Source organism: Mesorhizobium sp. M0243 (assembly GCF_040321775.1).
Classification (GTDB): domain Bacteria; phylum Pseudomonadota; class Alphaproteobacteria; order Rhizobiales; family Rhizobiaceae; genus Mesorhizobium.
The window spans coordinates 1-56,618 of record NZ_JAMYSF010000032.1 but is presented as its reverse complement, the minus strand read 5'-3'; the positions used below and the strand labels follow the sequence as shown (position 1 = coordinate 56,618).

Genomic DNA, 56,618 nt, shown 5'->3' with positions numbered 1-56,618 from the left:
GTGCGCGAACAGCACAAGGTCGTCGGCCATGCGGTCAGAGCGATGTACCTCTATTCGGGCATGGCCGACATCGCCACTGAATATGGCGACGACACGCTGCGGTCGGCACTCGACCTTCTGTGGGACGATCTCACCACCAAGAGCCTCTATATCACCGGCGGACTGGGACCATCGGCGCACAATGAGGGGTTCACCAGCGACTACGACCTGCCCAACGAGAGCGCCTATGCCGAGACCTGTGCAGCGGTGGGCCTGGTGTTCTGGGCCAGCCGCATGCTCGGCATGGGGCCGAACGCGCGCTACGCCGACATGATGGAACGCGCCCTCTACAACGGTTCGATCTCGGGCCTGTCGCTCGACGGCTCGCTGTTTTTCTACGAGAATCCATTGGAAAGCCGGGGCAAGCACAACAGGTGGAAATGGCACCGCTGCCCGTGCTGCCCACCCAATATCGGGCGCATGGTCGCCTCGATCGGCAGCTATTTCTACAGCCTGGCCGACGATGCGTTGGCCATCCACCTCTATGGCGACTCGACAGCTCGCTTCGACATATCAGGCACACCGGTGAGCTTGACGCAGGCAAGCCGCTATCCCTGGGACGGCGCCGTCGAGATCACGCTCGAGCCGCAGGCGCCGGTCGAATTTACCTTGCACCTGCGCATTCCCGCCTGGAGCGCCAGTGCCCAGTTGAAGGTGAACGGCGAGGCCATCAAGCCGGCTGAGATCACCAGCGACGGCTACGCCGCGATCAAGCGAACATGGACGAAGGGCGATGATGTCCGGCTCGATCTCGAAATGCCGATCGAGCGGCTCTATGCCAACCCGCAGGTGCGCCAGGATGCCGGCCGCGTCGCGCTGTCACGCGGCCCGCTGATCTATTGCGTCGAGGCATCAGACAATGACAGCCAGCCGCATCGCCTGACGCTGCCGCGGACGGCCACCATCGAAGCGCAGCAGCGGCCGGAACTTCTCGGCGGCGTGGTGACGCTGTCGACCGCGGCACTTGCCGATGTCCCCGACGGCTGGCAGGACGGGCTCTACAGGCCCGAGCCGCCGACCACCGCCGAGACGCGCCTGACCGCCATTCCCTATTTCGCCTGGGACAACCGCGAGCCCGGCGAAATGCTGGTGTGGCTCAGGGACGGCTGAACGAGGTCGGTCTATGGGCGATGACCGATCCAAGCTCAGCCGCGGTCGATGCCGCAGTTTCGGGCTTTCGGTCCATATAGCGCAGACGCAGGCGCAGGAATGGCGCCTCGACGCAGGTGTAGCTGAGATAGCCGATCGGGATCGTCGCCACGAAGCACAATGCGGACCAGAGGCATGCGACGTAGAAATTGCTGATGCTCATGACATTCGTGTCTATGAACGCCGCCAATTGCATGACGAAGAACAGGTGCAGAAGATAGATCGAATAGCTGTAGGCCCCCGCCTTCTCCAGTATCCTGAACGGCGGGCTTGTTCGCTTTTTCGAAAAGCTCGTGTCGTAGTAGGCGATGCCGAATGAATAGGCTGCCGCCTCCAGGGTCGGCAGGATGATCCATATCCAATGAGGCGACGGATAGCGGCCCAGTTGGTAAAATCCGCCGGCTGCATCGAACCACCAGAAGAACCCCGAAAAAGCCATGAGAACGGCCAGCGCCAGCCAGTGTTGGTTCTTCGCGTGGGCACGCAGGTGGAAGGCAAGAATGCCGGCCAGGAACTGATCCGCATGGCCTATGATGGTTACGGACGCCGCCGACTGCACTTCGCCGATCTGCACATACAGGACGGACCTCAGCACAATGGCTGCCGCGATGAATAGCAAGGGCGCGAACACAAACCGCCTGGATGCCATCAGCAAGAACGGCAGCAACAGGTAGAAGTGCGCTTCGATCGTTACCGACCAGCCGCCATTCGGGAGGGTGGGAAAAAGAAACCCCAATCCGACGCCCGTGAAATACCCGTCGAGGGACTGTCCGGCCAGGTACCTGCGGCAAGCCTCGATACATATCACGACCAGCAGAAGCGGAAGCAGCCTGAGGGCCCTGTTGGCAAAGAAGGGCAGATAGTTGATCTGCTTTCCATCGAGCAGCTTGGCGAACAGGTACCCGGAAAGCGCCATGAACAGGGAAACGCCAGTATGCCCTTCATCCAGAACGCTGAAGAGGGGAAGAGCCGGCACGAAGTCATAAGGCACCGGGCCTTCAGGAGACGCATGAAGGAAATGCCAGGAAAAGACAAGAAAGGCCGCCAGGCCACGAACATGATCCAGCGCTGGGTAATGCTCTCCGGTCGAGGATTTCATGATTTGCCCACGCGCACCGTGTCCTGCGCCGGTGTTCAGGTCATCGTTGGGCCAGAACTGTTTTCAATTCATTAAACCCTCACTGCGGAGACTTTCGAAATCAGAGATTTGCTTCAAAAAGTGCTGTGGCCTGCAAACATCCGGGGCCAAACACGACTGAAGCGTGCCGCGTCTGAGCGGATCACTTCTGGGCGGATCACTTCTGGGCGATGGTCAGCCCGATCTCCACGGCCACCAATTCCTGCAACCGCCACAGATTGCGGTCGCGGATGCCGCAGGCTTCGAGGTGGCGGATCGTCTCGAAAAGATATTGCGCGCCCGAGCCCCAATGACCGGCGGCTGTCACCAGCGTCGCCGCGATCGCCTGCTTGTCGAGCTTGCCGGCATAACGCGGATTGGCGGGATCGACGACGAAGCCAAGCGCGCGACATGGGCCGCCTTCGGTCCTGACCTGCAGCCAGCGCGGCACGTTGACGGCGGGCAGGATGGTCATTTCGCGGCGCAGCAGCGCTTCGAGGTTAGCCGCCAGCGGCTCCGCGATCTCGAACACCATGCCCTGGCACTGGCCGCCGCGATCGAGCGCCATCATCAGGCCGGGCTGCTCGACCGTGCCGCGAAAACGCTGCACCGTGAAGCAGAACGAACGATGCCAGCCGCTGGCCACCGCGCGTTCTCCGCCCCTCACCTCGCCGGCGGGCTTCCACAACAGCGAGCCATAGGCAAATAGTTTCAGCGGCCCGGCCGGAGCGCCGGCCAGCACCTCGTCGCGGATGCGCGCATAGTCGGCATCGGTCATGTGAACCATGCCCGGCGTCGGCCCGGCATCCTCGACAGCACGCATGGTGCGCGCGATGAGATCCTCGGTCAGAGCCATCGGCGCCTTGCGCGGGACCCTCGATGATGCGGTGGAAATAGCCTTGCTCATCTTCGCGCTCCCAGCCCTACCGCCATGTTGCCGAAGGCTGAAGGATTCTCAAGGGCCGTGCAGCCGAGATAGATCACGAGTGGCCGATGCCGCTCTTGCGTGACGCGTCTTGGAACGATGTTGCCGGCAAACTGTTCTGTTCCTTGCCGGAGGATGCCATGAACGACGCGTCGGCAAAGCCCGCTGGCCCCGTCCTTTCATCGGCGGAGCGCGTCAACACGCTGTCCCATTTCCACCGCGCCGAGATCGCTCGCATGGCAGGATGGCGCGACCGGCTGGACAGGACAACCAACTGGGCAATCACGGTGGTGGCGGCGCTGCTTTCGGTATCGCTGTCGACGGCCAGTGCGCATCACGGCGTGCTGCTGTTCGCCATGCTGCTGATCCTGCTGCTGCTGTGGATCGAGGCGCGCCGCTATCGGTTCTTCGATTTCTATCGGGCGCGCGTACGCCAGTTCGAACGCCACTATTTCGCCCAGATCTTTTCCCCACAGCCCGACTTCGCCTCGGACTGGGTGCTCATCGTCGGCGAAGGCCTGCGCGCGCCGAAATTCCTGCTGTCGCAGCGCGTCGCGCTAGCCCGTCGGCTGCGGCGAAATTACATCTATCTGTTTCTGATCCTGTTGCTGGCCTGGGTGCTCAAGATATCCACACCCAGCCTTCAAACCGTGGGTGTCAGGGCCGGCTTTGCCGGCTCGCTTCGCGAGGCCCTAGACAGCGCCGCCCTTGGCCCCGTTCCTGGTGTGGCGATCGTGGTTGTTGTGGCCGCATTCTATGTCGGGTTGCTTGCCATCGTCTTTTTCACGGCCGATGACGACGGCGAACTGTCCTTTGGCGACGTCCATGTTTGACGTTGATGTCCGGCGACACGCCGCTGCAATGTCAACGGCGCCCCGCGGCGTTGACATCCGCCGGGACGTTTGGGGAACGGAAGACCCTGTCTTCGCGGCTAGATGCCGAAGAACTGCTTGCCAATCATGTAGCCCAGTGCCGCCACGACCAGCGGAAAAAGTGCCGGCGCGGCTTTGCCAAGAAGGGAGACCTGCTGGTCCTTCGCTGGCGTATGACGTGCATTGCCGAGATTCTTGGTCATTGCTTGCCTCAGGTTCGGAGGATTTATTAGCAAATGCTTATTAAAAGCATGGCCGCATTAACGGCCTGATAGGAAATCAACTCTGATCAGAGGCAAATTCTAATGATCGGCACTTGGACGGCAAAGACGCGCTGCCCTATTTAGCCCGTTCGAAGCATTGGCCGCGACGCGCGGCCGTTCGCGTCAATCGGTAAAACCGCGCCTGAACAACAAGATGGCTCAGGAACCCGATTTAGCAGGTGAACGCCAGCTCCAGAGCCGGTGCAGTTCGTCCGCCGCCTCGCCCGACAGGCGCGGGGTCGAACGGCATGCCTGTGGGTGACGCAGGCCGTGCGCCCTCAAAAAATTCGCAAACCCAAAAAATTCGCAAACCAATGTCGGACTGGCTAGCCTTCGTCCGTCCTTGGGGTATCGAACAGGCATTCATGAAAGGATCCAGCAATGCCCGGCACCGTACGTTTGCACCGCGTTCTGACGACCAGCCCGGAAAAGGTCTATCGCGCCTTCGTTGAAGCGGACGCGCTGGCCAAGTGGCTTCCGCCAAACGGCTTCACCTGCACGGTCCATAATTTCGAGGCAAAGGTCGGAGGCACGTTCAAGATGTCGTTCCGCAATTTCACCACCGGCGACAGCCACTCCTTCGGCGGCGAGTATCTCGAACTCGTTCCGGGCGAGCGCCTGCTTTACACCGACAGGTTCGACGATCCCAACCTGCCCGGCGAGATACGAGTGACCGTGGTCTTGAAAAAAGTGTCGGTCGGCACTGAAATCGACATCACCCAGGCGGGCATTCCGGACGTCATTCCGGTCGAGGCCTGCTATCTCGGCTGGCAGGAGTCGCTCAGAAATCTGGCAAAGCTCGTCGAGCCCGAGATCAATCAATAGGCTGAGAGTGGCTGGGAGAACGGTCGTTTCTGGCCTGCCGAAGCCCGAAACTTGGACTGTGGCGGGAACTGCCCTTTATCGCTAGCAATTCATCATTGCGTTTGACACCCCCTGTGACTGGACGTGTCAACGAAATGAAGAGTGCAGCGGAGGCTGAAAAAGCATGACTTTGACCAATCGAGACATTGTCGAACTAACCGAATGGCGGCGCAAGCTGCATCAGCAACCGGAAATCTCGAATGAAGAGGAGAAGACCGCAAAAGAGGTCGTCGCCTTCCTCGCCGATACGGGGCCGGACAAGGTGCTGACACAGCTCGGCGGGCACGGCGTCGCGGCCATATATGACAGCGGCAAAGCGGGGCCGACGGTGCTGTTCCGTTCGGAACTCGATGCCTTGCCTATCGAAGAACTTTCAGGCGTGCCGCATTCGTCGCGCGTACCGGGCAAGTCGCATATGTGCGGCCATGACGGACACACCGCGATCCTGGCATCCCTTGGCCGTCAGTTGGGGCGCGAGAGGCCTGCAAGCGGCCGCGTCGTGCTGATGTTCCAGCCGGCGGAGGAAACCGGCAATGGCGCGGCCGGCGTCGTCGCCGATCCGCGCTTCGGCGAGATCGTGCCGGATTTCGCTTTCTCATTGCACAACCTGCCCGGCGTGCCGTTCGGCGAGGTGCGGCTCAAAGCCGGCGTGGTCAACTGTGCATCACGCGGCATGCGCATCGTGCTGGAAGGCAAGACCGCCCATTCGTCCATGCCGGAGACCGGCATCTCGCCGATGCTGGCGATCAGTGAGCTGATGCCGGCGCTGCCGGCGCTCGGGCGCGGGACCTTCGCCGATAACGACTTCTCCATGCTGACGGTCACCCATGCCGCGATGGGCGAAGCCGTGTTCGGCATCGCGCCGGCTCACGCCGAGGTGTGGGCAACGCTGCGCACCCGGCGTGACGAGCGCATGGCAAACCTGTGCGCTGCTGCCGAAGCACTGGTCGCCAGGATCGCGGGCGAGCATCGCCTTTCCGTCCGCTGGGACTATCACGAGATCTTCGTCGCCAGCGTCAACGCGCCGGACGCGGTGGAGCATCTGCGGCGCGCGCTCGATGAAGAGGGCGTCGCGCACGGCGAAGAAGCCCTGCCGATGCGCGCCTCTGAAGATTTCGGCCTGTTCGGCCATAGTGCCAAGTCGGCGATGTTCTTCCTCGGTGCAGGCGAGCGGCACCCTGCCTTGCACAATCCCGACTATGACTTTCCCGACGACCTGATCCCGATCGGGTCAAGGATCTTCATGCGCACGGCACGTAATTTGCTGGGCTGACCTCCGCCAACTCTAACACCGAAAGGAACACGCAATGCCAACGATGCCAAAGAACACGATTTGCCTCTGGTTCGACAAGGACGCCGAGGCTGCGGCTCGCTTCTACGCGGAGACCTTTCCCGACACCAGGGTGGGCGCCGTTCACCGTGCGCCGAGCGACTTTCCGTCCGGCAAGAAAGGCGACGTGTTGACGGTCGAATTTACCGTTGCCGGCATTCCCTGCATCGGATTGAACGGCGGCTCCACATTCAAGCAGAGCGAGGCCTTCTCGTTCCAGATCGCCACCGACGATCAGCAGGAAACCGACCGCTACTGGAATGCCATCGTCGGCAATGGCGGCCAGGAGAGCGCGTGCGGCTGGTGCAAGGACAAATGGGCCGTGTCCTGGCAAATCACGCCGCGCACGTTGACCGAGGCCATGGCGGCCGGCGGCGAGGAAGCCAAACGCGCCTTTGATGCGATGATGGAGATGACGAAGATCGACGTCGCGGCGATCGATGCAGCCCGGCGCGGCTGACCTCGATCGCAGCTGAGTTGCTATCTGACCTTGATGACGACCTTGCCCTTGGCGCGTCCTGTTTCGACATAGGCCAGCGCCTCGTTGGCGGCTTCGAAGGGAAAGACCCGGTCGACAACCGGGCGGATCGCACCAGCTTCGATGAGCGATGCGATCTTGCTCAATTGCTCGCCCTGCGCCCACATGAAGAGAAACGAGAACGTCACGCCACGGCGCTTGGCTCTCGCTCGAATACCGCGGCTCAGCAGGCGAAGCACCAGCTTCAGCACCATGTTCAGTCCCTTTTCCCTGGCGAAGTCGGGATCCGGTGGGCCGGAGATGGAGATGAGCTTGCCTCCCGGTTTCAGCACATTCAGTGACTTTTCAAGTGTCTTTGTGTCCTGGCTGTTCAAGACGACGTCGTAGCCCGACAGCACTTTTTCGAAATCGTCTTTCTTGTAGTCGACGACGACATCGGCGCCGAGCCCCTTGACCAGACCGGCACTCGCCGCGCTGGCGGTGGTCGCAACGGTCGCGCCGAGATGCTTTGCCAGTTGGATGGCGAATGTCCCCACGCCGCCGGATCCGGCTTGAATGAAGACCTTCTGTCCCCTCTTCAGGTTGGCCCTTTCGATGAGCGCCTGCCAGGCGGTCAGGCCGACCAGCGGGATCGAGGCCGCCTCTTCCATGCTGAGGTTCCCGGGCTTCAGGGCTACATCGGCCTCATCCATGGCTATGAACTCGGCGAATGTCCCGATCCGGCCATCGCGCGGCCTCGCATAGACGTCGTCGCCGAGTTTGAACTTGCGGACTGTCGATCCCACGCGGACAACCCTCCCGGCCACGTCGTGACCCAGGATGAACGGCCGGCGATAGGGTAGGATCAGCTTGAACTCTCCGGTTTTGACCTTGGAATCGAGCAGGTTCACCGCCGCGGCGTGGACCTCGACCAGGACATCGCTGTCCCCGAGTTTCGGCTCCGGCATTTCGGCCAGCCGCAGCGTGCCTTTCTTGCTATACTTGTCGACGACGAATGCCTTCATGGCAGTGACTTTCTGAGAGTATTTTTGGCTAGCCGCATGTGCGTGAAATCCTCTGCTCGCTGTCGTTCAGACCGGCAGGCGGAACTGTTTGCGCAGGCTCTTGTCGAATATCCCCGCAGGGGCAAAGCGGCGCAGCAGGCTGACTTGGCGCGCTGCCTTGCCGGCGGTGTAGCGCCGTAGCGGACGGGCATCGGTCGCTGCTTTGACGACCACCTGCGCCACCACTTCGGGCCGATCGGCGACAGGCATCACATCGCGAAGCAGCGCTTCCAGCGTAGCTCGAGCCTGATCGTATTCCTGCAAAGGCGAATCCGGCTGGATCCCGTTCTGGTCGAAGACAGTACGAACGAATGCCGGCTCGATGACCGAGACGCGGATATTGAAGGCACGAACCTCATGGTCGAGCGATTCCGAATAGCCCTCGAGCGCGTGCTTGACTGCCGAATAATGCGCTGAATACGGCGCCGGCACCAGTCCCAGCACAGAGCCGATATTGACAATGCGCCCTTCGCCACGCCGCCGCATCGACGGCAGCACCGCATTGGTCACGCGGATGACGCCGAACAGATTGACGTCGAACAGGGCCTGTACCTGTGCAATCGAGAATTCCTCGGCGCCTCCAAGCTGGCCGACGCCGGCATTGTTGACCAAGAGGTCGATCCGGCCGGTCTGCGAGAGCACCGTCGAAACGAGTGCGGCAACGGCCTCACCGTCGGTCACGTCGCAAACCAGCATGGTCACCCCGTCCGGGCCGTCGTCGGCCTTGCGCCGGCTGGTTCCGAAAACCGTGAACCCCGCCCTTGCCAGAGCCTCGGCACTGGCGCGGCCAATGCCCGAAGAGGCTCCCGTCACAACAGCGGTTTTTCCGGAATTCGCATTCATTTCGTGCTCCAAAATCATGAGGGCTAGCTTTTTTGCGCCCGTTGAATTACAGTCGTAATATCAGATTACGCTCATAATGCAATAGCAGAAAGGAATAGCAGCCATGCGCTACGAAAAGGGCCGGAAGGACACCTCGCGCGGACGGATCATGGAGGTCGCAGCGGAACGCTTTCGCGGCGACGGCATAGCTGCGTCCGGACTGGCGACCATCATGAGCGACGCCGGGCTGACGAACGGCGCCTTCTATCCACACTTTCAATCCAAGGCGCAGCTTGTCCGCGAAAGCGTGGCGGCGGCGATGGAGCTTCAGGCGCAGCAACTGGCGGAAGCATTGGCTTCGGGCGTGGAGATGGCCATCGACACGTATCTGTCGGCCGAGCACCGGGACAATCCCGGAAAGGGCTGCGCGTCAGCTGCGCTGCTGCCGGAGCTCGCCCGTCAGCCGCCTGAAACGCGTGAAGCCTATACAGACCACCTGCTGGCCTTGGTGCGCCACTTGGCGCAAGCGCTACCGCAGGCCAAGGATCCGGAGGGCGTGGCGCTGGCTGTCTTCGCAACGCTCCTCGGCACGCTGCAAATGGCCCGCGCCGTGGGCGGAACGGAATTGTCCGATCGCATCCTCGCGGTGGGGAAAAATGCGGCAAAGACGCTGATCGAGCAGCGTTAGCGCTCCAGGAAAGATCGTAACGGCGTTGCCGGCCATATGGCTGACATCGGGTGATCGCGAAGGAAGCTGATCGTGAGGAATATGCCGGGCGTTGACGGATAGCCGATCCGTCAGATCTTCCGGCTGGCCAGCAGCCTTGTCAGCCAGTCCGGATTCATTTCCGGAACAGAGGACAATAGCCGTTCGGTATAGGCCGCGTGCGGTGGCGTGAGAACTTCGCTCTTCAATCCTTGCTCGACGACTTTGCCGCGGTGCATGACGACGATTTCGTCGGCTATCGCGCGCACGGTAGCAATGTCATGGGTAATGAAGATGTAGCTCATTCCGAGTTCACGTTGGAGACGTATGAGAAGCTTGAGAATTTCCTCTTGGACGATCTGGTCGAGCGCGGACGTGATCTCGTCGCAGATGATAAGCTCCGGATCGGCAGCCAACGCGCGGGCAATGCAGACGCGCTGTTTTTGGCCACCCGACAGCTCGCCAGGCAGGCGTTCCAGAAAATCTTCGCTCATCTCGACCATGTGCATAAGTTCGCCGATCCGGCGATCCCTCCGCGCGCCCTTAAGGCCTAGGTAGAATTCGAGCGGCCGAGCTATGACCTCTTCGACCGTTTGGCGCGGATTCAGGGCGTTGTCGGGCATTTGATAAATCATCTGTATGCGGCGCAGGACCTCCTTCGGCCGCGTCTTCAGGCTCGAGGAAAGAAGCTGGCCGGCAAAAGAAATCGAACCTGAAATTGGCGGCAAAAGGCCGGTGACGACTCGAGCGAGCGTCGATTTCCCCGAACCGGATTCGCCAACCACAGCCACGGTTCTTCCGCGCGGAACCTTGATGGAGACATCCTGGAGCACCTTGACCTTTCCTGCATAGGCCGCGGTAACGTTGTCTATAGTCAGCAGATAGTCATCGGCTGGAACTTCGGGCTTGGCGAGCTTGCGTACGGCCCAGAGCGTTTTTGTATATTCCTGGCTGGGCGAGGCCAGCATCTGGCGCGTGTCAGCCTCCTCCACGGTTCGTCCGTGGCGCAGAACTATGATGCGATCCGCCATTTGCGCCACCACCGCCAGGTCATGCGTCACGTAGATTGCAGCGGTGCTGAATTCCTCCACGATGTTGCGAATGGAAGCTAGAACTTCAACCTGCGTGGTTACGTCGAGCGCCGTTGTTGGCTCGTCGAATATTATAAGGTCCGGACGACAAGCCATTGCCATCGCTGTCATTGCCCGTTGCAACTGCCCGCCGGAGACCTGATGAGGATAGCGAAAGCCTATGGTCTCCGGTTCTGGGAGTTGAAGGCGTCGATAAAGATCGACGGCGCTCCGGTTCGCCTCTTCCCGGCCGGCAATTCCATGTGCCACTGCGGTTTCGACGGTTTGTTCCAAGAGCCGATGTGCCGGATTGAAAGAGGCAGCCGCGCTTTGCGCGACATAGGCAATGCGGGAGCCCCTGAGGCGACGGCGCCCTTTTTCATTGACTGCCAGAAGATCAATCCCGTCGAACAGGACCGAGCCTTGCGTGATCCGGCAGCCCGGCTTGGCATAACCCATTGCGGCAAGGCCAATGGTGGACTTGCCGGCGCCTGACTCTCCGATCAGCCCAAGAACCTGGCCCCGCTTCAGCGTCAGATCGACCCCGTGGACAATGGGATGCCACCGCTCATCCGAGAACCCCTCCACATGCAGATTGCGGATTTGAAGCAGATCCTTTCCTTTTTCGCGTGGGCCTGGACCGCTACTTTTCATCCCGCAACCCGCTTGTTGCTTGCAGGAACCAATCCACCACGAAATTCACGGACACGGTAAGGAGAGCAATCGCGCCGGCCGGAAGTAGCGGGGTGACATCGCCGTAGGTGATCAGGGTCGCGTTCTCGCGCACCATTGATCCCCAATCGGCCGTCGGCGGCTGAATACCGACGCCGAGAAACGACAGCGCCGCAACTGTCAGGAACACGAAGCAGAATCGCAAGCCGAACTCGGCGACCAGTGGCGGCATGACATTGGGAAGGATTTCCTTGGCGATGATCCATTTCGGTCCCTCGCCGCGTAATCGTGCCACCTCGACATATTCCATCACCGCCACGTTAAGCCCGACGGCGCGAGAAAGCCGAAAGACCCGGGTGGAATCCAGAAGCGCAATGATGACAATCAGGCTGGTGATCGACGAGCCGAAGATCGTCAGCAGCACCAGCGCGAAGATCAGACTCGGGATCGACATCAGCACGTCCACCGCACGCGACAAGATCTGGTCGAGCCACCCCCTGTACAATGCGGCAAGAAGGCCGAGCGAGACGCCGACCGCGAAGGACAGCAACGTGGTCGCGGCCGCGATAGCGATGGTGTTGCGCGCACCGTAGATCAAGCGGGTAAGCATGTCGCGGCCGAGCTGATCGGTTCCCAGTTTGAACTCCTGGCTCCACGGCGCGAAGGCTTCGCTGAAAACCTGCGTCTCGCCATATGGGGCTATCCAGTGTGCGAAGACCGCAACAAAGACGTAGCCGAGGATCACGACGATGCCGAACCACGCGCTGAACGGTGCCTTCTTCAGCGCAGTTTTCGCCCGGGTAGAACGCGAGCGCCTCAGCCTTTGAACCGCCGCGACAGATTCGGATCTGGTCATCGTGGGTGCAAGAGCCTGGGATTGGTGGCGATGGAAATAACGTCGGCTAGCAGGTTGAGAAGGATGTAAGTCGCGGCGAAAATCAGGGCGCAGGCCTGGACAACCGGAACATCCCTGGATTTTACCGCGTCAACCATCAGCTGGCCGATGCCGGGGTAGACGAACACGACCTCGACCACGACCACTCCGACGATGAGATACGCCAGATTGAACGCCACCACAGTGACGATCGGAGCCCAGGCATTGGGCAGGGCATGCCTCAGCACGATCACCATTGGGGACATTCCCTTGAGGCGCGCCATATCGATGTAGGGGCTTGCCAGCATGTTGATGATGGCCGCTCGGGTCATGCGCATCATGTGGGCCACGATTACGAGCGTAAGGGTGATTGCCGGCAGGGCCACTTTCCAGAGATGCTCCCAAAATGGCGTCTGATCGTTCACATTCGACAATGTCGGAAATTTGGGAACCGCATTGAGCGCCCAGTTCAGCGAGACAGTGAGCCAATGAGGCAGCGTTTGAGCGAAATCGGATCCGATGAACGTGTCGCGCGAGATCACCAGGTAGGCGAGCATATAGGCGACGAAAAATTCCGGGAATGAAATGGTTGTCAGTGTCGCGACATTCACCAGCCGGTCGAACCAGCCGTTGCGGTACAGCGCAGCCAGAATGCCAAGCCCCAAGGCCAGAGGAACAGCTATCAGCGCAGTCACCGCTGCAAGGAACATCGTGTTGTAGAGGCGTGGTGCGATGATCTCGGCCACGGTACGCCGATATCCGGTGCGGCTCGCAAACGAAGAGCCGAAATCGCCATGGAGCATCTGGGCGACCCAAACGAAGTAGCGCTCGACAGGCGGACGATCGATGCCGATTTCCCGCTGGAACGCGGCGACCGTTTCGGGCGTCGCCGATTGCCCTAGCGTGGCCTTGGCGAAGTCGCCTGGAAGCATCGCGATCGCAGAGAAGATGATGATGGACACGATGAACAAAGTGACCAGGCCGAGGCCAAGGCGCTGCAGGACCGTTCTTGCGACGGGGTTCATGTGCGTGGCGTTTCCCTTTGGGCGGCAGCCCTGCACTCGGAGTAAGCCGGCCGGACCCTCAAAACCATCGCGGCTCCGGCCCGCCATCTCATGCCGTGGCGATCCACCAGCGTTCGGCCATTTTCAGTCCATCGTTCTCCCAGTTGGGCGCCACATCACCGTGTGCGAGCTTTTTGGATTGCGCGCTTACGAAATTGTTGAAGACCAGCACGATGCTGCCGCCGTCATCGTGGGTTAACTGCTGCATCTCGGCATACATCGCCGCTCGCTTGGCCTCGTCCGTCTCGGCGCGCGCCTGGACAAGCAATTCGTTGAAGTGGGGATTTTTCCAGAAAGACTCATTCCAACTGGAGTCGGCGGCGAAGGCTTGCGTGAACATCCAGTCGGCCGTGGCCCGACCGCTCCAATAGGAAGCGCACCAGGGTTTCTTCAGCCAGACATTGTCCCAATAAGCGTCCTCGGCCTCACGCACGACATTGACGTCGATGCCGCATTGGGCTGCCGTTTCGCGAATGAGCGAAGCCGCGTCCACGGCGCCGGCAAAAGCCGCATCGGCGACCGAGAGATCCACTTTCAGGTTCTCCATTCCGGCCTTTTTCAGGTAGTGCTTTGCTTTTTCCGGATCGAAGCTGTGTTGCGGTTGCGGATCTTTGGCGAATTTGATGGCCGGCGCGATGGGGTTGTCGTTGGCCACAGTAGCGTGGCCAAGAAAAATCTTGTCGACGATTTCTTGGCGATTGATCGCCCATTTCAATGCCATGCGCACGTCCGGATTATCAAACGGCGCCATCGTGACATTCATCGGCAAGGTATAGTGCCCGTAGCCAGTGACTTCGACGATTTCCACCTTGGGATTGCGTTTCAACATGCCGAGGGTCTTCAGGTCGGCGCGGCCGATATAGTCCACCTCCCCCGTGGACAGCGCCGCCATGCGGGCGGCAAGATCCGTGATTGCGATGAACTCCACCTCGTCGAGATAGGGCTTGCCGTTCTTGAAGTAGTTTGGATTGCGCTTGAGCTTGGCCGAAACGCCGGGCTGGAAATTCTCGAGGGCGAAAGCACCGGTGCGAACGCCTGAAGCCCAATCCGCCTTGCCGTCCTTGGCCGGCATGATGACCAGATGGTAGTCACTCATGATGTAAGGGAAATCGGCGTTGCCGTTTTTGAGCGTGAAGACCACCGTTTCCGGGCCGTCCGCCTTGACGTCGGCGACGGAGTCCAACAGCGATTTCGCCGCCGATTTGGTGTCCTTGCCCATGTGATATTGCAAGGAGGTCACGACGTCATCCGCCGTCACGGTTTTGCCGTTATGAAAGGTTGCGCCTTTGCGCAGCTTGAAGGCCCAGGTTTTGGCCCCATCCGAAGTTTCAAAGCTCTCGGCGAGGTCCGGTTGGACATTGCCTTTGGCGTCGACCTCAGTGAGGCTGTTGGACAGCGAGCCCGAAAATGCGGTTTGTGTGAACGTGTCGGGGTAGCCGGCCGGATCGATCGAATCCGTCGTCGCGCCATGAGCCATGCCGAGCTTGGCGAAGCCGCCCTGCATCGGTTCGGCCCGCGCCGTGCTCACGAACAGCCGGTCGGCGGCGGCAACGGTCAGGCCCGCGGCCAGCCCAAGATGAATGAAGTCGCGGCGGGAAACCTTGCCGCCTCCGATCAGGCTTTGCGCGATACCAAGCTTGTATTCAGATTCTGACATTTGACTCTCCCATTGCGGAGTTCTCCGCGTTATTTCTCGTCAAGCACCGGCGAACAAATCTGCTTATTGGCTCCCGCCACCTTTCCTTCGAATTTTTCCAATCCCAATCGGCTTGCGCCAATCAGGCCGTCACGTAGATGCCGCCGGCTTCGACGGTGACTGGAAATGTGCGCGCGCGAACGGAGGGATCGACCAAGGCCGCGCCTGACTTGATGTCGAACTCCCAGCCGTGCCAGGCGCATCGAACGATCTCGTTTTCGCGATGATAGATGAATTGCGCCTGTTCAACGGGCGCGGTTGTGCCGCATTGCGGCCCCTCGCAAAGCGGAGCGCCGCGGTGCGGACAGACATTGAGCAGCGCGTGGAATGAATCTCCGATGCGGAAAATCCCGACCGAAAGGCTGCGGATCTTGGCGATGAACGGAGACCCTGTTTCGATCTCGTCGACGCGGCAGATATAGGTCTTCTCGGGCATCGTATGCTTCCTCAGGCGGCATTCGCGGCTTGCGCGCGGGGGATGCGTTTGTAGACTTCCAGCGCGTTCAGTCCCATGATCTTGCTCTTCCAGGCAGGAGGGATTTGCAGCGTGTTGGCATCGTCGTAATCCCAGTGCGGATAGTCCGATGCAAACATCAGCGTGTTTTCGCCGTCCATCGCTTCGAGCGTGGACCAGAGATGTTGGATGTTTGCAGGCTGCTCCAGCGGCTGCGTGGAAAAGCGGATGTTGCGCCGGCAATATTCAGACGGCAGCATCTTCAGCCATGGCGTCTCCTTGCGCAGCGCTTTGTAGTCGGCGTCCAAGCGCCAAAGGACCGACGGAACCCAGGCGACGCCGCACTCGATGATCACGAAGTAGAGGTCCGGCCATTTCTCGAAGACGCCATGGGCGATCATGCTTGCCACGTGCGACATCGCCGACATGTGCAGAATGGCATGCGTTTCCCAGAAGAATGTCGTCGGGGCAGGAGCAATGGCAGTTGAATTCACGCCCCCATGCCCGCCCAGATGAATGGCGAATGGCAACCCCACTTCCGCGCAGGCTTCGTAGATCGGGTGGTAAAACGGGTCGCCATACGGCTTGACGGACCCCTGGGAGGCGAGAACCTGGACCATGCGCGGATGACTGCCAAGACGGCGTATCTCGGCGGCAGCGAGCTTCGGATCCTGTGGCGCGATGATGATCGAGCCCATGAAACGATCGTCTTTCGGCAACCACTGATCGATCTGATAATCGTTGTAGGCGCTGACCAGAGCGCTGGCATAGTAAGGGTTAGCCAGGGTCGACGCCTCGATAGGCTCATCGCCGGTCAGGATCGCCACGTCGACTTTGTATTTGTCGAGGTGCTTCTCTTTCATGATGAGATAGTTGTCGGCTTCCGTTTTCGGACGGATGTCCTTGCGGGAAAAGTCCTGCGGGTGGAACCAAGGCCGATGACCATGCGGAAAGGCGCCAACGGGACCTGTTTTCTCGCCCTCGATGAACATGTCTTTCCACAAGCCGGAGAGATAGGGCTCCAACACGGTGGCGCTTGACCAGTAATTATGACAGTCGCAGTCGACTATGAACACTTCTTCCGCTCCGTATCCGTGTCTCGTCCCGGCGGCGCTGCCGGCCGCTGATCTGCTGCAGCTTCCGCCTTGAGTATTGTTTGATCAAGCTTATGATACGTGGAATATGATCGAGTTTTTCGATTGGATATTTCATGCAACTTGATCACATCGAGACCTTTCTCGACATTATCGAATCGAGAAACTTCAATCGCACCGCGGATCGGCTAGGGTTGACCCAGTCGACGATCAGCACCCGCATTAAGAACCTCGAGAGCGCAATCGGGTCCGAACTGTTCCAGCGCGGACGCGCCGGGGCGGAGCCGACCGCCGCAGGGCGCCGGTTCGAAGCTTATGCAAGATCCTTGCTGTCCACATGGTCGCAGGCTCGCCACGATGTCCGGGCGTTCAATCGTTTCGAAGGCACCTTGCGCGTCGCCGCGCAGGTCGGGATGACCCGCTCGGTTTTGCCGGGTTGGGTGGAGACGCTGTGTCAGGCTCTTCCCAAATCGTCGATCCATGTCGAGTCGGATTATTCAAACCAGATGGTCAGCGACCTAAGCATGGGAAATCTCGACATCGCAGTGCTTTACGCTCCGCGATACCTACCCGAAATCTCCTATGAGCATTTGATGGTTGAGGAATATGTGATGGTTTCCACGGTGGCCAGAACCCTCTCCGAGGTCGATCCCGAAACCTACATTCGTCCGGGCTATACGGTCCTGCTGGAGAAGGCCCATGCCGAATTGCTCGGCGAGTTGGCGATCTGTCGCCTTTCCATGGGATCGGAAACCTTGGCGGAGATGATGCTACGGCGCACGGGCGGCACCTGCTATATGAGAAGTGACGATGCGCGCAGGTTCGCCCTCGAACGCCCATCGTTCATCGTCGAAGGCGCTCCGACGCTGCATCAGCCGGTACACACGGCCATCCTGGCGCGCCGCAAACACGAACCGATCATCCGCAAGGGAATCCGCGCCCTTCACGTTGCCGTGATGTCACTGGATATGTAATCGAAATACTCGATCATAACTCGGCAGGGATGCTTCTGTTGCGGGGGGCCTGGAACTGACATCTTGGCTCGACTTCAAACCGAGATGAATGATGAACGCACACGTTTCCTTTGGGGCCCCCGACCTCCTCCCGATGAGGCGCCATCGGCAATGGGCACAAACCACATCGCAGCTTGTACTCTGCCGTCGTGTAATCGAGGAAACGCCCGATGTGAAAACCTTCGTTTTCACATCCCCGACGGATCGGATGTTCTCCTTCAGCGCGGGCCAGTATGTGCTCGTGCACCTCAAGATCGAGGGTGCCGCGGTGACGCGCTCCTACTCTGTTTCGTCACCACCGACGCGACCGCTCGACCTGCAGATCACGGTGAAGCGAACACCGGGCGGCCTGGTTTCGAATTGGCTCCACGACAATTTGGGGGCGGGCGACGAGATCGAGATCGAAGGGCCGCTCGGCTCATTCAATCTCGATGACCTGCCATATGAAAAGCCGCTCTTCCTTTCGGGCGGCAGCGGGATAACGCCGGTGATGTCCATGCTGCGTGCGCTTACCGACCGCGCGGCCGACCAGGATATCTCATTCGTTCATAGTGCCAGAACGCCTGGTGACATAATCTTTCGAGGGGAATTGGACGCACTTGCCTCTCGCTTTCCCAACGTAAAAGTAACGTGCGTTTGTAGCCAGGAAGATCCCACCTGGAGGGGGCCGACTGGCAGAATAGACAGCCAGATGCTGCTGACCCTCGTTCCCGATCTCCACAACCGCACTATCTTTGCCTGTGGCCCTGAAGCGTACATGAAAGCCGCACGTGCCTGCCTGGATGCGATTGGCGTGGCTCCGTCGCGGTACCACCAGGAGAGCTTCGGCGGCGTCAGCAGCCCTCAGTTGGAACCGGCCTCGACAATACCATCTTCGGTCCGTTTCGTCCGCTCCGGGATCGTGCATAACTGCTTGCCCGGAGAGACGCTGCTGGAGGCGGCACGCCAATGTGGCGTCTACGTCCCAACCGCCTGCCAGCAGGGAGTTTGCGGCACATGCCGCATCGCCAAGTTGTCCGGCGAAGTCGCCATGGAGGATCTCGGCGGTCTGGCCCCTGAAGAGAAGTCGGCCGGCTATGTCCTGGCATGTTGCAGCCGCCCGCAAGGAACGGTTTTGCTCGATCTTTAACCCCGGGTGCTTGGTTCAGCATTGAAGCCGGCGCAGTAGTGTTGAACTGCCGGTGAAGGCGTTGCCGGCGTAGCGGACTGATGCCCATCGACCCCAGCCGATATTGCTCAGAAGTCGAGAGCGACCATCATGCCGCGGACTTCGGCCATTTCCAGCAGCAGGTCTTGCAGTCTTTCGTCCAGCGCGGCACCGGTCAGCGCCAGAAGCTCGGTGATGCTCTCTCTCATCGATATGACGGCGGCCCCTGTCTTCTCGGCGAGCAGCCGACCGATGGCAGCTCGGATCAGGTCGTCCTGATCAGACATCGCTTCACCTCCCGACGCACTGCAACCTCCCCTTGCTTTCCATGCCTCACCGCCGCTTTCGACAACAGGGCGTGATTTCCCATACGGTATGATTTTCGATGCGACATCGGGCAGCTTTGCTCATGCCAGCAGATCGTCTCGATGGGCCCGCCAGTCATTCAACACCGACAATGAGGGCAGCAGCGAAAAATGGCCGGGCTGGACCGTTTCAACCGCTGCAAGCAGCGCCAGCGGCACTTTGTGCCGATAAAGCCCAATGCACGCGCCCCCTTCGACCGCTGCCGGCAATTCCGTGATTGTGTCGAAAGTCGAAAACGTACCCGTTGGCTCTTCCACGATTTCGAAACGCCCCACCCGAAACCTCCCTCTGCACAAAAGTAGCGACCAACGCGGACATCCCCCAACTGGTTCCCTGAGGCCGGCACTTTTTTCGCGCCTTGGTTGTAGCGCATGCCAGCAGGACAGTCATGCCCCAAGGGCGCACAGTCAAAATCGCTACGCACATTTTAAATCTTGACGCGTGTCAATTTTTTATAAAACATGCGCAAACGCCGGCATGGCATCGACCGGCGCTCTGGGAGGAGCAATGCCTGACGTCGAAAGTGCCCGAACCTGGGCTGCAGTCCGCACATCCCAAGCGGGCAGCATTCTGTTGCGAGACCATCGCGCCGGGCGCCGGGCTCGCGCCCCGTCGGACATTGCAGTCGCCGGCCAGCGACATTGATGCAGCCCATAAAACAATCAGGAGGAGGAAAAACCATGCGTATGTTCAATTGCCTGAAGCTTGGCACGAACCTGCTTGGCGCAGGCATGCTTGCAGCCATCATCGCAGCGCCCGCCCATGCCGAGGATGCGGCGAAAGTCGCGGCCATCGTCAAAGGCCTCGACAATCCGTTCTTCCAGACCATGCAGAAGGGCATCGAGGAGCAGGCCAAGGCAAACGGCGTGAATGTCAGCGTCCAGGCCGCCGCCAACATGGGTGACGCCACCGGCCAGGCCGACCGCCTGACCGCCATGGCCATGCAGGATTTCGATTGCTACCTGGTCAACCCGATCAGCGTCTCCAATCTCGTCCAGGCGCTGGTGCCGGTCGCCCAGAAGAAGAAGCCGATCGTCAACATCGACTCGACCATCGACCCCGAGCAGGCCAAGGCCGCCGGCTTTGCCGTCTCGACCTATATCGGCACCGACAATGTCGCCGCCGGCGCGTTGGCCGGCGAAGAGATGCTGAAGCTGGTGCCGAAGGGCTCCAAGGTCGCGCTGGTCGCCGGCATCGTCGGCGATGTCGGCTCCAACGCCCGCATCAAGGGCTTCAAGCAGGCGGTGGAAGGTAAACTCGACATCGTGGTGATGGTCAGCGCCGACTGGGATCGCGAAAAGGCGCTGACCGCCGCAACCGATATCCTCGCTGCCCATCCGGACCTCGCCGGCTTCTTCGCCGCCAACGACATCATGGCACTCGGCGTCGAGCGCGCCGTGCGGACCTCGGGCAAGGACGTCAAGGTGATCGGCCTCGACGGCATCGTCGACGCGCTGAAGTCGATCGCATCAGGCGAACTCACCGCCACCGTCGCCCAATATCCCTATGTCGTCGGCGCCATGGGCCTCGAGGCCTGTGCAGTGGCCGCCAAGGGCAAGGAACTGCCGGCCAACGTGCCAGCACCGGTGCTGTTGATCAACAAGGACAATGCCGAAGCCTCGCTGAAGAATTTTCCGCGTCCGGGCGGCGACTATCCCGATCCCTTCCGCGAGATGCTGAAGTGAGCACACCTGCAGACAACGCGCCCGCCGCCCATTCGGCGGGTGCGGAGGAGAGCCGTCCCTCCCTGGCGGCTCTCCTCCTCGATCCCTCCTTCTGGGCCGACTGGGCATCCGTCGTCGGCCTGGTCGGCCTCGTCATCGTCTTCGGCATCGCCCAGCCGGTCTTTCTCAGCGTCGCCAATCTGCAGGCGCTGTTGCTGGCGGCTGCGATCCTGGTCGTGCTGTCGATCGGCCAGACCTTCGTCATCGCCACCTCGGGCATCGACCTGTCGCTGGCGGCCGCCGTCATGCTCGGCGCCATCATCCTCGGCCTCGTCAATGCCGCCGACTACGGCATCTTCATCGCCTGCATGCTCGCGGTTCTCGCCACCAGCGCCGTCGGCTTCCTCAACGGGCTGATCATTACGGCAGGCAAGATCCCCGACTTCGTGGTGACGCTCGGCACGCTGTCGGGCATCACCGGGCTTGGGCTCATCCTGTCGGGCGGCGAACCGACCATGGTCGGCTCGACCTTCCTGCTCAGGCTCGCCTCGGGCTCGTTCGGACCGTTCGGCTATCCGGTCTGGGTAGCGATCGCAGCCGTCATCGTCGCCCATATCGCGCTCTACCACACGCGCTTCGGCGTGCATCTGCTGGCGACCGGCGGCCAGGCTGAAAGTGCCGGCGCGCTGGGCATCCGCACCAACCGGGTCAAGATCGCCGCCTATACGATTTCCGGTCTCTGCGCCGGCATCGCGGCCATTCTCCTGGTCGCCCGCATCGGCTCGGCCGAACCGCAGATCAACACCAGCCTGCTCTTGAATTCGGTGGCGGCGGTGGTGCTGGGCGGCGTCAGCCTGTTCGGCGGCCGCGCCAGCATTCTGGGACCGGCGATCGGCGCGCTGATGCTCACAGCACTCGTCAACGGCCTGACCTTGCTCAACGTCTCGGCTTTCTACCAACCGCTTGCCGTGGGGGCCATCGTGGTGCTGGCGGCGCTGATCATGCGGTATCAGAAATGAGCGCTCCCCATCATATCCCCGCCACTGAGGCGATCATCGCCTGCGAAGGGCTGAGCAAGCATTTCGGCGGCATCCGCGCCTTCACCGACGTCGCCTTCCAGGCCCGTCGCGGCGAGGTCACCGCCGTCATCGGCGACAATGGCGCCGGCAAGTCGACGCTGATCCGCAGCCTGGTCGGCGTGCATCAGCCGGACACCGGCAATTTGTTCTTCGACGGACGGGCGCGGCCCTTCGCCAATCCCGACGAGGCACGCAAGGCCGGCATCGAGACCGTGCACCAGAACCTGGCGCTGATCGACGAACTGACGGTCGCGCAGAACCTGTTCCTCAACCGCGAGATCGTGCGCCGCATCGGCCCGTTCGCTTTCCTCGACCGCAAGGCGATGAAGCGCGAGGCCCGCTTAATGCTGTCGCGGCTGTCGATCAACGTGCCGTCGATCAACCAGCGTGTGCGGCGTCTGTCGGGCGGCCAGCGGCAGGCGATCTCGATCTGCCGCGCTGTCGGCTCCGGCGCCAAGCTGGTGGTGATGGACGAACCGACGGCGGCGCTCGGCGTGCAGGAGACGGCCAATGTCGAGGCGCTGATCCGGCGCCTGCGCGAGCAATCCGTCAGCGTCATCCTGGTCAGCCACAATTTCGATCAGGTCCGCCGCCTGTCCGACCAGATCTGGGTGATGCGGGCGGGAAAGATGGCGGCGACCGTGCGCGCTTCCGAAACGTCCGGAAATGAGCTCGTCGCGCTGGTAACCGGCGCGGCATAGTCCTGCAGCATCAGACTTGAAATCAAAGGGAGTTCGCCTGTGGCACCAATTCGTGTCGGACTGATAGGTCTTGGAGAGGTCGCGCAGTCGATCCATCTGCCTGTGCTGGGCGATCAGCGCGACCGCTGGGTGATCGCGGGCGTGTACGACGTGTCGCCCAGCCTGGTGTCACTCGTCACCTCCGAATTTGCGACGGCAAAGGCCTTCGACACGGCCGAGGCGCTGATTAATTCGCCCGACATCGACGCTGTGTTCGTGCTGTCATCCGACGATACCCACAGCCGCTTCGTGCGGGCGGCGATTGCTGCCAACAAAGATATCCTGCTGGAAAAGCCCGCTTGCCTCACGGTGCGCGAAATCGACGATCTGCTGGCGCTGATGCCGGGCTACGACAAGACCCTGTTCGTCGGCTATATGCGCCGCTATGCGCCCGCCTATCTGGCCGCCAGGGACGAGCTGCCCGCCTTCGCCGACATCACCCATGTCCGCATCTTCGACCTGATCTCGGAGGGCCGGCATTTCCTCAAGAAGAGCCAGAACGTCCTTTACCCCCAGGTGCTGGCGCGTGGCGCAAGCGAACGCGACGCGCTGATCCGCGAGGTGGTGGGCGCCGACGCGCCGGCCGATCTGGTGCGCGCCTATCGCGGGCTGACGGCACTTTCCTCGCACCACATTTCGGCGATGCGTGGGCTGATCGGCGAGCCGACGCGCGTGCTGGCCGCGCACCGCACCAACGGCGGCGCCAACACATCAGTCACCTTCGACTACGGCCATTTCGCCTGTCTCTACGACGCGGTGGTCGACGATCTCGGCTTATTCGACGCCATGATCGAGGTGCGCTCGAACAACAGGCGGGTGCGCATCATCTACGACACGCCCTACATCCGCAGCCTGCCGACGCGGCTGGAGGTCACCGATGCCGGCCCGTTCGGCCCGGTGACGAAAACCCTCGGGCCTCTCTACGGCGATGCTTTCTCGAAAGAACTCGAGACTTTCCACCGCCACATCACCGAAGGCACAAAGCCGCTGACCGACCTCGCCGATTCCCGCCGCGACCTGGCGCTGATGGCCGAGATCATCGAGCGGATGAAGGAGAGTGGCGGGCGCTGAGGCGCTGCCTGCCGCCTACTTCCCACAGTGATGATCGTTGATCTTGTTCAACGCATTCGCGTCGGGTCCGACGCGATGATAGGAGCACGCGCCGGCTGCTGTCGTGACCAACTGCTGATCGTAGTAGCGCGGGCCGCCGAACAGGATGTCGATGAGATCGCCTTCGGCGGGAACGTAGCGTTCGGAGTGGACCCGGCGGTCGTGATACCGGTCGCCAGCGAAAGCCGGGGCGCAAACGCTTGAGCCCATGGCGACAGCGAGAGCTAGGATCGCAACGCATTTCGTGGTCATCGCCAATACCCTCCTGGCCATTTCCGGAATCACACCATACATCCAAAACCGCCAGCCGGACAAAAGTTCCGGAGATGACCGCGATAGGCTCTTGCCGAAGCCAGCTGCCTCGCTCATCCATGGTGCGTGGAAATGTGGGACCCGTGATGACCGATGCCGGCTTTCATCTCGTCGAAGCGACGATCGACCAATTGCGCCGCGCGCTCGATGACGGCACCGTCACCAGCGTCGAACTGGTCGGGGCGTATCTCAGGCGCATCGCGCATTTCGACCGGCACGGCATCAGCCTCAATGCCGTCCCGTTGCTCAACCCTGGCATGTTCGAGGAGGCTGCCGCCTCCGACCAGCGCCGCCGCAACGGCACCGTGCTCGGGCCACTCGACGGCATCCCCTACACCGCCAAGGACAGCTACAAGGTATCAGGCCTGACGGTCGCCGCCGGCTCGCCGGCCTTCGAGCATCTCATTGCCAATGAGGACGCCTTCACCATCGCCCGGCTGCGGGCCGGCGGCGCGGTGCTGATCGGGCTGACCAACATGCCGCCGATGGCCAATGGCGGCATGCAGCGCGGCGTCTATGGCCGCGCCGAAAGTCCGTACAATGGCGACTATCTCACCGCCGCCTTCGCATCGGGCTCATCCAATGGCTCCGGCACAGCGACAGCGGCCAGCTTCTGCGCCTTCGGGCTTGGCGAGGAAACCTGGTCGTCCGGCCGCGCGCCGGCCACCAACAATGCGCTGGTCGCCTATACGCCGTCGCGCGGTGTCATTTCGGTGCGCGGCAACTGGCCGCTGGTCCCGACCATGGATGTCGTCGCGCCGCACACGCGCAGCGTCCCCGACATGCTCGAACTGCTCGACGTGATTGTCGCCGACGACCCCGAGACGCACGGCGATTTCTGGCGCGCGCAGCCCTGGGTCAAGCTGCCGAAAAGCTCCGACGTGCGGCCGCCGCGCTATACCGACCTCACACTGGCGGGGTCGTTGAAAGGCATGCGGCTTGGCGTGCCCAGAATGTATATCGGCCGCGGCACCGAGGCCGACAAGCCGATCGAAACCCGCGCCTCGGTACTTGCCCTGTGGGAGCAGGCGGCGGCCGATCTGAGGCGGCTTGGCGCCGAGGTGATCGAGGTCGATTTTCCCGTCGTCTCCAACTATGAACGCGACCGTCCCGGCGCGCGCAGCATGGTCGAGCGCGGGCTGGTGCCCCCAGAGTTCGCCGAGCGCGAGCTCTGGGACCTCTGCATCTGGGGCTGGGACGACTTTTTGCGCGCCAATGCCGATCCGGCGCTTCCCGATCTCGTCTCGGTCGATGGCCCAAAGATCTTCCCGCAACCGCCCGGCACGCTGTCCGACCGATACGAAGGCGGCTTCGACCTGAGGGTATATGTCGAGCGGGCACGGTCCGGCGTCACGCCCCTCGTGGACATTCCAACGCTGGAAGAGGGACTGAAGGGACTGGAAGCGACAAGGCGGATCGATTTCGAGGACTGGCTGGACGCGCAAGGCATCGACGCCGTGGTGCTGCCCGCCGCTGCCGATGTCGGGCCGGCCGATGCAGACATCGACGAGGCGTCCGCCGCCTTTGCCTGGCGCAATGGCACCTGGGTCGCCAACGGCAATCTGGTCTGGCGCCATTTCGGCATCCCCACCGTCACCGTGCCGATGGGTACGATGGCCGATATCGGTATGCCGGTCGGCCTGACTTTCGCCGGCAAGGCCTATGACGACGAAAGGCTGCTGCGCATGGCCGGCGATTTCGAACGCTCCACGCAGCGCCGCACCCGCCCGCCGCGCACGCCAGAACTTGCCGCCGATGTGTTTTCAGGCCGCCCCGCCCGAGCCGACGACAGCAAGGCGTCAGCGTTCGCCATCACGCTTGCCGCCGAGACGCGGCCTTTCGGCGATCAGGACGAGATCGTCATCACGCTCGACCTGCCAAATGAGGTGTCTGGGACGGCCTGCCTCAAGGTACATGTCAACGGAGAGGCCGTCGCGCTGCAGCGAAGCGGTGCGCGCTTCAGCGGGCACGCGCTCATTCCGGCCGCCGAGCATCAGCGCTTCCACAGCGTCTGGCGTGGCTCCTACGGTTCGATCGTCACAGCGGTGGTGTGGCTGGAGGATGGGCGCAGCGCCGGCGCCTATCTGGTTACGGGCGGGATTGGGTGAGGTTGCGCAATTCGTGCCTTAAGCCTCCCCGAATTCGTCATCCTAGGGCGGAGCAAGGAGCGAAGCGACGCGGCGCAGACCCTAGGATCCATGCCAGGACTGTGACCGAAGAATGCATCGGTCCAGAGCAATTGAGGTCAACTTTTCTTTCCAGATGCAGCGATTGCGACTGAAAGTTCTCCACCGTCGCACCGCACGGAAGTCGCGGCATGGATCCTAGGGTCTTCGCCACGTCGCTTCGCGACTGCTACGCCCTAGGATGACGAAGCGTGGGGTTCGCAAAAGTGTCGTCAATCAACGATCGCCAACCTCTCGCAGTTCTGGCAGCGCCGTTCCCCTCGTCATCCACTTGCAAAGCGACTCTCGACATAGGCCAGGTCCCGCTGAATGACATCCCGCTTGTCTTGCGACAGACCGCCAAGCAGCTTTTCATCGAGATATCCTGCTCGAATAAGCTGCGCGAACACGAAGAGAAGCTGCGAATAGCGATAGTCGAACGTGCGATCGATTTCCCGTCGCTGTTCACGCAAATAGCCTTCGAGCTCCCACATCTCGGAGGGCTGCGTCACCGCACTCGCCTTGCTTTTGAAGTCGGCCATCGTCTTTGCGAGCGCCGCCTCAAGAGCGGTATCGAAGGCATGGCGCGCGAGCTTCTTTTCGGATCCGGACCACTCGAAATCACTCATTTGATATCTCCATGGATGCCCTGTGAATTCAACCCAGGTTTTCACGAAAACGTGCCTGCTGCTACCCCCGCGCCGCCCAAAGCAAACCCCGCTCCACCATCAGCGCCATTTCCGGCACCGCGAACTCATCCGCCGTGTGACCAAGGGAACTGTAGAAAACCTTCCCCGCCCCATAGCGCCGTTTCCAGACGACCGGCATGACGACGCCGCCTATCCCCGGAAAATGCGCGTCGGTGAAGGTGGTGGTCGCCAGCACCTCGTTGCTTGGGTCGACATGCATGTAATATTGCTCCGACCGGTAGGCGAAATCGCTGATACCTTTTGTGATCGGATCGTCCGGCCGGGTGATGGCGACGTGATAGTCGATGATGTTGCCGGGATGCGCGACCCATTGACCGCCGGTCATGAACTGATAGTCGGGCTCGTTGCGGAAACTGTCGCCCATCGTCCCGTGGAAACCGCCGAGTCCGCTCCCCCCGAGAACCGCATGCGTCAGGTTCTGCAGTTCGGTCTTCTCGATCGTCGACATGGTGATGACGGGCACGATGAGATCGAATGACGACAGCTCCGGATCGGCGAACATCGCCGTGCCCTCGCCCAACGTGACGTCGAAGCCGTTTCGCTCAAGCAAGGTGCGAACGATTTTCGCGCTCTGCTCCGGCGTATGGCCCTCCCAGCCGCCCCAGGCGATCAAGGCCTTCTTTGGCATGGTGTACCTCCCTTGGAGCACTCCGCTTCGATCGATCCGGCGTCAGCGCCAGCCCAGAGCCGGCGCGACATGGGTCAGGATCGCCTCGATGACATGCGCATTATAGTCGACGCCGAGCTGGTTCGGAACGGTGAGCAGCAGCGTGTCGGCCTCGGCGATCGCCTCGTCCTGCGCCAATTCCTTGATCAGCACATCCGGCTCAGCCGCATAGCTGCGCCCGAAGATCGCCTTGGTGTTCTCCTCGATGAAGCCGATCTGGTCGCGGCTTTCGTTGCCGCGGCCGAAATAGGCACGGTCGTGATCGTCGACCAGCGCGAAGATGCTGCGGCTGACCGAGACGCGCGGCTCGCGCTTGTGGCCGGCCGCCTTCCAGGCCTCGCGATAGATGCGGATCTGCTCGGCCTGCTGGATGTGGAACGGCTTGCCGCTCTCGTCGAATTTGAGCGTCGAGCTCTGCAGGTTCATGCCGAGCTTGGCCGCCCATTCCGACGTGGCGTTGGTAGCCGCACCCCACCAGATCCGCTCGCGCAAACCCTCCGAATGCGGCTCGAGGCGCAAGAGGCCGGGCGGATTGGGGAACATCGGCCGCGGATTGGGCTGGGCGAACCCCTCGCCCCGCAGCGTCTCGAGGAATACCTCGGCATGATGCCGCGCCATGTCGGCGTCGCTTTTGCCTTCCGGTGGCGCGTAGCCAAAATGGCGCCAGCCATCGATCACCTGCTCGGGCGAGCCACGGCTGATGCCAAGCTGCAGGCGGCCGCCGGCGATGATGTCGGCGGCACCGGCATCTTCCGCCATGTAGAGCGGATTCTCATAGCGCATGTCGATTACTGCAGTGCCAATCTCGATGCGGCTGGTCTTGGCGCCAACGGCGGCCAGCAGCGGGAACGGCGAAGCGAGTTGGCGGGCGAAATGATGCACGCGGAAATACGCCCCATCCGCGCCAAGCTGTTCGGCGGCGACGGCGAGGTCGATGGATTGCAAAAGCGCGTCCGATGCCGAGCGCACTTGCGATTGCGACGAGGGCGTCCAGTGCCCGAACGACAGGAAACCGATTTTCTTCATAGCCATGCGATATAAGGATGCGCGTCAGGCTTCAATGCCAAAGAGATTTTTCGACGCACCCGATCAAGGCTCATGCATCGCTGTTTTCGAAGGCGCCGATGCCTTGTGCGATAAGGTTGGTCGCCATGACCAATGAGACGATTGCCGCGGAATTGAAGACGACGACCCACCATTTGCCGCCGGTCAGGAAGCCGTAGCCGTCGGCGACGGCCAGTCCCCAGTCGGCCGATGGCGGCTGGATGCCGAGGCCGAGAAAGCTCAGCGTCGCGATCGAAAAGAACGCGTAGCCCAGCCTTGTGACCAGCTCGATCAAGATCGTTTCCCTGATGTTGGGCAGTATCTCCAGAAACATGATGGCGAGCGGGCCCTCGCCGCCAAGCCGCGCAGCGCTGACATAGTCGCGCTCCTTCTGCTCGCGCACGGCGGCGCGGACGGTGCGAGCCACCAGCGGCGCGTAGGCGATGCCGATCACCAGGATGACGGTCAGGTTCGACGGGCCGATCGCCACCAGCGTCATGGTGACGAGAACAATGAACGGAAACGCCATCAGCGTATCGAGCAGCCGCGCGCCGATGGCATCGACCAGGCCGTCGAAATAGCCGAGCACCAGACCGATGATGCTGCCGGCGGCAACGCCGGCCAGCGTCGCCAGCGGCGCAACCAGCAGGATATCGCGCGATCCGACGACTATGCGGGACAGCACGTCGCGGCCGAGATGATCGGTGCCGAACCAGTGCAGCGCATCGGGCGGCGTCAGCATCGCCAGAAAATCCTCGGCATAGGGATCGTAGGGAACGAAGAGGTTGCCGAACAGTGCGCAAACGACCCAGAACAGAAGCAGCAGCGATCCGACCACGACCGACGGGGCCAGTCCGGAGAAAACACTGCGGATCCTGCGCACTGCCGGAAAGCCGGCCACCGCGCGCCGTGGTGCGGGAAACTCCGCCAGATCCGTCATGGCGAGGTCCGGCGGCGTTGCCGCGGATCGAGCAGCGCCAGCACGAGGTCGCCGGCCGCCGCCGACAGCACGAAGATTGCCGCCATCACCAGCACGCCGGCCTCGAGCATCGGGAAATCGCGTGCCTTGGCCGCATTCAGAACCAGATTGCCAAGCCCCTGGATGCCGAACAGCGCCTCGATCACCACCAGCCCGCCAAGCATGTAGCCGGTCTGCGTCGCCAGCACCGCGATGGTCGGCGTCAGCGCGTTGCGCAGCACGTGCCGAAAGATGATCTCGCGCCGCTCCAGCCCTTTCAGGACGGCGGTGCGCGTATAGTCGGCGGCCATTGCCTCGATCACCCCTGCCCGCGTCATCCGGGCGATGTAGCCGGCAAGGTTCAGCACCAGCGGCAGCGCCGGCAGGATCAGATAATAGCCATGCGTCCAGAAGCCCGCGCCATCGGGCGCAACGCCGGAGATCGGGAACCAGTTCAGCCACAGGCCGAAGAGGATAAGGAGCATCAGCCCGGAAACGAAATCAGGCACGATGCCGAAGGAAACGCCCGCCATCACGATCAGCCGGTCGATCAGGCGGCCGGCATTGAGACCCGCGATGACGCCGGCCCCTACACCAAGCGGCACGAGAAAAATCAGAATAATGCCGGCAAGGGCAGCAGAGCGCTTGAGGCTTTCGAGCACGAACGGCGCCACCGGCCCGCGCATAGACAACGAGGTGCCGAAGTCACCGGTCACGGCCTTGCTGAACCATAGCCAGTACTGGACGAGAATCGGCTGGTCGGCGCCGAGCCGCTTGTTCAGTTCCGCCACCGCCTGCGCGTCGGCAAACGGACCGAGCATCACGCGGCCGACATCGCCGGGCAGGACCTGCCCGGCGAAGAACACCAGGATGCTGACCAGCCACAGCGTGAGGACAAGTGTGCCCACACGCGTTGACAAAGTGCGGCCCGTCAGCATGTCTCGATCATGCCTGGACGAAGGAAACGCGGTCGAGCAGCAGATGCGAGATCGCCGTGAAGCGCACGCCCTCGACCTTGGAGCTGACGATTCGGCTGTATTGCGAGAAGTAGCTGATGATCGCCGGCGTTTCGTCGAGCAGCAAGGTCTGGATCTTGCCGGCAACGAGGCGCTGTGCCTGCAGATCACGCGCCTTCGAGTAATCGAGCAGCAGCGCATCATAGGCCGGGTTGTTGAAATGCGCCGCGTTCCAGGCTCCCGAACTCTTCAGCGTGGCGTTGAGGAAGATGTCGGGAGTGCCGCGATGGCCGTAGTCGGTGATGCCGAGCACCGAATCCAGCCATGGTGAGCTGCCGAAGGTCGCCGAGCCGTAATAGGCGTCCTGCGGCAGGACATTGAGCTTGATGTCGATGCCGGCCTTCCTGGCGAAGTTCTGGATGATCACCGCATAGTCGGGAATGTCATAGGCGCGTTCGGTGGTCAGCGTCACCTCGAAGCCGTTGGGCACGCCCGCCTCGCCAAGCAGGCGCTTGGCCTCGGCAATGTCTTGCTTGCGCTGCGGCACCGATGGATCGGCCGATGGGAAGATCGGCGCGAACGGGGTGTCGTTGCCGACGATGGCGCGGCCCTTCAGCAGGCCCTTGACGATCGCCTCGCGATCGAGCGTGAGCGCCAGCGCGCGGCGGACCCGCTTGTCGGTGAACGGAGCCTGGTCGGTTCTGAGATGCACCTGGTCATGCGAGCTTGCCTGCACGCTGAGCAGCTTGAAGTTGGGATTGCCTTCGATCGCGAGTTCCAGGCGCGTCGTGCTCGGGATGACGTCGAGCTGGCCGGCCTGCAGCGCCAGCACCTGCGCCTGCTCGTCGTCGAAAAACTTGATCTCGACCCGGTCGGGCAGCGCCTTGTCGCCCCAGTAGTCCTCATTGCGCACGAAGCTGGCGCCTTGCTTGGGACGGAAGGATTCCAGCTTGAACGGACCCGTGCCGTTGAAATTCTTCTCGAAATCGCCGGCATAGTCGGCCGGCAGGATCACGGCATTGTAGACGTCTGAGGAGACATAGAAGGGGAAGTTGCTGTTTGGGCCGTCGAGATCGAAGGCGACGGTTTCGTCGTCGACCAGCTTGGCGCCGTCCTTGGACAGGATGCCCTTGTAGGCCGACAGGGCCGACGAGCCGCTGGCCGGATCGACCAGCCGCTCGAAGCTCGCCACAACATCCCTAGCGGTGACCGCGCGACCATCGTGGAATTTCACCCCTGGCCGCAATTTGAAGGTCCAGCGACTGGCCGTCTCGTTTGCCTCCCAGGACAGAGCGAGCTTCGGCTGCAGACCATCCTTCGGATCGTCGAGGATCAGATACTCGCCGACCTGGCTGAGCACCCCGATGCTGGCCGGATCGGTCACCGAAACCGGATCGATCGCCTTGGTCGGCTGGCCGAGCCCGACGCGAACCGTGCCGCCGGCAGCAGTCGCGGCGCGTGCGCCTCCAAGCCCCTGCGAGGCGGCAAAGCCGGTCAGGCCGAGCAGTGCGGCGTATTTCAGGAGATCGCGGCGCTTGAGAAAGCCGCCCTGATATTCGTCGACGGCGACATTCCAGATGTCCCCCGACAGGTTGCGAACTGCGTCGATATCTCTGCGTTTGGTCATGTTAAACCCCTGCTCTGAAATGAAGATTGAAAAGCTATGCGACGGGTTCGCCGTCGAGATGGATGCGGTCGACGGCCTGCGGATAGAAGGCGATGAGCCCTTTGATCTTCGGCATTTCCTCTATCGGATCCCGGTAGCTCCAGGCGATGTCCGGGCGCACCGTTCCGTCGCTCAGCAGGCCGGACCAGTAGGAGGCGATGCCCTTGTAAGGACATCGCGTCGTTGTGACGGACGCCGTCAGCCGCTCCAGCCGGATGTCTTCCGCCGGCAGATAGAAACGCGTCGGCAGATGCGTCTCGAACAGCAGAACCGGACGGTGGCTGTCGGCGATTGGCTCGCCGTCGAACCAGATTTGCACATGGCTGGAGCTCTGCAGCACATCGATGCGCGCATACGGGTCTCGAGCGTGGACGAAGACTTCTTCATCCTCCTCGAACCACTGGTCGACGGCCTTCCAGGTGAAGGCGATGCGGCCAGCCAGCGGCGACAGGTTTTCATCCGGCGGCGAAACGAACGCCCAGGCCGCGTTGGCGCTGCGCCTGTCACCGGTATCAATATCCCAATAGGCTGTCTCGCCACCGACCGGATGCGGTTCGCGATGCAATGAGGGTCTCAGCACCGACGGGTCGACCGCTGACGGCGGGAAGAAATAGATCGGCAGGAAATGGTTGGAGCGCAACACCAGCACGTTGCGGCTGTCGGCGATGGTGCGGCCGCCGAATTTGACACGCACGCGCTTGGGGCTGTGCAGGACATTGACGAGCTGCGGCGCGGTGGCTTCGCGGGGCTGCAATCTTGGTGCAACGGTCATGATCGTTCTCCCGGCCTGACGTCAGGACACCGCGCGCGCATTGTCGCGCTGTCCGGCGAAGCGATTGGCTGGTCGCGCCAGGCCGAAGCGGTCGCGCAACGTTCCCGGCGCGTATTCGAGGGGGAATACGCCGCGCCGCTGCAGCTCCGGAACCACCTGTTCGGCGAAATTCACCCAGTCCTCGGGCAGCAGCGGGAACATCAGGTTGAAGCCATCGGCGGCACCCGAAACGAACCAGTCCTGCAATTGGTCGGCGATCTGTACCGGCGTGCCGGCGACGGTCGGCACCGAACCGCTGTTGGCAAGCTTGCGGGCGATCTCGCGCAGGCTGAGATTCTGCTTCGCCCACTGCTTGACCCGGTTGAGCGACGTGCGTCCGCCATTGAACGTGCTCTCGTCCGGCAGAGGCGGCAATGGCCCGTCCGGCGGGAACAGCGACAGGTCCAACCCGCTCCAGCTGGACAGAAGGTCGATGCCGACCTGATCGGGAAGCAAGGTCTGCAGATATTCCTGCTTTTCCCGGCCTTCCGCCTCGGAGGCGGCGACAACAGGCAGGATGCCGGGCAGGATCTTGAAGCTCTCCGGCCGCCTGCCGTGGCGGGCCAGCCGCTCGTTGATATCCTGACGGTATTTGATGCCATCCTCCTTGGTGCTGTAGATGGCGAAGTGCGCATCGGCCTGGGCGGTGGCGAAGTTCTTGCCGTCTTCGGAGGATCCGGCCTGGACGATCAGCGGATGACCTTGCGGCGGCCGCGAGACGTTGAGCGGCCCGCGCACCTTGAAATGCTTGCCCTTATGGTCGATGGGGTGGACCTTGTCGGGATCGGCGAAATAGCCCGACGCCTTGTCGATCAGCAGCGCCTCGTCTTCCCAACTGTCCCACAGCGCTTTGACGATATCGAGGAATTCGGCCGCGCGCTCATAGCGGAATGCATGTTCGATATTGCCGTCGCGGCCGAAATTGCGCGCCTCCTCGTCCATAGCCGAGGTGACGACGTTCCAAGACGCCCTGCCCTTGCTGATATGGTCGAGCGACGCGAACATGCGCGCCACATTGTAGGGCTCGCTGTAGGAGCTCGACGCCGTGGTGATCAGGCCGATATGCTTGGTCACGCCGGCTAGCGCCGACAACAGCGTCAGCGGTTCGAGGCGGGCATTGGCATAGTGGGCAACGCCGCTCTTGACCGAATCCCAGATCGACACGTGGTCGGCGACGAAGATGGTGTCGATCCTGGCGCGCTCGGCCGCCTGCACGAGATCGCGGTAGAACTCGAAGTCCAGCACTTCCCGGCCCGGTGCCCGCGGATGGCGCCACGACATTCGATGATCGCCCTGCGGGTTGAAGAAGAATGCGCTGAGGATCATGTGGTCTCGAGCCATGCCGGCCTCCTTCCAGATCTGCTCCGGAGACCGTCGCGCTGCTTCGGCAGGCGGCGACAATCTCTGCTGATCCGAGAAAGGTAGATTGCGCTCCGGCTTAATCCGAGTAATTTTATAGAGATAATGCGTTGCGAAAGCGGAAGCGATTGCCCTCGATCGCAGCCCGCGAAGAAAGTGGTTTCAAGTCCCCATGTCCTCCTCGGTTCTGAACGTCGACCAGCTGTCCATCGCCTATGACGGGCACAAGGGATCGCATCCCGCCGTCAGCGGCGTGTCGCTGCATATAGGCGAAGGCGAAGCGCTCGGCCTGGTCGGCGAGTCGGGATCTGGGAAAAGCTCGGTGGCGCTCGCCATCCTGCGCTATCTGCCGAAGAATGCCCGCATGGCGGTGTCAGCGCTCGAATTCCAGGGCCGGGAAATCCGCGACCTCTCCGCCGAGCAGCTGCGCCAGCTCCGGGGAAATCACATCGCCGCCGTCTACCAGCATCCGGGCGCGGCCCTCAATCCGAGCATGACGATCGGCCGGCAGATCACCGAAACGATCATGCGGCACCGCCCGGTTCGCCCCGACGAGGCGCGCGAGCGTGCCGCGGAACTGCTCGGACGGGTCCGCGTCAGCCATCCGGAGCGTGTGCTGGATCTCTATCCGCACGAATTGTCCGGTGGCATGCAGCAGCGCGCCAACATCGCCATTGCGATTGCGCTCGATCCGTCGCTGCTGGTGCTGGACGAGCCAACGACGGCGCTCGATGCCAGCGTCCAGTCCGAGATCATCGCCATCCTGCATGACCTTCGCAAGGATCACAAAACCAGCATCCTGCTGATCAGCCACGACATCCATATGATCCGCCGCTCCTGCGACCGTGTGGCGGTAATGCAGGAGGGCACGGTGGTCGAGAGCGGCGCCGTCGGCGATGTATTCGACAACCCCTCTCATGCCTACACAAAGGCGCTCATCGCCTCGATCCCGGCGCTCAACTACACTAAGCGGGACGGAAGACTGGCGGAGACGGACGGCATGCCAGCGCACCCCACAGCCCAAGGCGAAGACGCCGGCTTGCCAAAAGAACGCCGGATCGCGATCGCCTGCAAAGGCATCAGTCATGCCTTCGGCAGCCAGCCAGTGCTGCACGGCATCGATCTCGACATCGGCCAAGGCGAAACCTTCGGGCTGATCGGCGAGTCCGGTTCCGGCAAGTCGACCCTGGCACGCATCGTCACCGGCCTGCAGACGCCCAGCGCCGGATCGGTCGAGCTGTTCGGCAGAACGGTCGCGCCGCGCGTCGAGAAGAGAAACCTTGCCGAACGCCGCGACGTGCAGATGGTCTTCCAGTCGCCGGATCGCACGCTCAACCCGCGCCAGCGGATCGGCAGGATCCTTGGCCGCCCGTTGCGGCGGCTCGCCGGGCTGCGCGGCAGTGAGGTGAGAGCGCGCGTCAGCGACCTGCTGCAATCGGTCCGCCTCGCCGGCGCCACGGCCGAGCAGAAATCGCGGTCGCTTTCCGGCGGACAACGGCAACGGGCGGCGATCGCGCGCGCCTTCGCCGGCGTGCCGAAGGTCGTCGTGCTCGACGAACCCACCTCCGCACTCGACGTCTCGGTCCAGGCGACAGTGCTCAACCTGCTCAACGACCTGCAGCGCGACAAGGACACCACCTATCTGTTCATCAGCCACGACCTCAGGGTGGTGCGCTACATGGCCGACAGAATTGGCGTGCTCTATCGCGGCCGCTTGGTCGAGACAGGCTCATCCGACCAGATCTTTCGCGGCCCGAACCACCCCTACACCGCACTGCTTCTGGCGGCATCTTCCGATGAGGCCGCGCCAAAGCTTTCCGCTTCGGTCGAGACAGAGGCCACCGGCATCCCGAACACGGGATGCTCCTTCGCCGACCGCTGCCCGCTGGTCCTGCCCGACTGCAGAAAGGCAGAGTCGCCCGCTAACGAGGTCGCGCACGGCCACCGGATCGCCTGCTGGCGGCACAGCCAGGGTTTTTGAGCGGCTCAACAGCAGCCCGAAGGCCCGCGGCAGCTCGGTTTTAGCGGCAGGCGCGATGCGATGCCGGGATTGTCGCAGCATTGGAATCCAGCTTGCAAAAGCCATCTTTTGAGGCCAGCCTAGACGGATGATGGCACGCCGGTCGCCAAAACATATTCTTGTCATGCTGCTCGCGGTATTCCTGACCGCCGGGTTCAGCCTGTCTGCCGCTCAGGCGAGCGTCATGTCGGCGAAGATGATGATGACGACTGGCAGCGGCATGCCTGCCGGCACCGGCATGGCCAGGATGGCCGACACCGCCATGAATGGCGATTGTAGCGCGTGCCTCAAGGGCGCCGCCGACAGTGGCAAATCGATGCATTGTCCGCCGACCTGCGTCGCACCGGTGCTCGCGGTGTTGCCGCTCGAGTTCGCGGCGATGACTTTGACCCGGGCATCGCTGCCGTCGGCACTGCCGACCCCGTTCCTTCATGGGCGAAGTTCCTTGCCCGACCCATTCCCTCCCAAATCCACCGATCTCGTCTGACGCAGTTTCAGCCGCCTCGCGGCTGACTTCTGGCGTTTGATTACCGCTGGCGCTTTGCGCCGGCGAGCACACGGCAACTCGACGTCGAGAGGCTCGCCGTCGATCGAGATCGCAAAGGGCTTGAGAGTGAGTATCGATTCCAGTCATTCCATTTCACGCCGCAGGTTCGTCCTTGCCGCGGCGGGCGTTGCCGTGGCCACCCTGGTGCGCCCCGCAACGCCAAGAGCATCCACCATCGATGAGCGCCGCATCAGGATCGCGCCAGGCCACGCCAGCTTCACCGGCCCTGGCGGTCCGCTCACTCCTGTCTGGGCGTATGACGGGACGGTCCCCGGCCCGATGCTGCGCCTGCGCCAGGGCCGACCCGCTCGCATCACTGTCGAGAACGCATTGGACGAGGAGACCACGGTCCATTGGCATGGCATCCGCCTGCAAAACGCCATGGACGGCGTGCCCGGCCTGACACAGCCGCCGATCAAGCCGGGGACAGATTGCGTCTATGAATTCACGCCGCCCGACGCCGGCACCTTCTGGTACCATCCGCATGCCAACAGCCTCGTGCAGCTCGGCCGCGGGCTGGCCGGCGTCCTCGTTGTCGAGGAGACCGAACCTGTTGCCGTCGACCGCGACCTCCTGTGGTTGCTGCAGGACTGGCGGCTTGCCGACGACGGGCAGATGGCCCTCGGCTTCGGCAGCGCGATGGACGCGGCGATGTCCGGCCGCGTCGGCAACGTCGTCACCATCAACGGCACGGCGCCGGCCGACCAGAGCGCAAGGGCGGGCGAACGCGTCAGGCTGCGGCTGGCCAATGCCTCGCTCGCCCGCATCATGGCGTTGCGCTTCGAAGGCCACCGCCCGGTCGTCGTGGCGATCGACGGCCAGCCCTGTGATCCGCACGAACCGGATGACGGCCGTCTTGTTCTGGCACCCGCCATGCGCATCGATGTCATGATCGACACGCAGGGCGACCCGGGCAAGCGTTACGCGGTGATCGACGACTTCTATGACGGTCTCGCCTATACGCTGACCACCCTTGCCTATGACAGCGCATCGCCGCTTCGGACCCATCCTCTCGACACGCCGCTTGGCCTGCCGCGCAACCCGTTGCAGCAACCCGATCTCGCAAGCGCCGAACGTCAGGAGATCGTCCTGCAGGGCGGCATGATGGGTGGCGGCAAGCTCGCCGGCGTCGGCGGCATGATGGGCATGGCGACACCCGGCATGAAGGGTGGCGCGGCCTGGGCGATCAACGGCATGTCGATGACCGGTGACGGCCACGCCGGCATGGCGCCGCAGTTCACCTTGCCGCGCGGGGCAACCTGTCATCTCACCATGCGCAATGAAACCGCCTGGTGGCATCCGATGCATGTCCATGGCTTCAGCATGGTGGTGCTTGCGCGCAATGGTTCGACGGTGCCGCACCGGCAATGGCAGGACACGGTGCTGCTGGCTCCCAAGGACACGATCGAATGCGCCTTCGTCGCCGACAATCCCGGTGACTGGATGCTGCACTGCCATGTCGCCGACCACCAGATGGCCGGCCTCATGACGGTGTTTCGAGTGACCTGATTTTCTCGTCAACAACGTCAAGACAACAAGGAGAACTGCAATGAAACTGACTTACACTCTCGCCGCTTTCGCAGTCGCGATCGCCATGCCGCTGCCAGCCGTCGCGGCGACCATCAATGCAGTGATGTACAAGAACCCGCAATGCAGCTGCTGCGAATCCTATGCCAACTATCTGGAACACAACGGCTTCAAGGTCGACATCAAGCCGGTCAACAACCTGTCCCAGATCAGCAGTGATGCCGGCGTGCCAGCCGACCTCGAAGGCTGCCACACACTGATGGTCGATGGCTATGTCGTCGACGGGCTGGTGCCGGTCGATATCGTCAAGAAACTGCTGACGGAGCGGCCCGCCATCACCGGCATCACGCTGGCCGGCATGCCGACCGGCGCTCCCGGCATGGGGGGCGAGAAGGCCGGCCCGTTCATCGTCTACGCCTTCACCAAGGACGGCAAGGCGCCCACCGTCTACGCGACGGACTGAAAGGCAATCGCCATGTCTGCCGATATGTCGGATTGCCCTGTCCGAACCTGGCTCGCCATGATGTTCCGGTCCTTCGCACGGCCTGGTGTCCTGCTTTTGCGCCATTTCGCATACAAGGGCATGAGTTTGTGCTAATATACCATGGCCATGCACCTTCGTGCGTGACCAACCAATGGGAGGACGCGATGAACACCATGAATCGCAGGTCTGCAATTGCCCTCGGTGTGACGGCCGCCGCGGTGACGCCTTTTTTTGCCCTGACGGCGTCCGCGAAGGCCAAGAAATACGGCCCGAAGGATGGCAAGGAGATTGCGCCCGGCGTCAGGGTGGTTGAGGTCGGCACGGGAAACTCCGATATTCCTGCCTACAAGAGCATCTCAATCGTCGATGTCGTGTTTCAGCCCGGAGCGCACGCTCCCGCGATGATGATGGACAATGACATGGTCTGCACGATCACTTCAGGCGCGTTCACCATCAAGAAGGCAGACAACGAATTCAAGCTCAAGACGGGTGACATGTACACCTGCTCCAAGGGCAAGACCGACGAGGCGACGAATACAAGCAAAGAGGTCGGCGTGCATCGTATCGCCGTCCTGATACCGGCGTAGCAGTTGGAGTTCCGGCCGGACAGGCGGCTTGCATGCTGTCCGGCCGTCGTTTGCGTATCGCCGGGTGCTAGCCTCGTCCGGCATGATTGGGCCTACCACAAGCGCCTACGCCATTTCGGGGCGTTTTGAACCCTCGCGGATGGCCTTGTGCACGCCGCGCTGCAGATCCATGAATGCAGGGCTTTCCATCACCTCTTCGCGGCGCGGGCGCTCGATATCGACGTTGAAGGTCTGGGTGATGCGGCCCGGGCCGATGCCCATGACGACGATGCGGTCCGACAGATAGACGGCCTCCTCCACATCATGGGTGACAAACAGGACGGTCAACCTGTGTTCCTCCCAGATCTGGGTGAGCAGTTCCTGCATCTGGTGCCGGGTCAAGGCATCGAGCGCGCCGAAGGGCTCGTCCATCAACAGCATCTTGGGCCGGTAGGAAAGCGCGCGCGCAATGGCGACGCGCTGTTTCATGCCGCCCGAGAGTTCGGCCGGATAGCGGTCGGCGCTGTCGCACAGCTTGACGAGTTCGAGGTGCTCCAGCGCGATCCTGCGGCAGGTCGCGCGATCGTAGCCGGCGGCCTTGAGGGCAAATTCGATGTTCTGCCGCGCCGTCAGCCAGGGAAGCAGCGTGTAGGATTGGAAGACGACGCCACGGTCGAGACCAGGCTGCAGGATCGGCGCGCCATCGATGCTGAGATCGCCGGCGTCGAAGTCCTGCAGTCCGGCCACGATCGACAGCAGCGTGCTCTTGCCGCAGCCCGACGTGCCGACCAGGGAGACAAACTCGTTGTCGGCAAGATCGAGGTTGATATCGCGCAGCACTTCCGTGCGCCGCTCGCCGGTGCCGAAGCTCTTGTGCAGACCGGCGATCCGCAATTTGGGGGGGCTCATCGGCTGGACCTCATTGCGAGCGGCCCTCTTGCTTGAACAGCACCTTTTCCAGCGCCTTCATCACCTGGTCGGTGATGAGGCCGAGCAGGCCCAAGAGCAGGATGTAGCCGATGATCGTGTTTGTCTGGAAATAGCGCTGCGACACGGTGATGCGATAGCCGAGCCCCGATGTCGCGGCGACGAGTTCGGCCAGCACCAGCCACGTCCATGCCCAACCCAGGCTGATGCGCAGCGTATCCCAGATGCCCGGCAAGGCGCTGGGCACGACGATGCGCGTCAGGATCTTGCGATCCGGCAGGCCTAGCGTGCGCCCAAGGCCGATGAAATCGGTGGGAACCCGTTTCACATTGTCCATGATCATCAGCACCTGCTGGAAGAAGGTGCCGATGAAGATGATCAGGAACTTCTGCGAATCGCCGGTGCCGGCCCAAAGGATGGAGAGCGGCACGAAAGCGACGACCGGCATGTATCGGATGAAATCAACCAGCGGCTCGATGGCCGCCTCCCAGGAACGGAAACTGCCGATCAGCACGCCGATCGGTATCGACAGGGCCGAGGCGATGAGGAAGCCGATGGAGATACGGTACATCGAGGCTTTGAGGTCCAGCCACAACGTGCCGTCGGCAGCGAGCTTGGCGATCTGCGTCGCGACGCTGCCCGGCGAAGGCAGGAAGATCGGCTTTACCAACCCCAGTCCGGTCGCCGCCCACCAGGCAAGGCCCAGCCCAACGAACACGGCCACCGCGATGATCAGAAAGCGCGACCTGGCGATGGGCACGCCGATCCCGGAGGATCGGCGGCGCCTCGCCTGTTTCGCGATCGGTCCTGGCGCCGGTCGCTCCCCGGGCATCTGCGTCACCACCGCGATCCGGCCTTGATCATTCCGCCGCCTTGACGAAGGACGGGTCGATCATCTGCTCCGGCGTCACGTCGGCCTGCAGCAGCTTGGCGTTCTTGGCGGCGGCTTCGACATCGGCGAAGGTCTTGGTGGTGAAGTCGCCGGTGAGCGCCGTCTTGTTTTCGGCCAGCGAGTAGTAGCGCACGCCGTCAAAGGCGGTGTTGAGGTCCTTGACGTCCGAACCGACAGCCTTGGCGATGATGGCGCGGCCGCCGGGCGTATCAGCATTGTAGTCCTTGAGCGCTGCGTCCCAGCTCTTGATCATGGCCAGCACCTGGCCGGGCCGCGACTTGATCACCTCGTCACGCACCACCAGCACGTCGCTGATCAGGCCGGGATCCTCGCCGGCGGTGAACAGAAGCTTGAGGTCCTTGTTCTGCGCCATGGCGACGGTGAGGTACGGTTCATAGGTCACCGCGACCGGCACCTGGCCGGCGATCAAGGCGCTGCCGGCATCGGACGCCGGCATCGGGACCGGCTTCACATCGTCGATCGACATGCCGTTCCTGGCGAGCGCGTATTTGAGCAGGATGTCGCTCGTCGTGCCTTCCTCGAAGGCCACCTGCTTGCCCTTGAGGTCCGCGATGGAGGTGACGTCCTTGCCGGCGATGATGGCGTCGGCGGTCATGGAGACGTCGAGCAGCAGCACGATCTTCACCGGCAGGCCGGCCGCGACCATGCCCATCGCCGTGTGGGTGGCGATGTTGGCGGCGTCGAGCTGGCCGCTTGCAAGTGCTGCATTGATGTCCTTGTCCTCGGCGAAGTTGACGATCTGGACGTCGCCCAGCCCGTTTGTCTTGAACAGGCCCTTGGCCTCGGCGACATGCCACTGGCCATAGCCGAGCCAGGGCTCGATGCCGATCTTGAACGCTCCTGCCTCGGGCGTGGTGGGAATGGCCGCATCGGCCGCGTAGGCTGCCGGGGCGGCGGCGAGTCCGACGGCGGCGGCCATCACGAGCGCGCGAAACTGTCCTGTTAGGTTACGCATCATCTTTGTTCCCCTTGATGATCAGACCGCTTTTTCTAACTGAGGTAGCCGGCCTGGTGAGACTGCGGGTTTCTGCTCTTGCGGCACTGTGCCTCGGCGTCTTACCTGCCACTTCATGGTGAAGTGCGAGGATATTTCAGCGTCAGCGGGAGCGGATGTCAAGGCTAAAATACATACATGCATATACAAGTTGGAAAGACTCAATTTTCACGCTTTTTCCGGATCGATCCGGTCGAGGAAACCTGTCACCCGATCGGCCCCGGCAACGGGCTCGCTGCCAACCATGACCGCGACTGAGAAGGCAATGAGGGAGGAGACCGGCGTGTGGCTGCGCGCGCCAGCCCGCAGGTTCATAACCAGCGTCGGCGACAGGAAAAGACCGGCTCGCAGCACCGCGCGCCAATCGGCCGGCAGCATGCCGCGCCGTTTGAGCTCCAGCAGCAATGGCCGCCACAGCGCTGTCGCCTTGACCTCCAGCAGGTCGCGGCGGACGAGGCTCAGGTCCCAGTCCGTGTCGACATGGAGCAGATTTCCGTCCAGCCGCGCCTGCGCGCGAAAAGCCTCTGTCGCGGTCGCCGGATCATAGAGCCAGAACGGGTGGGCGAAGATGTTGTGAAACGTCGCCTTCACCTCGGCCAGCAGCGTCGGGATATGCGAGCCGGCAAAGGCAGGATCGAAGAAGGACAGCTCCGCCCTCCCCGCCTTCGCCGTGTACCAGACGTTGGCGTTGTGGGCGTCGCCATGCGCGACCACGCCGCCGGCATCGGCAAGCCGGTCCGGCCGTAAGCGCACAGCCGCGGCATCGAAAAGCTCACCGATGCTGTCGGTGTACTGCTGGTCGTTGATGACGAATTTCAGCCGGGAAAACCGGTCCCAATCCAGCTCGGCACCGGGAAAGACGAACGGCTTGCCGACATAGAAATCGGCCAGCCTTCCGCCTGGTGACAAGCGTGTCTCGGCATCGATCAGCCGCTCATGAAACAGCCTGTGGATCGGCTCCGCCGCCACGTCCTCGACAGTGACGGGATGCAGCGTCTCGAGATAGACCTTGAGCAGCCTGGCCGACAGGTCGCGCTCGGCAAGAACGGCTTCTTGCCGCTTGCAGGCATCGTCCTGCCCATCCAGCGCGAACAGCACATCCGAAAATCTTGGATCCGTGCGGCGGCGATAGACAAGGATCTGCTCGCCTGGTTGGGCAGACATATGCACGGGTTGGTCGACCGGCAGGCCGGCGCGCGACAGAATCTCGGCGCGGTAATACTCGCCCGTCATCGCCTCTTCCCGCTCCTCCTGATGGAACTTGAAGAAGTAGGCCTTGCCATCGTCCTCGAAGAAGCCGTTCAACGAATTGAGGCTGTACTTGTCGAAGTTGATGCGCACATTGCGGGGGGTCATCGCGAACAGGTCGCCCAGCAATGCCGCCAGCGCGCTTTGTGCTTCGGCAACATCATGCTGCGCGAGTGCCCGGATCTGCGCCGTGCGACTCGGTGTCTGCGTCATCTGTTGTCCTTCTTGGCCCGTTCATTCGAGAGCGAAAGCGTTCTCGTCAGCACATGTATATACATTGACAACGAAACCGCTCCCGACTTGCATTCATCCTGCTTCCGTTAGCTGCTTTTTGAAGGGGAATAGCGGCTGCCGAGCGAGTAGCGGCTGCCGGCATAAGTCAGCTTGCTGATCGTGGCCACCACCGCGCCTGTCCATGTCCGGCGGTGCAGGAAGAGGCAGCAGGCGCCGACATCGATGCCCAGATGCCGCGCCGTCTCGCCATCGGCCGGGATGGCGGAAATGATATGCTCGACCTCGGTCACCGGGGTTTTCTGCATGAGGTAGTCATAGGTCGCCGTCTTCGAAAAATCCTGCTTGTCATAGTCGGGGATGAGGCTCGGATTGACGAAGCGCTCTTCGAGTTGCACCGGCAAATCATTCTCGAAATTGACGACGACAGAATGATAGATCGGGACGCGCTTTGCGAACTCGAACGACAGCGCCAGCTCCTTTGTCGGCATGATGGTTTCGAGGACGAGGACTTCGGATCGATGCCTGTTGCCGCGCTCGACGATCTCGGCTGCGATGTTGTTGATCTCGATCAGCGTCGATTGCGGCCGCGGTGGCGCGATGAAAGTTCCCACACCTTGCAGACGGATCAGGAACCCGGCCGAGGTCAACTCTCTGAGCGCCCGGTGAACCGTCATCCGCGACACGCCGAGTGAAGCCACCAACTCATTCTCGGACGGCAGCTTGCGATCCTTGCCCCACCGGCCCGTTCCGATGTTGGCCAGGATGTAGTCCTTCACCTTCTCGTAGAGAGGGCTGGCCGTGTCGGGCAAAGTGATCATTTCAAAAGTCCTTTCCGGCGATTCATCGGAAATCACGACTGCTCGACAGGTTGCCGCATGCGGATGATTGTTTTCAAGCCGTCGCTGTGTCCCGCCAACAGCCGCTCATAGGCAGCCGGAATGTCATCCAGGCCGATCTCCTGGTCGATCAGCGCCAACAGCGGTTCGCTGAGTTCACCTAGCATCCGCACGGCCTCGGGCAGCTCATCGGCAAAGGCGTGGCATCCCAGCAACCCGATTTCGCGTTCGACCAGCGTATTGGGATCAATGTCGAGGCGGCCGTGAAAGATGCCCACCATGGCGATCGTGCCGCCGGGATCGAGAACGCCGAGCAACTGATTGAGCGCCGCAATGCTGCCGGTCGCCTCAATGGCCGCGAGCAGCGGCGCATTGGCAGTCGCAGCGGCAACGGCATCCCGGTTCAGATCGACGATCGTGGCACCCGCCACCCGCGCCACCCGGGCGCAGCGGCTCTGGTTGCGGTCGGCGACGAGCACGGTGCCGGCGAAGGTCCGCGACAGCAGCAGCGCGGCAAGACCACCGATCGGCCCGCAGCCGACCACCAGCACCGCGCCTGCCATTTTCGGCAGCCGCCGCACCGCATGCAGCGCCACCGCCAGCGGTTCGGCCATCGCCGCAACCCGCTCGTCGAGCGCGGCATCGATGATATGCAAAAGCCGTGCGGGCAGCACCGCCTGTTCGGCAAATCCGCCGTCGCAGATTTCTCCCACGAAGCCCAGCGACGCGCAGAGATGCCGCCTGCCGGCATGACATTGCGCGCAGTCTCCGCACCAGAACCGGGAATCGGCAACCACCCTGTCACCGACGGCGACGCTATCAACGCCTGCGCCGATGGCGGTCACCGTGCCGGTGAGTTCATGGCCGGCCGTCGAAGGCGACCGGCTTATCCACTGTCCCGTGCGGAAATTATGCAGGTCCGAACCGCAGATGCCGGCGGCATCGACCCTGAGCTTCACCCAGCCCGCATCCGGCACGCCCGGCGCGGCGACATCCTCGACGCGCAGATCGCCGGGTCCATAGAGTCGAGCAGCCTTCATCGCGATCGTTTCCGCTCAACCGGCGAGATAGCGGTCGCGGATTTCCGAGACCGCGTTCTCGTGCGAACTGAAGCCCTCGTAGCGGGCGAGCCTGCGGGCGTGCAGGGCAAGTTCCGGATAGGCAGTCGAGGTGACATAGCCGACCGACGAGCGCTTGACGAAATCCGTCACCGAAAGCGGGCCGTAGGTCCGCGCCCAGCGGCTGGTCGGCAGCACTGCATTGGGTCCAAGGACGAAGTTGGCAAGGGTCACCGGCGTGTGCGTTCCCATGAGGATTTCGGCCGCCTCGGTGATGCGTCCGAGATGGGCGAACGGCTCCGTCGATAGGATCTCGAGATGCTCGGGCGCATAGTCGTTGATGAAGCGGTAGCTGTCTTCCAGCGATGCGGTCAGCACGATGCCGCCGCGCTTGCCGGTCAGCACCGCGCGCGAAAACTCGACACGCTGCTCGGTCATCCGCGACCAATGCTCGGGAAGTGCGGCGAGTGCTGCTTCTGCGATCTTGCGGCTGTGCGTCACCAGATAGGCCGAGGAATCTGGCCCGTGCTCGGCTTCGATCAACAGGTCGAGCGCGGCAAGCCCGCCGTCGACGCTGTCATCGGCAAAGATGATCGCTTCCGACGGGCCCGCCGGAAGGCCTGTGTTGATGACCGACGACAGCACGCTCTTGGCCGCCACCACCCACGGGCTGCCGGGACCGACGATCTTGAGTGCGGGCTTCACCGTCTCGGTGCCGTAAGCGACGGCGGCAACTGCCTGGGCGCCGCCGCATTTGTAGACCGTGCCCACGCCGGCGAGACGCGCGGCGACGAGCGTTGCCGCGTCCACCGAACCATCCGATGTCGGCGGCGTCACGATGGCGATCTGCGGCACGCCGGCAATCACCGCCGGCACCGACGTCATCATCGTCACCGACGGGAAAGCGCCCTTGCCGCGCGGCACGTAGAGCGCAACGGATGCGATGGGCGTGTACCTGTCCCCGGCATAGGCGCCCGGCCGGACTTCCTTGAGCCACATCGTCTCCGGCTTCTGCTCCTCATGGAAGCGCCTGATGTTGTCGATGCCGAACTGGATGCTCTCGACGACGTCCCTTTCCACCTTGTCGAACGCCGCATCGAACTCGGCTTCCGACACCTGCAGTTCGCCCTCCGCGACATTGGCCTTGTCGAGTTCCCTGGCGAAGCGGATCAAGGCGGCGTCGCCTTCGTCCTTGACGGCCTGGATGATCGGCCGGACCTTCTCAACGAAGACCGTCAGATCGGCCTCGGCGCGCTTCAGCAGACTGGCGCGCTGGTCGGCATCGATGGATGACAGATCGTGGAAGCTGATGTCGGACATGATTGCTCGTCTCCTGGAACTCTTGGAACGCAATGACGGTTGGCCCGTGGATGGCCATAGTTCTGCGGGTCGACAAGCCGACCGGGGCAAGGATCAAAGCCGTCGAGAGGCTTCACTCAGGCAAAAGTATATACATGTATGTATGATGGTCGCCAGCAATTTTTCCATCATCCTTCCCGTCGAAACTGCGGAGGCAAACCTGCCTCATCAGATCGAGGCGAGAAAGCCGCCATCGACCGGAATGGACTGGCCGGTTATGTAGGCAGCCGCATCCGAAGCGAGGAACACGGCGATGCCGTGCAAGTCGTGGAGATCACCGAAACGCCGCTGCGGGATCTTGGCCAGCATGGAGTGCTGCCATGCCTCGTCGCTGTAAAAAACGTCGGTCATCGCCGTCCTGAAATAGCCCGGCGCGATGGCGTTGACCCTTATGCCAAGCTCCGCCCACTCCGCCGCAAGGGCGCGGGTCATGCCGAGCAGGCCCGACTTCGACGAGCCATACGGCACCGCGGTGGGGATTCCGACTTCGGATGTCAGCGAGCACAGATTGATGATGGCACCAGGGCGTCCGGCGTCGCGCATCTGCCGCGCGGCGGCCTGGGCGCAGAAGAACGCTCCCTTGAGATTCGTGTCGACGATCCTGTCCCACAGCGCCTCGTCGACATCGAGCGAGGGCCGCACCTCCTCCACGCCGGCATTGTTGACGAGAATGTCGAGACCGCCAAGCAGGCTGGCAGCCTCTGCGGTTGCTGCCCGGCAGCGGCCGACATCGGTGACGTCGAGAGCGATGGCGTGCGCCACTCCGCCGGCGGCGCGGATGGCTGCCGTGGTGGCCTCCAGCGAGGCCAGGCTGCGCGCCGTGACCGCGACGTCTGCGCCGGCAGCACTCAGCGCCCCGGCGATGCTGCGCCCGATGCCCCGGCTTGCACCGGTGACAAGCGCCTTCCTGCCGGAGAGATCGAAGAGAGAAGCGTTGCGCATGTGATCCTCCTGATCGGTGTCGGTTTCCGCTTCAGCGTCGAGACTATCAGATCAAGTTACATATACAAGCATATACAAACTGTTTGGGCTACGGTACGGATGACGAAATCCACCGCTGAGGAGCCCGCCCTTGTCGAAAGCCTCGGATATGGTCCGTACCGAAGTCAACCGCCTGTCGCCCTACAATTCCGGGTTGACAATTGACGAGGTTATGGAGCGATACGCACCGGCCAGGATCGCCAAACTGTGCTCGAACGAAAACCCGCTCGGGCCCAGCCCGACCCTCGCCACGACGATGCATGCCGGCTCCGAGATGTTCCGCCTCTATCCGGACCCTGCCGGGCGCAAGCTGCGCCAGGCGATCGGCGACAAATATGCCGTCACCGAGGACCAGATTATCCTCGGCAACGGTTCCGAAGACCTTCTCTCCGTCATCAGCCGTGCCGTGTTGCGGCCGGGCGACGCGGTCGTCACGCTCTATCCGTCGTTTCCGCTGCATGAGGACTACGCGACGTTGATGGGCGCTACCGTCAAGCGCGTTGTCGTCAACGACGATCTGACCATTAATGTCGATGCGCTGGTCGAGGCGGCGCGCGAGCGGCCGCGCATGCTGCTGTTCTCGAACCCGATGAACCCGGTCGGCAGCTGGCTCTCCGGCGGCGATCTGTCGAGGGTTCTGGATGCGACGAGCGACGAGACGCTGATCGTCATCGACGAAGCCTATGCCGAATATGCCGAGGGCGACGACTATGCGTCGTCCCTGCCCTATCTCGAAAAGCTGGACCGGCCCTGGATCGTGCTGCGGACCTTTTCCAAGGCGTTCGGTCTGGCCGGATTGCGGATCGGCTTCGGCATCGTCGGTGACCCGGAGCTGCGCGCGCTGCTCGACCGCGTCCGCACGCCTTTCAACGCCAACGGCATGGCCCAAGCCGCCGCACTCGCGGCGCTGGCCGACGACGAACACCTCGCCAGGGTCGTCGCGCTGGCCAGGGCGGAGAGAAAACGCGTCGAGACTTTCCTGGCAAGCAAGGGCCTCGACGTCGCCGCCTCCAGGGGCAACTTCCTGTTCTTCAACTGCCGGCAAGATGCTTCCGCCTTCGTTGAAGGCCTGCTGCGGCAAGGCGTCATCGTCAAGCCGTGGAAGCAGCAGGGTTTTGACACCTATGTGCGCGCCAGCATCGGCTCGGCTGCGGAGAACGACCACTTCATGGCCGTTCTGTCGGAACTGTTCTGAATACACGCTTTGTTCGCAATTCGGACGGGTTAGTTGACCCGCGCCTTGCGGCTGCGATGTGCCAATTCGGACACGATGTCACTCTGCGGCGCAGTTCGTTGAACGGAGGCAATAGATTTTTTGGGCTTCAAACCGACAGGAGGCCTTAACTTTCGCGGCGTGGGTTTTTACATCTCGGGGGTCTGCAAACGATCGACCCTGAGGAGGCTCCCTTGCAGCAACCAGATGACATCGCCGCCCGCCGATTGGGCATTCTCATCGAGCATATGTGGAAGCGCGCAAAAAGCACTACGACTATGTGTCGACCGAGCAGGCCTATCGGGCCATCCGGCAGGTCCTCAAACCCGCCATTCCCGATCGCGAACTCGACGACATGGTCGCCGCGCTTGCCGTGAAGAACGGCCTGGCGGTCGTTTTCGACCGCCAAACCAAAGCGTCCGCCGATCATGTCCCTCGGAGCGCAAGGCCCTAGATCAACGCAGGTCTGCAGGCGTCGAGCGCCACATCGATACGGGGCCAAACGGCCCCGTATCGATGTGTATCGCCGGAGGAACGAGCGATACACCTGCGCCATGGGCCTGTGTGCCGCAGGCCGACGGCCTGGCAGCTTCAGGCGGCAGTGCTGACCTTGCCCGGCTCGAGGATCGACTTGACCTTGTCGGCGACGGCGCGCCCCAGATCGGCGTTGTTTGCGGCGGTGAAATGAATTCCGTCGACACCGTCCGTGGTGAGGTAATCGCCGGCATTGAGGAAATCGATCTTCATAAAATCCGCCATCGCCTTGTATTGCCTGGCCAGGTCTCTGGATTTTTCGTGCCCGCCGCCGAACATGCCCTCGAACCACGGATCGGGCATCGGGGTCAGCGGCGGCGGCGCAATGACCAGCGCCTTCGGCGCCGGATACGGGGTGCCGATGCCCCCGGCACTGGTCAGGATCTGCCCGACCAGTTTCGCCATTCCATTGGCGATCTCATAAGGCGTCCGGCGGAAATAAGACTTGGTGTCGTTGGTGCCGAGCATGACAATGACCAGGTCCAGCGGCAGATGGCTGGCGATGGCCGAGGGCAGATAATTGGCCCCGTTCAGGCGCGGATCGTTGGGGTCGTCGAGACAGGTGGTGCGCGCGCTCAGGCCTTCTTCGATGATATGGTAGCCCGCCCCCAGCGCCGCCGACATCACACCGGTCCAGCGCTGGTCATAGGGGTAGCGGTAGGTCGGCGACCCCTCCTTGACCGGAACCCAGCCCCAGGTCAGCGAGTCGCCGTAGCACATGATGTTTTTTGGCGGTGACATCCATGTTTCTCCATCTGTTTGCAATTGTCTGAACGCCGGCGCACTTGCTTTTCGCCGTCTTAAGTCAGGGGTTTCGCACGCGCACTCCGTAGAAGATCGCCGCGCCGAGGATGATGACGCCCTGCGCGATGAGCTTGCCGGGCTCGTCGATGCCGAGCACCGTCATCACCACGAACAGCAGCGCAAAGCACAGCGCCCCGAAGAAGGGCCCCCAGACGCCGCCGTCGCCACGACCGAAGACGACGCCGCCGAGGATCGTTGCCGCGACCGCCAGGATCGGCAGGTCGAGGCCGACACGGACGCTGCCGACGGCGATCGAACCGGTCTGCACCAGGGCCGCGATCGCCGCGATCAGGCCGGCGAGCGTATGCGCCAGGATGACCGTGCGCTGGACCGGCACGCCGGAAAAATGCGCGGCTTCGGCATTCTCCCCGACCGAGGCGACGTAGCGGCCAAAGACGGTCCGCGACAGAAGCAGCCACACCGAAGCGGTCAGCAGGACCCAGAACAGCACCGGCGTCGGAACCGACAGGAATTTCGTGTTGTAGAGGTCGTTGAACAGCTTCGGCACATCGCCGGGCGGATTGCCGCTCGACAGGAACTGCACCAGCCCTACCAGGATGATGCTGACCGCCAGCGTGACGATGACAGCCGACACCCGCCGGCTCCCTATCATGAAGCCGTTGAACAGGCCGATGACGAGGCCGGTGGCGAGCGCCAGCACGACGAAGAAAGGCATCGACGCGCCGGGGAAAGTGCCCGACGAGATGAAATAGTTGATGAGCAGGATGATGCCGCCGCCGGAGAGGTCGATCGACTTCACCCGCATGACGACGAGCTGCCCCAGCACCAGGATGCCGAGCGGGACGATCTGCCTGACGAAGATACCCATGATGTTGAGGTTGAGCATGTTCGGTCGCGCGATCCACAGCGTCGCCAGCAGCACGAGAAAGACAAAATAGGACGGCGGTATGCGCAGCAGGCGCCGGGCGATCGGATTTGCGAGAACGGCAGCCATCTTTTAGAGCCCCATCTTCTTGCGGGATTGCAGCCCGACCACCGCCAGCAGGATGCCGCCCTTGATCGCGGTCTGGACAAAGGGGGAGACGTTGGCGAGGTTCATGCCATTGGCCAGCAGCGCCATGACCAGCGCGCCGATCACCGTGCCGTGCAGGCTGCCTATGCTGCCGGAGAGCTGGGTGCCTCCAAGGGCGACGGCGGTGACGGTGTCGAGTTCGAAAAGCAGCCCGACATTCGGATCGCCCGACACGATGCGCCCGGCCAGGAAGACACCGGCAACGGCCGCGAAACAGGAACAGACCACATAGGCGAGGATGATGTTGCGACGGTCGGAGACGCCGAAATTGCGGGCAGCACTTTCAGCGCCCGAAGCAATGCCGCCGCCAATCGCAAACAGATGCAGCCCGTATCGCGATCCGTAGAGCAGTTTCCACGCTGCCAGGATCACGACGATGCCCCAGAAAACCGGATAGGGAACGCCGAGGAAACTGCCTGAGACGGCATCGATGACGATCTCCGGCACCGTACCGCCGGACACAGGACGCAGGATGCGCGTGATGCCGAGCACGATGTACTGCGTCGACAGCGTCGCGATGATCGGATGGACGTTGAAACGGGTGATCGCCAGGCCGTTGATCAGCCCGATGAGTGCCGCCAGCACGAAGACCGCCGGGATCAGCACGACAGCCGGCTGATCGAGCGCCAGCACCGCCGTGGTGAAGCTGATGACGGAGCCGACCGACAGATCGAGCCCGCCGATGAGCACGACCACCAACTGTCCGATGGCCGCGATGATCAGCGGCATTGCCTGGGCCACCAGGTTGAAGAGGTTTTCGGCCGTGGCAAATTGTGTCGTCTCGACGGTCAGCCACAGCGAAATGAACAAGGCGACCAGCAGTGGCAGGCCCCACAGGCCTTGCCGCGTGTTCCGGCCACTCAGGATGTTGAACAGCGAGCGAACCATGGCAGCCCCCCTAGTGCTGGCGCGCGGAGCCGCCCGTCAGGGCCGCGTCGAGGATCTTGTGTTCCGTCGCCTGCGCCGCCGGCATTTCGGCAACGATGGTGTCGTCGTGGACGACGTAGATGCGATCGCAGAGCCCGATCAACTCGATCGTCTCGCGCGACAGCACCAGCACGGCGCCGCCCTTGGCGGTAAAGTCGCGCAGCAGGTGGTAGATCTCGGACTTGGCGCCGATGTCGACGCCGCGGGTCGGCTCCTCGACCAGCAGAAGATCGAGATCGGCGGCCAGGTAGCGGCCGAGGAGAACCTTTTGCTGGTTGCCGCCCGACAGGGAGCCGACCGGCGCGGACGGCCCTGCCGCCTTTATGTTCATGACCTCCATCATGCGGGCGATGACGTTTCGATACGGCTGCGCCGGCGCGAGTTCGAATCGCCTCGAATGCAATCCGATGGCGATGTTGTGGGCGATCGGCAAAGCGAGGAAGAGCCCCTCCTCCTTGCGGTCCTCGGGAACGAAGCCGACCCTCAGCTGCTGCAAATGGCGAACGCCTGATGATGCCGGGAGCGGCATTTTCAGCGCTTTGCCGTTGACGGAAATCGTCCCGGCGGAGGGATGATAGCGGCCGATCAGCGATCTCAGGAAGCGCTGCTGGCCCTGCCCCTCCAGTCCGGCCAGGGCTACGATCTCACCCTTGTGCAAAGACAGCGACAGCGGCCGCGATGTGTCGGTGATTCTGAGGTTCTCGACTCGCAGGATCTCATCACCCTTATCGCCCGTGCGATCGGGAAAAAGGTCCTGGAGTTCGCGTCCGACCATCATGGCGATGAGGTCGTCGGTGGTGATCTCGGACACCATCCTGGTGCCGACCAGTGCGCCGTCCTTCAGCACCGTCACCGTGTCGCACAGCTCGAAGATCTCCTCCATGCGATGCGAGATGTAGACGATGGCTTTTCCCTTATCGCGCAGCCGGCGGATGTTGCGGTTGAGCACATCGACATCGGCCGCGTTGAGAGCAGCCGTCGGCTCGTCGAGGATAAGCACGCTGGCGTCCGCCTGGATGCAATGCGCGATCTCGACGAATTGCCGCTCGGCTATGGTCAGGTTGGAAACGAGTTGCGACGGGTCGAGCGTGAGGCCGAGTTCGCCAAGCGCCTTGGCGGTCTGGCTTTTCATCGCCCGATAATCGATCGAGCCGAACCGGGTCGTCGGCTCCCGGCCCAGAAACATGTTTTCGGCGATCGACAGATTGGGCAGCAGCGAATGCTCCTGGAAAACGGTCGAAATGCCGGCATCGAGTGCGGCGCGCGGCGATTTCAGATCGAGCTTCTCCCCGTTCATGAAGATCTCGCCGGAATCGGGCTGATGCACGCCCGCCAGGATCTTCATCAACGTCGATTTGCCGGCGCCGTTCTCGCCCATCAGGGCGTGGACGCTGCCCGCCTTGAGATCGAGGGAAACGGAATGGAGCGCCTTGCTCCCTCCGAATGCCTTCGAAATGTGGGACATCTCGATAAGATTGGTCACGAAACCCTCGAACGAACCAAATTCAACACATGGAACGGCCTGCGGGGAATGCTTGTCCACTCCCCGCCAGCCACGGCGCCGTCACTTCTTGCCGTAATATTCCTTGAGCTTGTCCTCGGGCAGTTCGCTCGGCCACCAGACATTGGCGGTCAGGTCGTCGCGATAGTATTTTTTGGCCTTGTCCTGGTCCCATCCGTCGGGATTATAGACATAGCGTTTGTAGAGCTGCTTGCCTTCCAGAAGGGCAACAGCGGCGCGCACGCCGGCCGCACCTTGGGCGGGGCTGTATTCCGGCGAGATCGACTTGAACCCGTCCGTGATCCACTGGCCGAAATAGCCATTGTTGCCCTCGCCCGAAATCGGCGGAACGGGCGTGCCGAACTGCTTGAAGACATCGACGCAGGCGCGCGTCATGTCAGCGCCGGACGACCAGATGCCGTCAACCTGTGGGTTGTTCAGATAAAGCGTCTCGCACAGCTTCTTGGCCTTGTCGTACTGCCAGTCACCATGCTCCTCGGCGATGATCTGCACATGCGTGCCCTTGAGCGACTCCAGGAGTCCGTTGTAGCGGTTGGTGTCTTCCGGATGTCCGGCCAGGCCACGCAGGACCCAGATCTTGCCGTTGTCGCCGACGGTCTTGACCAGCCAGTCGCCCATCACCTTGCCGAAATGCTCGGCGCCGCCCTGGATTTCGGTGGTGTAGGCGTCGGAATCGATGCGACCGGTGTGGAGAATGACGGGAATGCCGGCGGCGACCGCCTTGGCGATGCTGGCATTCGCCGATGTGCTGGTCACCGGCTGCACGATGATCGCGTCGACATGCTGCGCAATCAGGTCCTCGATATCCGCCACCTGCTTCTTCTGGTCGAAGCCGGCATCGAGCAGGATGAATTTCGAGATGCGCTTGTCCTTGGCCGCGGCATTCTCCGCCTCATGCGCCACCTGTACCGTCCACGTGTTTGCGTTGACGCCGAAGTCGCTCATTCCGATGACCCAGGGCGGGTCCTTCTTGAACGCACCGGCCGCGGTCATGCGCGTGTCGTCGGGGCGCGGCGCGACGCCGTCCATCAGCTTGATGTCTTCCGCATGCGCCAGGGACGTCACGGCAAGCGTGGACGCAACTAGCATCCCCAGGCCGACGGTTTTCAGCAATCCTAACATTCAACTCTCCTCCTTGTGGTTGTCCCGGCCTACGAATTCGTATGGCCGGCCGTACGAATGTGTACTGCCGCGAGACGCTCTCCCGATGCATGCTCGTCGTCGCAAACCGACCGATGCACGCGATTCTCCCGTCCCCGAACACATGCGTGTCGAGGCCCAACCCGGGCTGGACGATGGTGACGGTTGAGAACTCCTCCGGCACTTTAGAAGCACAGCGGATTCGCCCTGTCAATAGTTAGTCATGTTGAATGACTATTCCCTTGCTTGCCTTTCACCGCTCCGCTATCCATCATGAATGGCGCTCGCCGGCTTCGGCGCGCTGTCAGTCCCGGCGGGAAAAACATGCGATCAGTCTTGTGCTACGGCGACTCCAACACGCACGGCCAGATCCCCGGCAGGGGGCCGCTCGAGCGCTATGGGCCGGGTGAACGCTGGCCGGGAATATTGCGTTCTCAGCTAGGCCCCGACTGGTATGTCATCGAGGAAGGATTGAGCGGCCGCACCACCGTCCACGACGACCCGATCGAGGGCGCCCACAAAAACGGCAGAACCTATCTTCGCCCCTGCCTGCAGAGCCATGCGACGCTCGACCTCGTCATCATCATGCTCGGCACCAACGACCTGAAGATCCGCTTCAACAAGCCGCCGTCGGAAGTGGCGATGGGGATCGGCTGCCTCGTCTATGACATCAAGGAGCTGGCGCCTGGGCCAGGCGGCTCGACGCCCGAGATCATGATCGTGGCGCCGCCGCCGATGCAGGACGACGTCAAGGAATGGAAGTCCATCTTCGCCGGTGCGCCGGAGAAATCGCGCCTGCTCGCGCTCGAGTTCGAGGTTCTGGCGGACTCGCTCGAACTCCACTTTTTCGATGCCGGCTCGGTGGTGTCGTGCAGCGAAGCGGACGGCTTTCACATCGATGCCGAGGCGCACAGATTGCTGGGCACCGCACTTGCCCGCGCGGTCGATGCCATCGGCTGGAGCCGCTCGACATGAGCAACACTAAAGCCACCGGGCAACGAGCTCCAACCGACGGGGCGACCCTTGCCTGACATGAGGTTCGCACCACCCAATCCATTGCGCATCGCCGATCGCGCGAGCGGGCTGAATGCGTTGAGCGTCCGCAGCTACAATGAGCGGCTGGTGCTGTCGCTGCTGCTTCAGAACGAAGGCATTTCGCGGATGGAAATCGGCGAAAAAACCGGCCTCTCGGCGCAGACGGCATCGGTTATCGTCCGCTCGCTCGAGCAGGAAGGCCTGGTCTCGCAAGGCGAGGCGCAGCGCGGCCGCGTCGGGCCGCCCACCATCCCGCTTTCGCTCAACCCGGAGGGCGCCTATGCGGTTGGGGGGGGGGGGGGGGCCCGCCGCGGGGGGCGCGCGCACAGCCAAGATATAAAGTGCGGCGGGGCTGTAAAAAAAACGTCGGCGGCCGGACCCGAACAGGGGGGTGGAATAGGGGGGGGGGGGGGGGTT

57 protein-coding genes (1 of these 57 running past the window's edge) are annotated in these 56,618 nt (G+C 62.4%); 22 read left to right on the top strand and 35 right to left on the bottom strand.

Translation table 11 applies throughout. From position 1 onward, the window contains the following. On the top strand, positions 1-1,149 hold the 3' portion of the coding sequence (locus NKJ11_RS29165; protein WP_352794831.1) for a glycoside hydrolase family 127 protein. The gene continues 831 nt to the left of window position 1, outside the view; 1,149 of the gene's 1,980 nt are visible here — the last part of the coding sequence; its start codon lies off the left edge, out of view; it ends in the stop codon at positions 1,147-1,149. Here the strand turns inward: NKJ11_RS29165 and NKJ11_RS29160 are convergent. Together NKJ11_RS29160 and NKJ11_RS29155 are read right to left on the bottom strand one after the other, a co-directional pair. Then, positions 1,136-2,287 carry an acyltransferase family protein gene (locus NKJ11_RS29160; protein ID WP_023809349.1) on the bottom strand — a complete coding sequence of 384 codons (1,152 nt, stop codon included), beginning with the start codon at positions 2,285-2,287 and terminating at the stop codon, positions 1,136-1,138. The genes NKJ11_RS29165 and NKJ11_RS29160 overlap by 14 nt on opposite strands. Positions 2,288-2,483: 196 nt before the next feature. Next, on the bottom strand, positions 2,484-3,212 hold the full coding sequence (locus tag NKJ11_RS29155) for a gamma-glutamylcyclotransferase (protein ID WP_352610840.1): 729 nt from the start codon (positions 3,210-3,212) through the stop codon (positions 2,484-2,486). A gap of 158 nt (positions 3,213-3,370) precedes the next feature. On the opposite strand from NKJ11_RS29155, the gene NKJ11_RS29150 reads away from it, so the two are divergent. Next, a complete protein-coding gene (locus NKJ11_RS29150; protein ID WP_352581201.1) occupies positions 3,371-4,063 on the top strand; it encodes a DUF2270 domain-containing protein in 693 nt (230 codons plus the stop codon). Between the two features lie 98 nt (positions 4,064-4,161). Here the strand turns inward: NKJ11_RS29150 and NKJ11_RS29145 are convergent, their stop codons facing one another. Further along, positions 4,162-4,305: a hypothetical protein gene (locus NKJ11_RS29145; RefSeq protein WP_023809352.1), complete on the bottom strand. Its 144-nt coding sequence runs from the start codon at positions 4,303-4,305 to the stop codon at positions 4,162-4,164. Between the two features lie 441 nt (positions 4,306-4,746). Between NKJ11_RS29145 and NKJ11_RS29140 the strand changes: the two genes are divergently transcribed. The 3 genes from NKJ11_RS29140 to NKJ11_RS29130 all read left to right on the top strand — a co-directional run bounded on the left by NKJ11_RS29140 (position 4,747) and on the right by NKJ11_RS29130 (position 7,019). Further along, positions 4,747-5,190 carry an SRPBCC family protein gene (locus NKJ11_RS29140; protein WP_023809353.1) on the top strand — a complete coding sequence of 148 codons (444 nt, stop codon included), beginning with the start codon at positions 4,747-4,749 and terminating at the stop codon, positions 5,188-5,190. Positions 5,191-5,353: 163 nt separating this feature from the next. Continuing rightward, positions 5,354-6,502, top strand: a complete 1,149-nt coding sequence (locus NKJ11_RS29135) for an amidohydrolase (protein WP_128305578.1) — start codon at positions 5,354-5,356, stop codon at positions 6,500-6,502. Positions 6,503-6,545: 43 nt separating this feature from the next. Continuing rightward, positions 6,546-7,019 carry a VOC family protein gene (locus NKJ11_RS29130; protein WP_352794833.1) on the top strand — a complete coding sequence of 158 codons (474 nt, stop codon included), beginning with the start codon at positions 6,546-6,548 and terminating at the stop codon, positions 7,017-7,019. A gap of 20 nt (positions 7,020-7,039) precedes the next feature. On the opposite strand, the gene NKJ11_RS29125 is transcribed toward NKJ11_RS29130, so the two are convergent. Together NKJ11_RS29125 and NKJ11_RS29120 are read right to left on the bottom strand one after the other, a co-directional pair. Beyond that, positions 7,040-8,041 (bottom strand): NADP-dependent oxidoreductase, encoded by a 1,002-nt coding sequence (locus NKJ11_RS29125; RefSeq protein ID WP_352610842.1) that lies wholly within the window; start codon positions 8,039-8,041, stop codon positions 7,040-7,042. Positions 8,042-8,107: 66 nt separating this feature from the next. Continuing rightward, positions 8,108-8,923 carry an oxidoreductase gene (locus NKJ11_RS29120; protein ID WP_352610843.1) on the bottom strand — a complete coding sequence of 272 codons (816 nt, stop codon included), beginning with the start codon at positions 8,921-8,923 and terminating at the stop codon, positions 8,108-8,110. Between the two features lie 103 nt (positions 8,924-9,026). On the opposite strand from NKJ11_RS29120, the gene NKJ11_RS29115 reads away from it, so the two are divergent. Next, complete coding sequence (locus NKJ11_RS29115) at positions 9,027-9,590, top strand: TetR/AcrR family transcriptional regulator (RefSeq protein WP_352441774.1); 564 nt, start codon at positions 9,027-9,029, stop codon at positions 9,588-9,590. Positions 9,591-9,700: 110 nt separating this feature from the next. Here NKJ11_RS29115 and NKJ11_RS29110 read toward each other — a convergent pair whose 3' ends face one another. From NKJ11_RS29110 to NKJ11_RS29085, 6 genes are all read right to left on the bottom strand, one after another. Beyond that, positions 9,701-11,332, bottom strand: coding sequence for an ABC transporter ATP-binding protein (locus NKJ11_RS29110; protein WP_352441775.1), 1,632 nt, complete (start codon positions 11,330-11,332; stop codon positions 9,701-9,703). Further along, positions 11,322-12,206, bottom strand: coding sequence for an ABC transporter permease (locus NKJ11_RS29105; protein WP_502897093.1), 885 nt, complete (start codon positions 12,204-12,206; stop codon positions 11,322-11,324). The genes NKJ11_RS29110 and NKJ11_RS29105 overlap by 11 nt, the downstream gene beginning before the upstream one ends. Then, positions 12,203-13,249, bottom strand: coding sequence for an ABC transporter permease (locus NKJ11_RS29100; protein ID WP_128306095.1), 1,047 nt, complete (start codon positions 13,247-13,249; stop codon positions 12,203-12,205). The genes NKJ11_RS29105 and NKJ11_RS29100 overlap by 4 nt, the downstream gene beginning before the upstream one ends. 88 nt (positions 13,250-13,337) lie before the next feature. Next, positions 13,338-14,945, bottom strand: a complete 1,608-nt coding sequence (locus NKJ11_RS29095) for an ABC transporter substrate-binding protein (RefSeq protein ID WP_352441777.1) — start codon at positions 14,943-14,945, stop codon at positions 13,338-13,340. A gap of 121 nt (positions 14,946-15,066) precedes the next feature. After that, entirely contained in the window at positions 15,067-15,420 is a 354-nt protein-coding gene (locus NKJ11_RS29090; RefSeq protein ID WP_023809364.1) for a Rieske (2Fe-2S) protein, read from the bottom strand. An 11-nt stretch (positions 15,421-15,431) separates the two neighbouring features. Then, entirely contained in the window at positions 15,432-16,514 is a 1,083-nt protein-coding gene (locus tag NKJ11_RS29085; RefSeq protein ID WP_023809365.1) for an amidohydrolase family protein, read from the bottom strand. 134 nt (positions 16,515-16,648) lie between these two features. Here NKJ11_RS29085 and NKJ11_RS29080 point away from each other — a divergent pair, with 134 nt between their 5' ends. Together NKJ11_RS29080 and NKJ11_RS29075 are read left to right on the top strand one after the other, a co-directional pair. Continuing rightward, entirely contained in the window at positions 16,649-17,506 is an 858-nt protein-coding gene (locus NKJ11_RS29080) for a LysR family transcriptional regulator (protein WP_023809366.1), read from the top strand. Between the two features lie 211 nt (positions 17,507-17,717). Next, positions 17,718-18,674 carry an FAD-binding oxidoreductase gene (locus NKJ11_RS29075; RefSeq protein WP_352551469.1) on the top strand — a complete coding sequence of 319 codons (957 nt, stop codon included), beginning with the start codon at positions 17,718-17,720 and terminating at the stop codon, positions 18,672-18,674. 107 nt (positions 18,675-18,781) lie between these two features. On the opposite strand, the gene NKJ11_RS29070 is transcribed toward NKJ11_RS29075, so the two are convergent. Continuing rightward, the gene (locus tag NKJ11_RS29070) at positions 18,782-18,979 is read right to left on the bottom strand and encodes a hypothetical protein (protein ID WP_023809368.1); all 198 of its coding nucleotides are present in this window, start codon (positions 18,977-18,979) and stop codon (positions 18,782-18,784) included. 120 nt (positions 18,980-19,099) lie between these two features. Then, positions 19,100-19,333 carry a hypothetical protein gene (locus NKJ11_RS29065; protein WP_352551470.1) on the bottom strand — a complete coding sequence of 78 codons (234 nt, stop codon included), beginning with the start codon at positions 19,331-19,333 and terminating at the stop codon, positions 19,100-19,102. Between the two features lie 405 nt (positions 19,334-19,738). Here NKJ11_RS29065 and NKJ11_RS29060 point away from each other — a divergent pair, with 405 nt between their 5' ends. Genes NKJ11_RS29060 through NKJ11_RS29045 form a run of 4 tightly spaced genes read left to right on the top strand, consistent with a single transcriptional unit; the run spans position 19,739 to position 23,612 of the window. Further along, positions 19,739-20,743, top strand: a complete 1,005-nt coding sequence (locus tag NKJ11_RS29060; RefSeq protein WP_352551472.1) for a sugar ABC transporter substrate-binding protein — start codon at positions 19,739-19,741, stop codon at positions 20,741-20,743. Continuing rightward, on the top strand, positions 20,740-21,741 hold the full coding sequence (locus NKJ11_RS29055; RefSeq protein ID WP_023809371.1) for an ABC transporter permease: 1,002 nt from the start codon (positions 20,740-20,742) through the stop codon (positions 21,739-21,741). The genes NKJ11_RS29060 and NKJ11_RS29055 overlap by 4 nt, the downstream gene beginning before the upstream one ends. After that, the gene (locus NKJ11_RS29050; RefSeq protein WP_023809372.1) at positions 21,738-22,502 is read left to right on the top strand and encodes an ATP-binding cassette domain-containing protein; all 765 of its coding nucleotides are present in this window, start codon (positions 21,738-21,740) and stop codon (positions 22,500-22,502) included. The genes NKJ11_RS29055 and NKJ11_RS29050 overlap by 4 nt, the downstream gene beginning before the upstream one ends. 39 nt (positions 22,503-22,541) lie before the next feature. Further along, entirely contained in the window at positions 22,542-23,612 is a 1,071-nt protein-coding gene (locus NKJ11_RS29045) for a Gfo/Idh/MocA family protein (RefSeq protein WP_352794830.1), read from the top strand. Between the two features lie 15 nt (positions 23,613-23,627). Here the strand turns inward: NKJ11_RS29045 and NKJ11_RS29040 are convergent, their stop codons facing one another. Further along, positions 23,628-23,903, bottom strand: coding sequence for a hypothetical protein (locus NKJ11_RS29040; RefSeq protein ID WP_023809374.1), 276 nt, complete (start codon positions 23,901-23,903; stop codon positions 23,628-23,630). A 146-nt stretch (positions 23,904-24,049) separates the two neighbouring features. On the opposite strand from NKJ11_RS29040, the gene NKJ11_RS29035 reads away from it, so the two are divergent. Further along, positions 24,050-26,071 (top strand): amidase, encoded by a 2,022-nt coding sequence (locus tag NKJ11_RS29035; RefSeq protein WP_352794829.1) that lies wholly within the window; start codon positions 24,050-24,052, stop codon positions 26,069-26,071. Between the two features lie 341 nt (positions 26,072-26,412). Here the strand turns inward: NKJ11_RS29035 and frp are convergent, their stop codons facing one another. The 8 genes from frp to NKJ11_RS28995 form a co-directional block, all read right to left on the bottom strand. Continuing rightward, the gene (frp, locus tag NKJ11_RS29030; RefSeq protein ID WP_023809376.1) at positions 26,413-26,757 is read right to left on the bottom strand and encodes a fluorescence recovery protein; all 345 of its coding nucleotides are present in this window, start codon (positions 26,755-26,757) and stop codon (positions 26,413-26,415) included. Between the two features lie 61 nt (positions 26,758-26,818). Continuing rightward, positions 26,819-27,466 carry a ThuA domain-containing protein gene (locus NKJ11_RS29025; RefSeq protein ID WP_023809377.1) on the bottom strand — a complete coding sequence of 216 codons (648 nt, stop codon included), beginning with the start codon at positions 27,464-27,466 and terminating at the stop codon, positions 26,819-26,821. A gap of 42 nt (positions 27,467-27,508) precedes the next feature. Further along, positions 27,509-28,531 carry an LLM class flavin-dependent oxidoreductase gene (locus tag NKJ11_RS29020; RefSeq protein WP_023809378.1) on the bottom strand — a complete coding sequence of 341 codons (1,023 nt, stop codon included), beginning with the start codon at positions 28,529-28,531 and terminating at the stop codon, positions 27,509-27,511. A 70-nt stretch (positions 28,532-28,601) separates the two neighbouring features. Continuing rightward, positions 28,602-29,489, bottom strand: coding sequence for an ABC transporter permease (locus tag NKJ11_RS29015; RefSeq protein ID WP_023809379.1), 888 nt, complete (start codon positions 29,487-29,489; stop codon positions 28,602-28,604). Continuing rightward, on the bottom strand, positions 29,486-30,445 hold the full coding sequence (locus tag NKJ11_RS29010) for an ABC transporter permease (protein WP_023809380.1): 960 nt from the start codon (positions 30,443-30,445) through the stop codon (positions 29,486-29,488). The genes NKJ11_RS29015 and NKJ11_RS29010 overlap by 4 nt, the downstream gene beginning before the upstream one ends. 7 nt (positions 30,446-30,452) lie before the next feature. Further along, complete coding sequence (locus NKJ11_RS29005) at positions 30,453-32,090, bottom strand: ABC transporter substrate-binding protein (RefSeq protein WP_352794828.1); 1,638 nt, start codon at positions 32,088-32,090, stop codon at positions 30,453-30,455. A gap of 34 nt (positions 32,091-32,124) precedes the next feature. Beyond that, the gene (locus tag NKJ11_RS29000) at positions 32,125-32,901 is read right to left on the bottom strand and encodes a DUF427 domain-containing protein (RefSeq protein ID WP_023809382.1); all 777 of its coding nucleotides are present in this window, start codon (positions 32,899-32,901) and stop codon (positions 32,125-32,127) included. A 21-nt stretch (positions 32,902-32,922) separates the two neighbouring features. Then, positions 32,923-34,281 carry an LLM class flavin-dependent oxidoreductase gene (locus NKJ11_RS28995; protein ID WP_352794827.1) on the bottom strand — a complete coding sequence of 453 codons (1,359 nt, stop codon included), beginning with the start codon at positions 34,279-34,281 and terminating at the stop codon, positions 32,923-32,925. A 190-nt stretch (positions 34,282-34,471) separates the two neighbouring features. Between NKJ11_RS28995 and NKJ11_RS28990 the strand changes: the two genes are divergently transcribed. The 5 genes from NKJ11_RS28990 (at position 34,472) to NKJ11_RS28970 (ending at position 39,464) form a co-directional block, all read left to right on the top strand. After that, complete coding sequence (locus tag NKJ11_RS28990) at positions 34,472-36,280, top strand: dipeptide ABC transporter ATP-binding protein (protein ID WP_352773611.1); 1,809 nt, start codon at positions 34,472-34,474, stop codon at positions 36,278-36,280. 223 nt (positions 36,281-36,503) lie between these two features. Next, complete coding sequence (locus NKJ11_RS28985) at positions 36,504-36,806, top strand: hypothetical protein (protein ID WP_352773614.1); 303 nt, start codon at positions 36,504-36,506, stop codon at positions 36,804-36,806. 126 nt (positions 36,807-36,932) lie between these two features. Then, positions 36,933-38,375 (top strand): multicopper oxidase family protein, encoded by a 1,443-nt coding sequence (locus NKJ11_RS28980; protein ID WP_352794826.1) that lies wholly within the window; start codon positions 36,933-36,935, stop codon positions 38,373-38,375. Positions 38,376-38,415: 40 nt separating this feature from the next. Then, positions 38,416-38,856, top strand: coding sequence for a DUF411 domain-containing protein (locus NKJ11_RS28975; RefSeq protein ID WP_352794825.1), 441 nt, complete (start codon positions 38,416-38,418; stop codon positions 38,854-38,856). A gap of 161 nt (positions 38,857-39,017) precedes the next feature. Next, a complete protein-coding gene (locus tag NKJ11_RS28970; protein WP_352732769.1) occupies positions 39,018-39,464 on the top strand; it encodes a hypothetical protein in 447 nt (148 codons plus the stop codon). Positions 39,465-39,569: 105 nt separating this feature from the next. Here the strand turns inward: NKJ11_RS28970 and NKJ11_RS28965 are convergent, their stop codons facing one another. From NKJ11_RS28965 to NKJ11_RS28930, 8 genes are all read right to left on the bottom strand, one after another. Then, entirely contained in the window at positions 39,570-40,352 is a 783-nt protein-coding gene (locus NKJ11_RS28965) for an ABC transporter ATP-binding protein (RefSeq protein WP_352551494.1), read from the bottom strand. A 10-nt stretch (positions 40,353-40,362) separates the two neighbouring features. Beyond that, the gene (locus tag NKJ11_RS28960) at positions 40,363-41,130 is read right to left on the bottom strand and encodes an ABC transporter permease (protein WP_352794824.1); all 768 of its coding nucleotides are present in this window, start codon (positions 41,128-41,130) and stop codon (positions 40,363-40,365) included. 100 nt (positions 41,131-41,230) lie between these two features. Next, positions 41,231-42,238: an ABC transporter substrate-binding protein gene (locus tag NKJ11_RS28955; RefSeq protein ID WP_128303952.1), complete on the bottom strand. Its 1,008-nt coding sequence runs from the start codon at positions 42,236-42,238 to the stop codon at positions 41,231-41,233. 207 nt (positions 42,239-42,445) lie between these two features. Beyond that, on the bottom strand, positions 42,446-43,738 hold the full coding sequence (locus NKJ11_RS28950; protein WP_352794823.1) for a hypothetical protein: 1,293 nt from the start codon (positions 43,736-43,738) through the stop codon (positions 42,446-42,448). A 107-nt stretch (positions 43,739-43,845) separates the two neighbouring features. Further along, positions 43,846-44,577 (bottom strand): histidine utilization transcriptional repressor HutC, encoded by a 732-nt coding sequence (gene hutC / locus NKJ11_RS28945; protein WP_352610854.1) that lies wholly within the window; start codon positions 44,575-44,577, stop codon positions 43,846-43,848. A 32-nt stretch (positions 44,578-44,609) separates the two neighbouring features. Next, positions 44,610-45,635, bottom strand: coding sequence for a zinc-dependent alcohol dehydrogenase (locus NKJ11_RS28940; RefSeq protein WP_352794822.1), 1,026 nt, complete (start codon positions 45,633-45,635; stop codon positions 44,610-44,612). Positions 45,636-45,650: 15 nt separating this feature from the next. After that, the gene (hisD, locus tag NKJ11_RS28935; protein ID WP_352610856.1) at positions 45,651-46,973 is read right to left on the bottom strand and encodes a histidinol dehydrogenase; all 1,323 of its coding nucleotides are present in this window, start codon (positions 46,971-46,973) and stop codon (positions 45,651-45,653) included. Between the two features lie 207 nt (positions 46,974-47,180). Then, positions 47,181-47,954, bottom strand: coding sequence for an SDR family NAD(P)-dependent oxidoreductase (locus NKJ11_RS28930; RefSeq protein WP_352794821.1), 774 nt, complete (start codon positions 47,952-47,954; stop codon positions 47,181-47,183). Positions 47,955-48,084: 130 nt separating this feature from the next. Here NKJ11_RS28930 and NKJ11_RS28925 point away from each other — a divergent pair, with 130 nt between their 5' ends. Next, complete coding sequence (locus NKJ11_RS28925) at positions 48,085-49,188, top strand: histidinol-phosphate transaminase (protein WP_352794820.1); 1,104 nt, start codon at positions 48,085-48,087, stop codon at positions 49,186-49,188. A gap of 268 nt (positions 49,189-49,456) precedes the next feature. Next, entirely contained in the window at positions 49,457-49,660 is a 204-nt protein-coding gene (locus NKJ11_RS28920) for a hypothetical protein (protein WP_245486178.1), read from the top strand. A gap of 137 nt (positions 49,661-49,797) precedes the next feature. On the opposite strand, the gene NKJ11_RS28915 is transcribed toward NKJ11_RS28920, so the two are convergent. The 5 genes from NKJ11_RS28915 to NKJ11_RS28895 form a co-directional block, all read right to left on the bottom strand. Then, on the bottom strand, positions 49,798-50,481 hold the full coding sequence (locus tag NKJ11_RS28915; RefSeq protein WP_352794819.1) for an SGNH/GDSL hydrolase family protein: 684 nt from the start codon (positions 50,479-50,481) through the stop codon (positions 49,798-49,800). A 64-nt stretch (positions 50,482-50,545) separates the two neighbouring features. Beyond that, on the bottom strand, positions 50,546-51,499 hold the full coding sequence (locus NKJ11_RS28910; RefSeq protein WP_023809400.1) for an ABC transporter permease: 954 nt from the start codon (positions 51,497-51,499) through the stop codon (positions 50,546-50,548). Positions 51,500-51,502: 3 nt separating this feature from the next. Further along, positions 51,503-52,465: an ABC transporter permease gene (locus NKJ11_RS28905; protein WP_023809401.1), complete on the bottom strand. Its 963-nt coding sequence runs from the start codon at positions 52,463-52,465 to the stop codon at positions 51,503-51,505. A 10-nt stretch (positions 52,466-52,475) separates the two neighbouring features. After that, the gene (locus NKJ11_RS28900) at positions 52,476-53,987 is read right to left on the bottom strand and encodes a sugar ABC transporter ATP-binding protein (protein ID WP_023809402.1); all 1,512 of its coding nucleotides are present in this window, start codon (positions 53,985-53,987) and stop codon (positions 52,476-52,478) included. Positions 53,988-54,068: 81 nt separating this feature from the next. Continuing rightward, positions 54,069-55,148, bottom strand: a complete 1,080-nt coding sequence (locus tag NKJ11_RS28895; RefSeq protein ID WP_023809403.1) for a substrate-binding domain-containing protein — start codon at positions 55,146-55,148, stop codon at positions 54,069-54,071. A gap of 342 nt (positions 55,149-55,490) precedes the next feature. On the opposite strand from NKJ11_RS28895, the gene NKJ11_RS28890 reads away from it, so the two are divergent. Further along, on the top strand, positions 55,491-56,141 hold the full coding sequence (locus NKJ11_RS28890) for an SGNH/GDSL hydrolase family protein (RefSeq protein ID WP_023809404.1): 651 nt from the start codon (positions 55,491-55,493) through the stop codon (positions 56,139-56,141). Positions 56,142-56,198: 57 nt separating this feature from the next. Further along, positions 56,199-56,618: helix-turn-helix domain-containing protein (locus NKJ11_RS28885; protein ID WP_352794818.1), on the top strand; the 420-nt coding region annotated here is incomplete at its 3' end.

Bases quoted from the DNA above. Each gene is read 5' to 3' on its own strand.
- NKJ11_RS29070 (WP_023809368.1), bottom strand. From the start codon at position 18,979: ATGTCTGATCAGGACGACCTGATCCGAGCTGCCATCGGTCGGCTGCTC.
- NKJ11_RS28950 (WP_352794823.1), bottom strand. From the start codon at position 43,738: ATGACGCAGACACCGAGTCGCACGGCGCAGATCCGGGCACTCGCGCAG.
- NKJ11_RS29080 (WP_023809366.1), top strand. From the start codon at position 16,649: ATGCAACTTGATCACATCGAGACCTTTCTCGACATTATCGAATCGAGA.
- NKJ11_RS28975 (WP_352794825.1), top strand. From the start codon at position 38,416: ATGAAACTGACTTACACTCTCGCCGCTTTCGCAGTCGCGATCGCCATG.
- NKJ11_RS29015 (WP_023809379.1), bottom strand. From the start codon at position 29,489: ATGACGGATCTGGCGGAGTTTCCCGCACCACGGCGCGCGGTGGCCGGC.
- NKJ11_RS28995 (WP_352794827.1), bottom strand. From the start codon at position 34,281: ATGGCTCGAGACCACATGATCCTCAGCGCATTCTTCTTCAACCCGCAG.
- NKJ11_RS29105 (WP_502897093.1), bottom strand. From the start codon at position 12,206: ATGACCAGATCCGAATCTGTCGCGGCGGTTCAAAGGCTGAGGCGCTCG.
- NKJ11_RS29000 (WP_023809382.1), bottom strand. From the start codon at position 32,901: ATGACCGTTGCACCAAGATTGCAGCCCCGCGAAGCCACCGCGCCGCAG.
- NKJ11_RS28915 (WP_352794819.1), bottom strand. From the start codon at position 50,481: ATGTCACCGCCAAAAAACATCATGTGCTACGGCGACTCGCTGACCTGG.
- NKJ11_RS29115 (WP_352441774.1), top strand. From the start codon at position 9,027: ATGCGCTACGAAAAGGGCCGGAAGGACACCTCGCGCGGACGGATCATG.
- NKJ11_RS29005 (WP_352794828.1), bottom strand. From the start codon at position 32,090: ATGACCAAACGCAGAGATATCGACGCAGTTCGCAACCTGTCGGGGGAC.
- NKJ11_RS29150 (WP_352581201.1), top strand. From the start codon at position 3,371: ATGAACGACGCGTCGGCAAAGCCCGCTGGCCCCGTCCTTTCATCGGCG.
- NKJ11_RS28890 (WP_023809404.1), top strand. From the start codon at position 55,491: ATGCGATCAGTCTTGTGCTACGGCGACTCCAACACGCACGGCCAGATC.
- NKJ11_RS28895 (WP_023809403.1), bottom strand. From the start codon at position 55,148: ATGTTAGGATTGCTGAAAACCGTCGGCCTGGGGATGCTAGTTGCGTCC.
- NKJ11_RS28910 (WP_023809400.1), bottom strand. From the start codon at position 51,499: ATGGCTGCCGTTCTCGCAAATCCGATCGCCCGGCGCCTGCTGCGCATA.
- NKJ11_RS29120 (WP_352610843.1), bottom strand. From the start codon at position 8,923: ATGAATGCGAATTCCGGAAAAACCGCTGTTGTGACGGGAGCCTCTTCG.
- NKJ11_RS28985 (WP_352773614.1), top strand. From the start codon at position 36,504: ATGTCGGCGAAGATGATGATGACGACTGGCAGCGGCATGCCTGCCGGC.
- NKJ11_RS29025 (WP_023809377.1), bottom strand. From the start codon at position 27,466: ATGCCAAAGAAGGCCTTGATCGCCTGGGGCGGCTGGGAGGGCCATACG.
- NKJ11_RS29020 (WP_023809378.1), bottom strand. From the start codon at position 28,531: ATGAAGAAAATCGGTTTCCTGTCGTTCGGGCACTGGACGCCCTCGTCG.
- NKJ11_RS29095 (WP_352441777.1), bottom strand. From the start codon at position 14,945: ATGTCAGAATCTGAATACAAGCTTGGTATCGCGCAAAGCCTGATCGGA.
- NKJ11_RS29050 (WP_023809372.1), top strand. From the start codon at position 21,738: ATGAGCGCTCCCCATCATATCCCCGCCACTGAGGCGATCATCGCCTGC.
- NKJ11_RS29160 (WP_023809349.1), bottom strand. From the start codon at position 2,287: ATGAAATCCTCGACCGGAGAGCATTACCCAGCGCTGGATCATGTTCGT.
- NKJ11_RS28965 (WP_352551494.1), bottom strand. From the start codon at position 40,352: ATGAGCCCCCCCAAATTGCGGATCGCCGGTCTGCACAAGAGCTTCGGC.
- hisD (WP_352610856.1), bottom strand. From the start codon at position 46,973: ATGTCCGACATCAGCTTCCACGATCTGTCATCCATCGATGCCGACCAG.
- NKJ11_RS29145 (WP_023809352.1), bottom strand. From the start codon at position 4,305: ATGACCAAGAATCTCGGCAATGCACGTCATACGCCAGCGAAGGACCAG.
- NKJ11_RS29090 (WP_023809364.1), bottom strand. From the start codon at position 15,420: ATGCCCGAGAAGACCTATATCTGCCGCGTCGACGAGATCGAAACAGGG.
- NKJ11_RS29040 (WP_023809374.1), bottom strand. From the start codon at position 23,903: ATGACCACGAAATGCGTTGCGATCCTAGCTCTCGCTGTCGCCATGGGC.
- NKJ11_RS29060 (WP_352551472.1), top strand. From the start codon at position 19,739: ATGCGTATGTTCAATTGCCTGAAGCTTGGCACGAACCTGCTTGGCGCA.
- NKJ11_RS28905 (WP_023809401.1), bottom strand. From the start codon at position 52,465: ATGGTTCGCTCGCTGTTCAACATCCTGAGTGGCCGGAACACGCGGCAA.
- NKJ11_RS28940 (WP_352794822.1), bottom strand. From the start codon at position 45,635: ATGAAGGCTGCTCGACTCTATGGACCCGGCGATCTGCGCGTCGAGGAT.
- NKJ11_RS28990 (WP_352773611.1), top strand. From the start codon at position 34,472: ATGTCCTCCTCGGTTCTGAACGTCGACCAGCTGTCCATCGCCTATGAC.
- NKJ11_RS29110 (WP_352441775.1), bottom strand. From the start codon at position 11,332: ATGAAAAGTAGCGGTCCAGGCCCACGCGAAAAAGGAAAGGATCTGCTT.
- NKJ11_RS29100 (WP_128306095.1), bottom strand. From the start codon at position 13,249: ATGAACCCCGTCGCAAGAACGGTCCTGCAGCGCCTTGGCCTCGGCCTG.
- NKJ11_RS29135 (WP_128305578.1), top strand. From the start codon at position 5,354: ATGACTTTGACCAATCGAGACATTGTCGAACTAACCGAATGGCGGCGC.
- NKJ11_RS28955 (WP_128303952.1), bottom strand. From the start codon at position 42,238: ATGCGTAACCTAACAGGACAGTTTCGCGCGCTCGTGATGGCCGCCGCC.
- NKJ11_RS29010 (WP_023809380.1), bottom strand. From the start codon at position 30,445: ATGCTGACGGGCCGCACTTTGTCAACGCGTGTGGGCACACTTGTCCTC.
- frp (WP_023809376.1), bottom strand. From the start codon at position 26,757: ATGAGTGATTTCGAGTGGTCCGGATCCGAAAAGAAGCTCGCGCGCCAT.
- NKJ11_RS29140 (WP_023809353.1), top strand. From the start codon at position 4,747: ATGCCCGGCACCGTACGTTTGCACCGCGTTCTGACGACCAGCCCGGAA.
- NKJ11_RS29125 (WP_352610842.1), bottom strand. From the start codon at position 8,041: ATGAAGGCATTCGTCGTCGACAAGTATAGCAAGAAAGGCACGCTGCGG.
- NKJ11_RS29130 (WP_352794833.1), top strand. From the start codon at position 6,546: ATGCCAAAGAACACGATTTGCCTCTGGTTCGACAAGGACGCCGAGGCT.
- NKJ11_RS29155 (WP_352610840.1), bottom strand. From the start codon at position 3,212: ATGAGCAAGGCTATTTCCACCGCATCATCGAGGGTCCCGCGCAAGGCG.
- hutC (WP_352610854.1), bottom strand. From the start codon at position 44,577: ATGATCACTTTGCCCGACACGGCCAGCCCTCTCTACGAGAAGGTGAAG.
- NKJ11_RS29035 (WP_352794829.1), top strand. From the start codon at position 24,050: ATGACCGATGCCGGCTTTCATCTCGTCGAAGCGACGATCGACCAATTG.
- NKJ11_RS28930 (WP_352794821.1), bottom strand. From the start codon at position 47,954: ATGCGCAACGCTTCTCTCTTCGATCTCTCCGGCAGGAAGGCGCTTGTC.